Source organism: Mesobacterium pallidum, from assembly GCF_019966535.1.
Taxonomy (GTDB): Bacteria; Pseudomonadota; Alphaproteobacteria; order Rhodobacterales; family Rhodobacteraceae; genus Mesobacterium; species Mesobacterium pallidum.
In genome coordinates this window covers 224769-270997 of sequence record NZ_JAIMID010000004.1, presented here as the reverse complement: position 1 = coordinate 270997, position 46229 = coordinate 224769, and the positions used below count along the sequence as shown (strand labels likewise).

Below are 46229 nucleotides of genomic sequence, written 5' to 3'. Positions count from 1 at the left end.
AGTTTAGCTGTTCAGAATTCGGGGTCCAGCCGCAACTGATCTGGTCAGCGGTCGGGCGGCTGGGCTAGTTTAGCTGTTCAGAATTCGGGGTCCAGCCGCAACCTTGGCGGCAGTGTCGACGACATGGACAGCAGTTTAGCTGTTCAGAATTCGGGGTCCAGCCGCAACGACGGCTCGGTCACCCTGACCTGGGCCCGCAGTTTAGCTGTTCAGAATTCGGGGTCCAGCCGCAACTGATGGATCGTCTTGCCGTTCACGCCCGGCAGTTTAGCTGTTCCGAATTCGGGGTCCAGCCGCAACTATGACATCGGCTCCGCGTCGGCCCGGGTAGTTTAGCTGTTCAGAATTCGGGGTCCAGCCGCAACCACGGTCGGGGTCTGGCCGCGGCGGTAGTCAGTTTAGCTGTTCAGAATTCGGGGTCCAGCCGCAACGAGATCTGCGACATCGACATCGAGGGCGACAGTTTAGCTGTTCAGAATTCGGGGTCCAGCCGCAACTGATCTGGTCAGCGGTCGGGCGGCTGGGCTAGTTTAGCTGTTCAGAATTCGGGGTCCAGCCGCAACCAGCAGGTCATGACGATGCCCTGGGCCGAGAGTTTAGCTGTTCAGAATTCGGGGGCCAGCCACCGTTCCGAATGGCTGTTTTTTGTGAATTCGACTCGTCCATTCGGATGCGCAGGGAAAGTCTGCTTCCCGCCCTTCCTGCTTGGTCAAATGTTGTTTTCTGCAGTATCGCGTTGAGCGAGTCTAGCCACAAGCTTTTCGCTGGGGGCCGCCCGCTAAATCAGTGCATTGCCCGCGCAGGAAAACTCGTCAGCCTTGCCGATGATCACATGGTCATGAACGATGACTCCCAACGGATCCAATGCGGCTACAGGGTTGGTCGCTGACAGTTAGGTGCAACTCCGTAACTCAACGCGCATCGGCTTTCAGCCGACCGGGCTGGCGTGAATCGAGCCAGCAAGCTGTCTCGCCCCTTCGGGCGTTCATCCCTCGCGCCTCTGCTGTCGCAGGCATCCTGAGTGGCATCGGCATCGCCGCTGCATGCTTGGGGCGCTGCCCCTGGCGCATTTCAAGCAAAACAGATCGCACAGGATCTTTCGTTGTCGGCACCCCCTGAAGGTCGCCCCCAACAACCAAGAGATCCTTGCGCCGGTTTTCCCCTCCATTTGCACCCCCGCTCTCGGCGAGGGCCAAGGGTTGCAGGCGCAACCCTGTTCCAATTCGAAGGAGGACAACACATGCATATGAACCATATCGTTGAAGGCGATTCCGCCAATATTCTGAACACCTTACCCGAACACTTCGTCGATCTGGTCGTGACCGATCCGCCTTATCTGGTGAACTATCGGGATCGCAGCGGGCGCAGCTTGCAAAACGACGACAATGCGCAGGGCGTCTTGCCCGTTTTTGCCCCCATGGCGCGGGCGATGAAGCCGGATAGCTATGCGATTTGCTTCGCTGGCTGGGGGGCTTTGCCGCAATTCACAGCCGTCTGGCAGGCGGCAGGGCTGCGCATTGTCGGGCAGATCGTTTGGCAGAAATCCTATGCCTCGCGGCGCGGATACACGCAGTATCACCATGAAACCGCCTATGTTCTCGCAAAGGGTGACCCGGCAAGACCTGCCCATCCGCTGCCCAGCGTCATGCCGTGGGTCTATTCCGGCAACAAGAGCCATCCGACAGAAAAGGCGGTGGAAATCCTCGCGCCTCTGATCCGCTGCTTTTCAAAGCCGGGGGCGCTGGTCTGCGATCCGTTCAGCGGGTCGGGCAGCACGTCGGTGGCGGCAGCTCTGAACGGGCGGCGCTGGCTGGGGATCGAGATTGACCCCAAGCATGTTGCCACGGCCCGCGCCCGGCTTGCCGGTGTTGCCCGCTTTCAAAGCGGGAGGGTCGCGGCATGAATACCCAGCCCGATCAACTCGGTTTTCAGGACTTGCTGGAAGAAGCGGCGGCGGGTAATGCCGCCCGCCGATTTGCCAAGGAAACCAAACATCTACCCGGCGACATGCAGGCAGCTCGCGCCTGTCATCGCGAACAGATCGAGACGCATCACACCGCGATGCTGGCTTGCGATTTCGATGCGGCGCTTGCGATCCGCAAGGAAGCTCACCAATTGGCGCGCAAGTTGAACGGCGGCAATCCGGGCATTCTTGCCCATGACGACGCGCCGGGGAATGTGCTTGCGCGGGATTGCGCCGCCTTGCCCGGCGATATGCCGCTTTGGGGACAGGAGGGCACGTTTTGCCTGAGCGCCGCCGGGGCGGAGATGTCGGTGCGGTTCCATGGCATGTTCGGCATCGGCGCGACAGCGATGCCCTATCTCGGGTTTGAAATCCGCGCGACCGACCCGGCACAACCCTTTGTCAGCGCAACGGGATACCGCAGTTTTCTTGGCGTTTCCGTCGCGCCCAAGCCCGGAATGATCCCGGCAGCCTTCGCGTGCCGAGTGGTGGAGGTCTATGTCGCAGAGGAGTTGGAGGGGCGGCTGGTGGCCGTGCGGAAGGCATAACAATCTAATAATAATGGACAAAAACAGAAGTTTGTGATATGATTAGCCCAGTATTCCCAGAAATCCGCCTGCAATTTGAACCGCAGCCCGCCCGGTTGCGGCCCATAGTCATTGTGCGCGGCGGGTTTGTTTTTCTAACCAGTCACAAATTTTTGCGCCGCCCGACTGGGCGGCGCTGGAAAGCGTATTCCATGTCCCCCGATCTCGAAAAGTACCGCCGCCTTGCGCAAGAGCAAGGCGATGGCCGCGCATATTCCGACGATGACCTGCTGCGCCTCTGGGCGGCGATGGAGCATCTCTTTGCGCGCGGCGTCACCATGACTTGTCCACAGCTTTTGTCGCAGGATGGCGCAGAGAGGGGCGCGCAGGACGCATCCGATGCGCTATCCTTGACCGAGCCCCCACAAAGAAAGGAGCCCCGCCCATGAGCGCAAACCCTGCCGTCATCTATACCCGTGTGTCCTCCAAGGCGCAGCTTGCCAAGGGCGACGGGCTTGCCAGCCAGCAAAGCCGCTGCCGCGAATTCGCCACCTACAAGGGCTATGCCGTCGAAAAAGTCTTCGAAGACAAAGGCATCTCCGGCGGTCTGGTGGATCGCCCCGCGATCAAGGAGATGCTGTCCTGGCTGCGCCAGCACCGCAAGCATGACCCCGTAGTGATCATCGACGACATCTCGCGCCTTGCCCGCGATCTGGACGCGCATCTGAAACTGCGCGCCGCCATCGGATCGGTCGGCGCACGGCTGGAAAGCCCCTCCATCGAGTTTGGCGAGGACAGCGACAGCCAGCTCATCGAGAACATGCTGGCCTCTGTCTCCCAGCACCATCGCCAGAAGAACGCCGAACAGGTCCGCCACCGCATGTCTGCACGGCTCAAGGCGGGATATTTCTGTTTCTGGGCACCGACGGGCTACACCTACGTCAAGGCCACGCGGGGCGGCAAAGTGCTGGAACGCGATGAGCCGACCGCCAGCCTGCTGCAAGAGGCGCTGGAAGGCTATGCCTCGGGCCGCTTCGCCTCACAGGCTGATGTTGCGCGATTCCTGGAACCGCATCCGATCTATTCCCGCGACGCCATGGGCACCATTCATCCGCAACGCATCAAGAACCTCCTCACCAACAAAATCTATGCGGGCTACTACGCGTACAAGCCCTGGGGCATCGGGCTGACCAAAGGGAATCATCCGCAGATCATCTCATGGGAGACGTTCCAACGCATTCAGTCCCGCCTGAACAGCCACAGCACCGCCCCGCAGAAGAAGACCGCCACCGAAGACTTCCCCTTGCGCGGCTATGTGGCCTGCGATTGCTGCGGCCACCCCATGACCGGCTACTGGGCGAAGGGCCGCAACAAGCGCTATGCTTATTACGAATGCTTTCAAAAAGGTTGCGATGCGCGCAGAAAATCCATCAAACGCGCGGAAATCGAGGCGGCTTTCGACAGGCTCCTGAAGTCCTTGCGCCCCTCGCGCAGCCTGATCGCTGTCGCCTCGGCCATGTTCAATGACATTTGGGAGGCGCGCATCGGCACGCTGGAAGACCACCGCGCCGCGCAGAAATCGGCGCTCACGCGTATCCAGGGCGACATCCGCAAGACCGCCGACCGCCTGATCGAGACCGACAGCAGCGCCACCGCGCGGGCGCTGGAGGCGAAAATCGACAAGCTGGAAGCAGAACGCGCCTTGATCGCGGAAGATCTGGCGAAGAAAGCGCCAAAGCCGCGCGACTTCGATGGAAGTTTTCGAACCGCGCTGGGATTTCTGGCAAACCCTTGGAAACTCTGGGAAACTGGCGGAGCGGATGACCGCCAAACCGTCCTGAAACTCACTTTCGCCACCCCAATCCCATATCAGCGCGGAAGAGGGTTTCGAACCGCCAAAACCACCTTACCTTTCAAGGTCTTAGGTGATCTAGACGACGAAAAAGGGCAAGTGGCGGAGAGACAGGGATTCGAACCCTGGAGACGGTTTCCCGCCTACACACTTTCCAGGCGTGCGCCTTCGACCACTCGGCCACCTCTCCGGTACGCGCGGTTATACTGATGTTGCGCGGCTTCGCAAGCGCCGAAACGCCCCCCTTCGTCAATTGTCGAGGCTGATGTTCACACGCCGGTTCTGGCGGCCCTTCTTCTCGATCTTGCCCAGCACGATGCGGCCGATTTCGGCCGTGCGGGCCACGTGGGTGCCGCCGCAGGGCTGCAGGTCGACCGGCATTGCGCCGTCGCCGATCCGCACCAGGCGCACCTGCCCTGCCCCGCGCGGCGGCGCGACCGACATAGTCTTGACCAGGCCCGGGTTGGCCTCCAGTTCGGCATCCGTGATCCAGTCGGTCGAGACCGGCAGGTCGTCGTCGATCAGCGCGTTCAGCTCTTCCTCGAGGCCCTCGCGGTCGATGCTGGCCTCGGGCATGTCGAAGTCGAGCCGGGCCTTTTCCGTCGTGATGGCCCCCCCGGTGACGGGCAGCGGGATCACCACCGACAAAAGGTGCAGGGCCGTGTGCAACCGCATGTGGCGGTAGCGCCGCTCCCAGTCGAGATGCTGGGTGACCTCGGTGCCGACGGGCGGCAGCGGAACTGCCTCCGACGGGATCAGCACCAGTGCGCCGGCATCGCCCTTGATCGTGGTGGCGATGGGCACCGAGCCGCCGGACCAGTCGAGGCGACCGCTGTCGCCGGGCTGCCCGCCCCCTTGCCCGTAGAACAGCGCCTGGTCGAGCACGAGGCCCCCTTCGGGCGTCAGCGACACGACACGGGCGGGCGCATCGCGCAGGTAGGCATCCTCGAGGAACAGGGGCCGGGTCATGAATGTTCTCCGTCGCCGCCATCGGGGCGGAAACCGCCGTCGGGCTCGATCAGGTTCTCGGTCAGCTCGCGGGTCGGCTCGGGCTTTTCCGCGGGCTCTTCGGGCGCGGGCTTGGGGGCGCTGCCGCCAGTCAGCGCCTCGGGGTTGCGGATCCAGACGTCGCGCTGCGCGAAGGGGATCTCGATCCCTTCCTTGGCGAAACGCGCGGCGATGGCGTGGTTCATGTCGGACTTGACCGCCAGCATCCAGTTCACGTCGCGCAGGATCGCGCGGATCTCGAAATCGAGGCTGTCGGCCCCGAAGCCCATGAAGATGACGCCGGGCGGAGGGTTCATCAGCACCATCGGGTGATCCTCGGCGATCTCGCGCAGGATGCCTTCGACCCGCTTGGTGTCGGTCCCATAGGCCACGCCCACGGGCACGATCACCCGGCCCACGGTGTTGCCGCGGGTGTAGTTCGTCACGGTGCCCGAGATCAGGTCTGCGTTGGGCACGATCACGTCGGTGCGGTCGAAGGTCTCGATCCGGGTCGAGCGCACCGAGATGTCGCGCACATAGCCCATCTTGCCGCCGACCTCGATCCAGTCGCCCTCGGACACCGGACGTTCGATCAGCAGGATGATGCCCGAGACGAAGTTCGACACGATGTTCTGCAGGCCGAACCCGATGCCGACCGACAGGGCACCGGCGACATAGCCAAGCGCGGTCAGGTCGATCCCGGCGCTAGTGATCGCGACCAGCGCGGCCAGGATGATCCCGACATAGCCGAGGCCCGACACGATCGCCGTCTGGCCACCCGGGTCGATCCGCGTCTTGGGCAGGACCGAACTGCGCATCGTCCCCTGCAGCAGGCGGGTCAGCCCGTAGCCGATGACGAAGACCAGCACAAAGACGAAGAAATCGGTCGGCGAGATGCGCGTCTCTCCGATGGCGAAACCGGCGCGGAAGGCGACCCAGTAATCGGCCAGCTGCGCCGGGCGCATCCCCCAGATCAGCGCCAGCACCGGGATCGCGGCCAGCGCCAGGGCAAAGCCCATCAGCGTGGCGACCAGCCCGTCGGGTTCATCGTCGGCGCTGCGCATGGCCAGGGCCACCACGTCCGACACGAAACGCTGCAGGATCTGCAGCAGGCCCATCAGCGCCAGCGTCAGCACCGCCGGCAGCGTGATCGAGGTGCCCAGCTGCATGTAGCCGATGGCACCCAGCACGGGGCCGGCGACGGCCACCAGCATCGCGAGACGCCCGACGACCCGCACGACCGACACGCGGAACGGCGCCTCGACCGGCTCGCCATCCGGGCCGGGCTCGGGTGCGACTTCTCCGGCGCGGGTCAGCATCTGGCCAAGGCGCAGAAGGCCCAGCCCGGCGAGGATCAGGAACGGGAAATCCAGGACCGCGGCCGGCCCGTCCTCGAGGTCGAGCATATCGATCGTGGCGGTGGCCAGCTGGCGCAGGGCCAGCACGAAGCCCAGCAGCACCCCGGCGCGATGGGCGCGCAGGCGGTGGTGATCCTTCATCGCAAGCCATTCGCCCGCCCCGCCCGGCTGCAGGATCGCCTGCAGGCTGACCCAGCGCGCGGCAAGGATCGTCAGCCCCATGGCCGGGATCAGCTGCAGGAAGGCTTCGCCGCGCAGGCCCGGCAGCCCGGTCGCGATCACGGCCGAGCTGATGGCGACCAGCCCGCCGAAGGGCACGAGGATCAGCCCGACCGAAACGAGGAAGGCCCAGACCCCGGTGCCGCGTCGCGTCCTGCGCCGCAGCCAGTCGGCGATGTGGTTGATGACCCGTGGCCCGCGCCAGAACAGCGCAAGGCCCACGATCAGCAGCAGGCCCGAGGACAGCGCCGTCTGCTGTGCCTCGCGGATCTTGATGTCCGAGGCGAGGTTGTTGGCCACCTCCATCCGCAGCGCCTCGGGCCCGTCGACGAAGGCCTCGAGCGCCTGGGGCCAGTGAACCGGGTTCAGCGGGCTGGGCCCGAGGGTCAGCAGCCGGTCGGTTTCGCGGGTGCGGATGATGCCGTCGATCTCGGTGATCAGGCCGATGGCGCGGTTGTAAGCCTCTTCGGCGCGCAGGATGGGCGCCTGCAGGTCGCTCAGCTGCTGGTGCAGGTCGGCCCGCCGCTGGGCGATATCCTCGGGCTCGCTCTCGCCTTCGGCCGGGGCCGGCCCCAGCGCATCAAGCTGGGCGTGCAGCGTGTCGATCCGCGCCGTGTTACCGGAGCGGGCGGACAGGAACTCGTCACGGAAGTCCACCAGCTGGGCGCGCAGGATCTCGAGAGAGATCTCGGAGGCTTCGCCCCGCGCCAGCACCTCTTCTGCGCGGGTCGCGGTGTTTTCCCATTCCTGGTAATCGACGGTGTCCTGCGCGACGACCGCCGTCAGGGTCGTCAGGCACAGCAGGAGACCCAGCAGCAGCGCACGAAGCAGGGGCATCACGAATCCTCGAAGACCGTCGGCAGATCCATCGGCGCCCGGTCAAGCCAGTCGGGCACCGGCAGGTCCTTGGACTTCAGGAATTCGGGGTTGAAGAGCTTGGACTGGTAGCGGTTGCCGAAGTCACAGAGCACGGTGACGATGGTGTGCCCCGGCCCCATTTCCTTTGCCATGCGGATCGCCCCGGCGATGTTCACCCCGGTCGAGCCGCCCATCACCAGCCCCTCGTCGGCCAGCAGGTCGAAGATGATCGGCAGCGCCTCGCTATCCGGGACGCGGCAGGTAAAATCGGGGGTAAAGCCCTCGAGGTTGGCGGTGATGCGCCCCTGCCCGATGCCCTCGGTGATCGAGTTGCCGGGGTTTTCCAGCCCGGTGTACAGCTTGTAAAGGCCCGCGCCCTCGGGGTCGGCAAGGCCAACCTTGACGCCCTTGGGTTGCAGCGCGGCGGCGACACCCGCGACGGTCCCGCCAGAGCCGGCCGCGCAGATGAAGCCGTCGACCTTGCCGCCGGTCTGGTCCCATATCTCGGGTCCGGTGGTTTCGACATGCGCCTGGCGGTTGGCCACGTTGTCGAATTGCTGCGCCCAGATGGCGCCATGCGGAGCGGTCTTGGCGATCTCCTTCGCCAGACGGCCGGAATAATGCACGTAGTTGTTCGGGTTGGCATAGGGCACGGCCGGCACCTGCACCAGCTCGGCCCCGGCCAGGCGGATCATGTCCTTTTTCTCCTGGCTCTGGGTTTCCGGGATCACGATGATCGTCTTGAACCCCAGCGAGGCGCCGACCAGCGCGAGGCCAATGCCGGTGTTGCCCGCCGTGCCCTCGACGATGGTACCGCCGGGTTCCAGCAGGCCCTTTTCCATCGCGTCGCGGATGATGAACAGCGCCGCGCGGTCCTTGACCGACTGGCCGGGGTTCATGAACTCCGCCTTGCCCAGGATCTCGCAACCCGTCAGCTCGGACGCCTTGTTGAGGCGGATCAGGGGCGTGTGGCCGACGGCCTCGCTCAGGTCTTTCACGATGCGCATGTCTGTCCCCTCCGGTCTTGGTGCAGGCCCTGTCTAAGCGGGGTCCGGGGCGGTTTCAAGCAGCCGCGCGCAGCCGGTCACGGTGGCGTGCCAGCCAGTTGAGCATCAACACGGTCGGCACCGCCGCGATCCCGTCCGCATCGCACAGGGCAATCGCCTCGTCGAAGGACATGACGCGGCTGCGGATGTCTTCTTCCTCGGTGTCGAGCCCGCCCATGCCGGCCGCGCTGTCGGGTAGGTCGGTCAGGCCGAGATACATGTGGTAGAACTCGGTCGAGGCGCCGGGCGACGGGTAGCCGGTTCCGATGGTCTCGAGCCTGGCGACCGTCAGCCCCGCTTCCTCCTGCGCCTCGCGGCGGGCGGCATCCTCGGGCGCCTCGCCGGCGTCCACGCGGCCCGCGATGGTCTCGATCACCCACAGGTCCTTGTCCTGCCGCCCGAAGGGGCCGGCGCGAAACTGCTCGACCAGCAGCACGCGGTCGCGCACCGGGTCATAGGGCAGGATCAGCGCGGCGTCCGTCGCGGCAAAGACCGCGCGCGTGACGACGGGCGAGTGGCTGCCGTCAAAGCGCGGAAAGGCCAGGTCATACTCTTCGATGGCAAAGAAGTTGACGTAAGGAATGCGCTGGTCCACCACCTTGGCCGGCGCCTCGGGCAGCGGCCCAAGGCCGGGCCGGCGCGGCATCCCCGCGGCGATGACGCGGCCCATGGCGCGGGCGGCGATCTGGGGATAGATCCGACCCACCTGCCCCGGCGCCATCCGGCCTTGCAGGCGCATCACCTCGCTTGCGGCCAGCACGTTCAGCCGGCCGAATTTCGGCGCCCAGTCGGCCAGCGACCAGGGCCCGCCGATCTGCGGCAGCGACGGCGGTGCCCAGAGGCGCGCGGTCTCGGGGCCCTGGTCCGTTTCGACCGTCACCTGGGTCGGATGGTAGTCGAACGCCGCCTCGTAGAAATTGAGCCGGTCCAGCGCCGCGCCGCCGACGTCCAGCACGGCGCCTTCGGCCACGCCCGCACCCGGCACCAGCACCGGATAGCTTTCATCCGCGGCCCAGTGGACGGTGTGCCCGACCAGTCGCGCAGGGCGCGTCGGCAGCTCGCTGCCTGCCACGGCCGCGCGCAAGGGGGCGTGCAGCAATGTGCCGAAGATGAAAACCCTGGTCATTTCCAGGATTGCGCGGCCCATTCGGCGAGCAGGCCGATCACGACCGACGAGGCCAGCAGCACCAGGATGATGTCCTGCGTCGCCATGGTCTGGGTGTATTCCCAGAACAGCTGGAAGAGACCGTTGAGCGCCTCCATCGGGTCGGAATAGCGCCGCAGCAGGCTTTCCTGGTACATCTCGTAGCTGGCCTGAAGGAAGAGCCCCCAGAACACCATGACCATCATGCCGGTGATGCCCGCGCCCATGCCGGCCATCCAGCCGTTCCCGGTGCGCCGTCCCACCGTGATCCATCCCGCCAGAAAGCCGAGCAAGGCATTGAGCTGGTTGAAGATCCCGAAATCCGTGCCCTCCTGCATCAGGGGACGGATCATGTCAGAGACGATCCATCCCAGGATGGCCATCAACAGCGCCGCAACAGCCTTGGACGCGGTGGGCATGAAGTTGATCATGTGTCAGGCGGGCCTTGCTACCGTGATTTGGGTCACGTCACAGTTACCGCCCTCGAACGCACCCGCGCAAGATGTCAGGTAGAAATTCCACATCCGTCGAAAGCGATCGTCGAACCCCAGCCGCGCGACCTCGTCCCACTTGTCGTTGAAAACATCGTGCCAGCGTCGCAATGTCTGGCTGTAGCTCGGCCCGAACTCGATCGAGCGAACCACGTTCAGGCCGGCCCGTTCCACCTCGGCCCGCAGCGCCGAGGGGCTGGGCAACATGCCGCCGGGGAAGATGTATTTCTGGATGAAATCGACCCCGCGCTTGTAGACCTCCCAGCGCCGATCCTGCACGGTGATGATCTGCAACGTGGCCTGCCGGCCGGGTTTCAGCCGCTGGCGCAGGGTGTCGAAATAGACCGGCCAGTACTTCTCTCCGACTGCCTCGAACATCTCGATGCTGGCGATGCCGTCATAGGTGCCGGTCTCATCGCGATAGTCCTGCAACTTGAAAGTCACTAGGTCTGAAACGCCAGCCTTTTCAATACGTTCCTGAGCGTAATTGAACTGCTCGCGGCTGATGGTCAGACCGGTGACGCGCAGCCCCCGCTCCTTGGCGGCATATTCGGCAAAGCCGCCCCAGCCACAGCCGATCTCGAGCACGTGATCGCCCGGCTTCACGCCCATCTGGTCGACCATCGACGCATACTTGGCGATCTGAGCCTTCTCGAGGCTTTCCTGCCCGGTTTCGAACAGCGCCGAGCTGTAGGTCATCGTATCGTCAAGCCACAATCCGTAGAACCGGTTCCCGAGGTCGTAATGCGCCGAGATGTTGCGCCGCGCCTGTTTGCGGGTGTTGCGGTTCATCCAGAAACGCACCTTTTCGTAAGCGCGCAGCAGGCCCATGCCGGGGAAGCCGTCGTAGATCTCGTCGTTGCCCGCGTGCAACAGGTCCATGAAGGCCTGCAGGTCCGGTGTGCTCCATCCGCCGTCCAGGTAGGCCTCGCAGAACCCCAGGTCGCCTTCGCGGATCAGCCGGGCAAAGATGTCGGGATCATGCACGACCAGCTCGGCCACCGGCCCGGGGTTCTTCCCCTCGGCCCGGAACCGCCGCCCGTCCGGCAACACCAGGTCAAGCCGCCCATGCTCCATGTCCTTCGCCATCGCGAAGACCTGCGCAAAGTACCGCGGCAGGTCTTTCTGCCCCTCGGTCGTCTCCAGGATCATGCCGCACCTTCCCTGATTAGCCATTTGTTAACAAATACGCTGGCGGCCAGGTTTCGGTTTGTAAAGAATTATGAACCCCCGGCCGCCCGACCGGCGCCGCCCCCGTCCCTTTCATTATTCCGCAAATACTCCCGCCGAAGGCTCCGACGTCCCGGTCAGCCCTTCAGCCGCTCGTAGGCGCCAAGCGCCGCCTCGCGCCCCGCCTTCAACCCGACCACGGGCGCCTTCGGATAGGGGTCATCCGGCGACATCCCCCAGGTCTCCGGGATCGCCTCGAAATAGCTCAGCGCGGTCTCGGTCGGCTTGCGCTGCCCCTCGGCGATCCAGCGGCGGCGATAGCGTTCGTCGGGGTCGAACTTCTCGGCCTGGGTCTCGGGGTTGAAGATGCGGAAATAGGGCGCCGCATCCGGCCCGCAGCCCGCCACCCATTGCCAGCCCATGGCGTTCGAGGCCGGGTCCCAGTCGGTCAGGCAATCCTCGAACCACTGAAGGCCCACGCGCCAATGCACCATGAGGTGCTTGGTCAGGTAGCTGGCGACGATCATCCGCGCTCGGTTGTGCATCCGCCCCGTGACATACATCTCGCGCAGCGCGGCATCGACCAGCGGAATCCCGGTCCGCGCCTGCTTCCACGCCTTGATCTCGGCGATGCGCTGATCCTCTTTCCAGGGAAAGGCATCCCATTCGTCGCGCCAGTTGTCCGTCGCGAGCTTGGGGAAATGGTGCAGGAGGTGGTAGGCGAACTCGCGCCAGGCCAGCTCCTTGAGAAAGGTCTCGGGGCCCCGTCCCGATTGCTCTTCCCGCGCGCGCTGGCCCGCGTGCCAGCATTGGTGCGGGGTGATCTCGCCGTAGGTCAGGTTTTCGCTGAGGCCCGAGGTGCCATCCTCGGCCACCATGTCGCGCTTGTCCTTGTAGGCATCGATCTTTTGGCCGGTAAAGCCGCCCAGCCGCGCTTGGGCCGCCTTTTCCCCAACGGTGGCATGTTCGGCCATGACCGCTGCCCCGCGCCGCATGTCCGCGCCCAACTGCCAATCCTCCAGCGCCTCGCTCTCGGGCCAGCTGGCCGGCGCGGGGATCTTTTCCGGTGCAGGCAGCGGCGCCTCGACCTCGCGGTCCTTCACGGCGCGCCAATAGGGGGAATAGACCTTGTAGGGGCCGCCCTGCTGGGTCTCGACCGTCCAGGGCTCGAACAGGACATGGCCGCCGAAACTCTTCGCCTCGATCCCGTCTTCCTTGAGCGCCGCCTTGACCTCGGTATCCCGCGCCACGCTCTCCGGGTCATAAAGCCGCGTCCAGTAGACGGCCCGCGCGCCCGTCTCCTCGATCATCTCCCGCAGCACCCCGAGCGCCTCGCCCGAGCGCAGCACCAGCCGGCTGCCCTTGCCCTCGAGCACCTGCCTATGGGCGGCGATGGACAGCCCCAGCCGCCAGCGCGGCGCGGCGCCCTGCCCCTTGAGCACCGAGTCGCGGATCAGGACCGGGATCACCGGCCCGCCAGCGTCGACGGCGGCGCTTAGCGCGGGATGGTCGGACAGGCGCAAGTCGCGGCGCAGCCAGAGGATCGTGGGGGCAGTCATGGGGCTCTCCTGTCGCGGCCCGGCTCCGGGCATGTAGGAAGCACTACGCGCAACAGGCCGCCCCGGTTCAGATCACAGCACCGCCTCGAGCGCATCGAGCAGCCGCGCCACCTCGACCGCGCTGGTGTAGTGGACAAAGCTCAGCCGCAACACGCCCTGGTCCGGATCGATCCCCTGCGCCGCCAGCGCGCGCACGGCGTAGAAATCGCCGCCCCCGGCCATGATCCCGCGCTCGGCCAGGGCCGCGGCCACGGGCGCCGCGGGCCGGCCGAGGTCCAGCGCCACGGTCGGGGCCCGGTGCGATGCCTCGGACGGTCCCAGCAACCGCACGTCGTTCCGCGCCCGCACCATGTCCAGCAGCGGTGTCAGCAGCACCTGCTCGTGCCGCTGCATCATCGCCGCCACGGCCTGGGACCGTTCGACCGGGGTGCCCGCAATGCCGTGATGCCCGGCGAAACGGTCGATGTAATCAGCCATGCCGGCACAGGCGGCGACCTGGGCGTGATCCGGCCCCGCGGGCGTGAACCGCTTGGTCAGCACGTCCGCGTTGAAAAAATGCGCCTGGTTCGGCAACGCCTCGGCCAGGGCACGGCGGATCACCATGATCCCCTGGTGCGGCCCGTAGGTCTTGTAGGCCGAAAAGAGGTAGATGTCCGCCCCAAGCGCCCCCACGTCCGGGAAACCGTGCGGCGCGGCCGAGACGCCATCGACACAGACCCGCGCCCCCGCGGCGTGGCACATGGCGGTGATCTCCTGAACCGGGTTCACCTCGCCCACCACGTTCGAGGCATGGGGAAAGCAGACCAGCCGCACCCTGTCGTCCAGCAGGTCTGCCAGCCGCGCAGGGTCGAGATGCCCGGTCCCGGGGTCCATCTTCCATTCGCGGATCTCGATCCCTTCGTCGGCCAGCCGCCGCCAGGGCCCCGAATTGGCCTCGTGGTCCTGATCGGTGACGACGATCGCCTCGCCCGGCTGCATGGCCTGACGAAAGGCCCGCGCCAGGACGTAGGTGTTCTGCGTGGTCGAAGGGCCAAAGCTCAGCTCGTCCGCCGCCACCCCGAGCATCCCAGCAAGACGTGCGCGCGCCTCGTCCATCTCCTCTCCGCCCTCCCGGCTGGCCGCATAGGGCCCGTAGGGTTGCACCTTGCGCTGCCGGTAAAAGCGGGTCAGCCGCTCGATGACCGGGGCGCAGGCATAGGAGCCCCCCGCGTTCTCGAAGAACGCCTGGCCCTGCAGGGAAGGTTCGGAAAACGCGGGAAACTGCGCCCGCACGAAATCGATATCGAGTGTCATGACCGAACTGAGACCCCGCGCCGCGGCAAAAGGCAAGCCCCCTCGGCCCCGCGCGCCTTTCGCCCCGTTCACCATTCCATGAATATCGCGGGAAGTTTGAGGGGCAGCGCCCCACATGACCCGGCCCGCACCCCGCGTGCCCCGTGCCTTCGGCGAGAGTATTTTCGGAATAATGAAAGCAGGCCCGCCCGATCCCCCTTCATCTTGCCAATAAACTCCGGCGAGACATGTCAGGTACCGCGCCTGTGGCGCGAGGGGGCTGGCCCGTCACTGCCACCCTCTCCCCAAACGCGGCGCAACACAAACGCGCATCCACCTGCCACAAGGCAGCGGGGGGGGGGGGGGGCCCCCCCCCCCCCCCCCCCGCGGGGGGGGGGGGGGGGGGCCCCCCCCCCCCCCCCCCCGCCGGTCGGATCGCTTGCGATCCGAAACCTCTTGCCGAAAGGTCAGGCCTGGCGCTCGGCCTTGAGGCCCTTCCAGATCGCCCAGCACATGACCAGCAACACCAATGTAAAGGGCAAGCCGGTCGAGATCACCATCGCCTGCAACGCGGCCAACCCACCACCCAGAAGCAGCACGATGGCCACCGCGCCTTCGAACAGGCACCAGAAGACCCGCTGCGGCACCGGCGCGTCGACCTTGCCGCCGGCCGTGATCGTGTCGATCACCAGCGAGCCCGAGTCCGACGAGGTCACGAAGAACACGATGACCAGCACGATGCCGAGAACCGAGGTGATGCCCGACAGAGGCAACCCTTCCAGCATCGCAAAAAGCGACAGTTCGGGGCTGTAGGCGTCGATCACGTTGGCCTTCACCGCCGAAGTCTCGGGGTTGGCGACCATGTCGTTGATCGCGGCGCCGCCAAAGACGGACATCCACAGAAGGCAGACAGCACTCGGGATGATCAGCACGCAGATCAGGAACTCCCGCACGGTGCGGCCGCGCGAGACGCGGGCGATGAACATGCCGACAAAGGGCGACCAGCTGATCCACCAGGCCCAGTAGAAGGCCGTCCAGCCCTGGCGGAACCCGTCATCCTCGCGCCCGAAGGGGTTCGAGAGCGGCACGACCTCCTGCACATAGGCCACGAGGCCCTTGCCGAAGCCCGACAGGATTCCGACCGCGCCCGCCGTGAACAGCACGAAGAGCAGCAGCAGCATGGCGAGCCCCATGTTGATCTCGGACAGCACCTTCACGCCGCCGTCGAGACCGCGCAGGACCGACACCAGCGCCACGGCGGTGATGAGCGAGATCAGGATCACCTGCACCGTGGTGTTGTTGGGCAGGCCAAAGACCTTTTCCAGCCCCGCGTTCGCCTGCGTCGCCCCGAAGCCCAGCGAGGTGGCAAGACCGAAGAGCGTGGCAAAGACAGCCGTCACGTCGATCACGTGGCCCCACCAGCCCCAGACGCGTTCCCCCAGGATCGGGTAGAAGGCCGAGCGGATCGTCAGCGGCAGGCCCTTGTTGTAGGTGAAAAGCGCCAGCGCCAGGGCGACGACGGCGTAGATTGCCCAGGGGTGCAGCGCCCAGTGGAACGAGGTGGCGGCCAGCGCCATGCGGCGCGCCTCTTCGACGTTCTCTGCGATCAGGACCCCGTCCTCGGTGAAGGGCCGCACGGTGCCCAGCGGCGCGTCGCCCCAGGGGGTGCCGAAGTAATAGGCCGGTTCGAGCACGCCGAAGAACATCAGCCCGATCCCCATGCCGGCCGCGAACAGCATCGCGAACCAGCCAAGGTAGGTGTAATCCGGCGTCGCCTCGGCCCCGCCCAGGCGCACCTTGCCCACGGGCAGCACGATCAGCGCCAGGCAGAAGAGGACAAAGACATTCGCCGCGCTCAGGAAGAACCAGTCGAAGGTCGATGTCAGCGCGGGCCGCAACCAGCCAAAGAAGGTCCCGGCCTGGTCCGGCAGCGCCAGCGTGTAGAAGACGAAAGCGACGATCGCCACGCCCGACACGAGGAAGACCGGGTTGTGGATGTCGAATCCGAACGGCCCGACCGAGCCGTCGATGTTGTCCTGTCCGATCGTGTAATCGGTCTCGATGAGGGCCGAAGTGCCCTCGGGTTCAGGTATGCCCTGATCGTTCGTGGTGGTATCGGCCATGCGTGGCCTCCCTGTCCTGTTCCTGTTGTTGCGTGCGCCGAAGCGCACGGATTTTCGCGCGCGGGCCTACCCGCGCACGATCATCACCGACGCCGTGGCGCGCGTTGCCACGGTTCCGCCGTTGGACGGCCAGAGCCGGTCGGCGATGTTCGGCAGGTGGCTCGCCATGATGACGAGATCCGCCCCTGTCTCCTCCACCGCGCGCAGCAGTGTCGGGTCGAGATCGGTCGTGGGGTCGTGACTGACCATGGCATGGGCCGCGGCCTTGATGCCGAGGCTGGCACCCTGGCCTTCGGCGAACGCCGCCAGCCGCTCCGCGTATTCCTCTGGCGTATGGCCCAGGTCCGACGGGGCGGCGGCCGTGACGCCCACGTAGGTGACGGTCGCGTCCCACAATTTGGCCAGGTCGCCGGCCACGGACAGCGCGTGGCCCAACTTGTCCACGTGCCGCAGATCCACGGGAACCATGATCTTGGAATACATCTTCCCTCCTTTGACGCGTCGCGGCCAAGGGTACGGGCACGGCGTGCCCGGTCAGGTCGAAGTGACGATGATTACGGCGATCGCCGACAGCCCCGGCAACCGTCCGCGCCACTGCCGGAACAGCTGGTCCCGGCCCCGCGCGTTCTGTTTTTCTTCAAGGGGCAAGCCGGCGCATCCGGCTCGCGTCCACCCACGAAAATGTTAGGGCAAAACCGCCGTCAATCAAAGCACCGAGCGCCCTTTCGTCGGACAAAAGCGACACGGGCAGGTCGAAACCGGCGGCTCAGGCGGTGACGGCGACCACCACGCGGCCGCGGACCTGGCCTGCGAGGATGTCGGCGCCCAGCTGCGGCAAGTCCGACAGCGTCGCCGGCTGGATCATGTCCTGCAGCTTGTCCATCGGCAGGTCGCTCGCGATGCGCGCCCAGGCCGCCTGCCGGGCGGCAAATGGCTGCATGACGCTGTCGATGCCCAACAGGTTCACGCCGCGCAAGAGGAACGGGATCACCGTGGCCGGCAGCGCCGCGCCGCCGGCAAGCCCCACGGCGGCGACGCTCGCGCCGTATTTCATCTGCCCCAGCACCCGCGCCAGCATCGTGCCGCCGACCGCGTCGACACAGCCCGCCCAGGTCTCGGATTCCAGCGGCCGCTTGATCGCCTCGGCAATATCGGCACGGGGGACGATCTGCGTGGCGCCTAGGGCGCGCAGGTAGCCTTCCGTCTCGGGCCGCCCGGTCACGCCCGCCACCTCGTGGCCCAGCTGCGCCAGGATCGCCGTCGCGACCGACCCGACGCCGCCCGCCGCGCCCGTTACCAGCACCGGTCCTTGTCCGGGTTCCAGCCCGTGCCCTTCCAGCGCCATCACCGCCAGCATCGCGGTAAAGCCGGCCGTGCCCACGGCCATCGCGTCGCGGGTCGACAGCCCCTCGGGCAACGGCACCAGCCAGTCGGCCTTGACCCGCGCCTTTTCGGCATAACCGCCCCACTGCGCCTCGCCCACGCGCCAGCCGGTCAGCACCACCTTGTCGCCGGGCTTGTACCGGTCGTCCGAGGAGGCCTCGACCGTGCCGGCAAAGTCGATGCCGGGCACGTGCGGATAGCTGCGCACCAGCCCGCCGCCGGGGCCAAGGCAGAGCCCGTCCTTGTAATTCACCGTGGAATATTCGACCGCGACCGTCACGTCGCCCGCGGGCAGGTCGTCGAGGGTCAGCGTCTCGACCGCCGCGTGGGTCTTGCCGTCTTCGTCCTTGCGGACCACGAGTGCGTTGAACATCGCCTGATCTCCCCTTCCAGTTGCCTCGAGCCAAACAGGTTTGACCGGCAGAGACAACGGGAAATCGGGGCAGTCAGTTGGTGATGACCACCTGCATGTTCTTCAGCCCGACCTTTTGCGTCAGTTCGAACAGGACCGCCGCGTGCTGCGGATGCAGCCTGACGCAGCCGGCCGAGGCAGGCGAGCCCAGCCGCGACAGCTGGTCGGTGCCATGCACCGCGTAGTTGCCGTTGAAGAAGATCGAGAACGGCATCGGCGCGTTGTTATAGAGGCTCGAGCGGTGGTTGCGCGACAGGAACTGCGCGGTAAAGGTCCCGCGCGGCGTGTATTTCCCGCTGCGCGCGGTCGAAACCTTCCACTGATAGGCCAGCCGGCCGCGATGGTAGACCCGCATCACCTGTTCCGACACGTCCACCCGCGCCACGAGATCGGCCGCGGCCACGGGCAGGCCCGCGCCAAGCGCGAAGCAGAGGGCAAGAGGGGCGACAAAGCGTTTCATGAAATCACCTTGAGACAATGTTGTTACGAATGCCTTGATCAAACCGCGCAACACGCAGCGAGACAACAAGAATTCGATTCAAACGGGGTAAGTGTTTCCGCCCCCCTTTCCCCATTGATCTTCCCGGCGCCTTGCCTATATCTTGCAGTGTCCCTTCGGGGACTATGGGCATAAACGCGCGTGGAATAAGCGGATCGGACCCGGGGGCGGTACCCGGCGGCTCCACCATACACCCTTTGTTGGAGGGATCATGGGGCCGAAACAGGATCGACGAACGTGTAAAGACGTGGCTTTGTCCCGGTGAGGTACCACCGTTACCGGTCCGAAAAGTACAATTGCCAACAACAATCGTGCTCCGATGGCTCTGGCCGCGTAAGCGGTTCGATCTATCGAAATCTAAGTCCTTGCGCCTAGCAGCTTAAGGCGGGGTCCGCAGGCACCTGGCAACAGAAGCCTGCACTTTCCCCTGACCGCTACGTGAGTACTGCGCCCGACCATGGTCGCGCGCGGCATGGCGCAGCCAACGCGTCTGCCGCTTGCCCGTTCCGGCCGCGCCCAGCCTGTGTTAGCCCTTTCTTAAAGCCGCTGAAACTAGGTTCACGAAGCCTGCGCAATTGTCCCCTTTTTCTCGGCGACGAATCCCGTATGGTTAACCTACGGTTTGGAAAGTGACGCATGACCCGGTCGATAGATTACGGAAACCTGATGCACCGCGCGATGCGCGGCCTGATCCAGGAGGTCCTGCAGGACGTCCAGGCTCATGGTCTGCCCGGGGATCACCATTTCTTCATCACCTTCGACACCCGGCATTCCGGGGTCGAGATGGCCGACTGGCTGGCGCAGCGCTACCCCGAGGACATGACCGTCGTCATGCAGCACTGGTTCGACAACCTCCAGGTCGATGACGACGGCTTTGCGGTCACGCTGAACTTCGGCGACGCGCCCGAACCGCTGCGCATTCCCTACGACGCGATCAAGACCTTCGTGGACCCCTCGGTGGAATTCGGCCTTCGGTTCGAAACCCACGAATCGGACGACGACGAGGAAGACGAAGACGACATCGAGGTCGCGGAAGACGCGGAAGGCACCCGCAAGGATGCCGAGGTCGTCAGCCTCGACAGCTTCCGCAAGTAATCCCGTAACAACCCCAAGACAGCCGCGTAACGCCTTGGAAACAGGGCCATGTCGCGCCCGTGACGCGGGGCTGCGCCCCCTTGCGGATGCCCTGAAATGCCCTTTCTGATCCCTGCAGGACCGGAAAGGACCCCGCCATGCCCAGTGATTTCGCCGTCTTCCTGTCAGAGATGATCCGGCGCCCCGGCGAGGTGCGCGCGCTTGCCCCCTCCTCTGCCGCGACAGCGCGGCTGATGACCGAGGGGCTTGAGCGGGCGCGCGGCCCGATCGTCGAGATCGGCCCGGGCACCGGGTCCTTCACCCGCGCGATCCTCGCCCGCGGCATCGCGCCCGAGCGGCTGACCCTGCTCGAGATGAACCCGCGTTTCTGCGCCGAGCTGCGCGCGCGGTTCCCCGGCGTGCGGGTGCTGAACCGCCCCGCGCAGGAGATCGACCGGATCGACCTGTCCCAGGTCGGCGCCGTCGTCTCGGGCGTGCCGATCCTGGCCCGGCCAGAGCTGCAACGCGCGGTGGTCGGCCGGGCCTTTGACATAATGGCGCCGGGCGGGTTCCTGACCCAGATCACCTATTCCGGCAAGTCACCCGTGACCCCCGACATGCAGGCCGAGCTGGGCATTGCCGCCCTCCGCCGGGGCACCGTCTGGACCAACCTTCCGCCGGCCCGCGTCTTCGAATACCGCCGCCGCGCCAGCGGACCCGGGGTTTGTGATCGCAACTTGTGATCACAACAGTCAGATTTGTCCTGAATCCCCCCATGTTCGCGCCAACAGGGGCGCGGGCGCAATTGCAATGGCGCCCCGCCGTCGCTACACCCCTGCGCGAGAGTTCGACAGGGAGATCCCCAATGACCGCGACCCGCACCGAAACCGACAGCTTCGGCCCGCTCGAAGTCCCGTCCGACAAGTACTGGGGCGCGCAGACCCAGCGCTCGATCATGAATTTCCCCATCGGCTGGGAAAAGCAGCCCGTGCCGATCATCCGCGCGCTGGGCGTGGTGAAAAAGGCCTGCGCCATGGCCAACAAGGCCAACGGGTCGATGGAGGCCGAGATCGCGGACGCGATCATCGCCGCCGCCGGTGAGGTGATCGACGGCAAGTTCGACGACAACTTCCCGCTGGTGGTCTGGCAGACCGGCTCGGGCACGCAGTCGAACATGAACGCGAACGAGGTCATCTCGAACCGCGCGATCGAGATGCTGGGCGGCGAGATGGGGTCAAAGAAACCCGTCCACCCGAACGACCATTGCAACATGGGCCAGTCGTCGAACGACACCTTCCCGACCGCCATGCACGTGGCCATCGCGATGCAGGCGCACAATGTGCTGCTGCCGGGCCTGGCCAAGCTGCATGCCGCGCTCGAGGCCAAGCAGATGGAGTTCAAGGACATCATCAAGATCGGCCGCACCCATACCCAGGACGCGACGCCGCTGACGCTGGGCCAGGAGTTTTCCGGCTACGCCCACCAGGTCCGCAAGGGGATCGAACGGATCAAGGCCTGCCTGCCGGACATCTACGAGCTGGCGCAGGGCGGGACCGCTGTCGGCACCGGCCTCAACACGAAAAAGGGCTGGAGCGAGCAGGTTGCCGCCAACATGGCCGAAATCACCAGCCTGCCCTTCGTGACGGCTCCGAACAAGTTCGAGGCACTGGCCGCCCATGACGCCATGGTCATGTTCTCGGGCGCGCTCAAGACCGTTGCCGCCTCGCTCTTCAAGATCGCCAACGACATCCGCCTGCTGGGCTCCGGCCCCCGCTCGGGGCTCGGAGAGCTGATCCTGCCCGAGAACGAGCCCGGCTCCTCAATCATGCCCGGCAAGGTGAACCCGACCCAGGCCGAGGCGCTGACCATGGTCTGCGCCCATGTCATGGGCAACGATGCCGCCGTCGGCTTTGCCGGCAGCCAGGGCCATTTCGAGCTGAACGTCTACAACCCGATGATGTCCTACAACGTGCTGCAGTCGATGCAACTGCTGGGCGACTCGGCCTCTGCGTTCACCGACAACATGGTCGTCGGCATCCAGGCCAACGAGCCGCGCATCGAGAAGCTGATGAAGGAGAGCCTGATGCTGGTCACCGCGCTCGCCCCGACCATCGGCTACGACAATGCCACCAAGGTCGCCAAGACCGCGCACAAGAACGGCACCACGCTGCGCGAAGAGGCGATCGCGCTGGGCTTTGTCGACGAAGAAACCTTTGACCGCGTCGTCCGCCCCGAGCAGATGATCGGCCCCAAGGACTGATCCCCGCGCCATGCGACACAAGGCCGGCGTCCCCCGCGGGGCGCCGGCTTTTTCATGCGTGGCGCTGGCGCAGGCCACGCGGCCCGAGGCAAGTCGCTCAATCGTCGGTGGAGGGTTTCACCGGCGGCTGAAGCGGCCGGATCGTGCGGACCGTCACCAAGTGGCGTGACAGCCCGCACCTCCACTAGGCGACCGGATTCACGGTTCTTCAACCAAATTTCATGGATGCGGTCTGCGCCCGGGCCTGCGTGCCGCTTTCTTGGGCACGGAGCCCGAAGCGGCGCGCCGGTCAGACCTCGACCAGGACATACCGGGCGATGCCGTAGACGTAGAAGACCGAGAACAGGATGTTGATGTACTTGAGCTGCCGCTCGGTCCGCAGCCAGCCGCAATAGATCCAGATCAGGCAGAACGGCAGGCTGAACAGCATGGCGCCCAGGTGCCAGCCCTGCACCACGCAGATCGTGGAACAAAGGCCCAGCACGAAGGCGACCCACTTCAACGGTTGCTCGAAAGCAGCGAAGGAAGCCAGTGTCATATGTGTGACTTTCGGTAATCAGCGCCGTGGACCCGGCGATCTGATGCCCGTCCCGCATAGCGCGAAACCCCGAATCGCGCAATTCTTTCATGGCCTTGGCGCGCGGCGCTTTTCTGACCCACCGGCTTGTGATCCGCCCGCGCTTGCCTGCGACGGCCCGGCGGATCACCTTCGGGGCATGAAACGCCGCACCCTTCTTGCCAGCGCGCTGGCCCTGCCGTTCCTCAGCCCCGCCCGGGCGCAGGATCTGTCGCCCCTGACCCAAGTGCTCGAGACCGAGGAGCAGTTGCATTCCTTGCAGGTCCTGCAAGCCGACCGGATGCTGATCGCCGAGGCGCCGCGCGGCGGCGGGCTGGACCGGCTGACCAACATCAAGTCCTGCTCGAAAAGCCTGGTCGCATTGATGCTGGGCCAGGCCATCGCCTCCGGCGCCATCGATGGCGTCGAGGCGCCGCTGGGCGAGGTCGCGCCGGGGCTGATCCCGTCCGGAGCCGATCCGCAGGTCGCCGGGATCACGATGGAAGACCTCGTGACCCTGCGCGCCGGGCTCGAACGGACCTCGGGCGGGAATTACGGCGCCTGGGTCAGCTCGCGCAACTGGGTGGCCGATGCGCTGGCCCGGCCCATGGTGGCCGAGCCGGGCGGGCGGATGCTCTATTCCACCGGCTCGACCCATGTGCTGGGCGCCGCGCTGGCCGAGGCGACGGGCCAGAGCCTGCTGCGCCTTGCCCGCAGCGGTCTGGGCGATCCGCTGGGGATCGAGATCCCGGCCTGGACCCGCGATCCGCAGGGCTATTACCTGGGCGGGAACGAAATGGCGCTGACGCCCCGCGCCATGCTGCGGGTCGCGCGGATGATGCGCGACGGCGGTCGCCATGACGGCCGCGAGGTGGTGCCCGCGGAATGGGTGACCGCCTCGCTGCGTGGTCGGTCCCGGTCGCCCTGGTCGGGGATGGACTACGGTTACGGCTGGTTCCTCACCCGGTCGGGCTTTGCCATGGGGCGCGGATATGGCGGGCAGGTCATTGCCTTTCACCAGGCGCGGGGACTGGCGGTCGCGATCAGTTCCGACCCGACGCTGCCGGCCCGGTCCGAGGGGTATTTCGGCCGTCTGCTTGACCTGCTCGAGGGGCCGATCCTTGCCATGGCCTGACTTTCCATGGCGGCGCAGTTGGGCTATCCTGCGGCCATGAGCAAGGTCATCAACCTCAACCAGGTGCGCAAGCAAAAGGCCCGCGACGCGAAACGCGCGCAGGGCGATGCCAATGCCGCCGCCTTCGGCCGGACCAAGGGCGAAAAGCAGCGCCAGAAGCAGGAGACCGACAGCCAGGAGCGCCATCTCGACGGCCATCGCCGCGATGCGCCGGACGAAGGGGACAAGCCGTGAACGGCCGCCCGGTCAAGCGCTCGCTGACCCTGCATGGCCACCGCACCAGCGTCTCGCTCGAGGAGGCCTTCTGGCGCGCCTTCCGCGAGATCGCCGAGGCCGAAGGCAAGACGCTGAACGGCCTCGCCGCCGAGATCGACGAGGCCCGCGGCGTGGACTGCGGGCTGGCCTCGGCGATCCGCGTGCACGTGCTGGCGCATTACCGCGCCTTGCACCCTACGCAGGGGAATTGAGAAATCGTTAACGACACCGTGGCAGTGTCTCGCGCATGAGCCTGACGTCGCCTCTTCGCTATACCCCGGACAAGCAGGCGGCCGACCGCTGGCTGTCCGACCTCTATGCCAGCCGTGCCGCGCGGGCCGGGCAGCAGGTCACCTGCTCGAGCCACGACATCGAGGCGATCGTGGGCTGGCAGGTCTTCCTGGCCGATCTCTCCCGGCGCGGGTTCAGCGCGATCGAGAACGCAGGGCTGGTGACGGTGTTCTGCAACGATCTGCCGGTGCAGCGGTTCGGCCCCGCCTGATCCGGAGCGCGGGACTTGCCCGCGCTGATCGGCGGCCAGGTCGGTGCCGAGGCAGGCCACCAGGCGTGACGAGGGCTGCGCTCAGCCCCTCAACCGCGTGCCATCCGGATCGAAGGGCGGTTGCGCCAGGATCCGCGCCCGGTGCGGCTGGCCCAACACCATGACGTCGACCTCGGCATCGTCCCGCACATCCGCCGCGACAAACCCCATCGCCAGGCTCATGCCGACGCCATAGCCATACCCGCCCGAGGTGACGCGCCCGACACCCCGTTCGCCGCAGAACACCGGCTCGCCCCCGGTGGCATCGGCCTGCGACAGGGTCGTGTCATGTTCGCTGAGCGCCATCAGGACCATCCGTTCGCGCGGCGCCTTGTCCCGCACGCCCGCCAGTGCGCCCCGGTTCAGGAAGTCCTTGTCCATCTTGCACAAATGCGCCAGCCCGACCTCCTGCGGCCAGGCCTCGGGCCCGAATTCGCGGCCCCATGAGCCATAGCCCTTTTCCAGCCGCAACGACATCAGCGCACGGCTGCCCACCGGCCCGATCCCGTGTGCCTTGCCCGCCTCCAGCAGCGCCGCATAAAGCGCAGGCTGGTCGGCCTCGGCGCAGTACAGTTCCCACCCCAGGTCGCCGGTAAACGAGACCCGCAGCGCGAGGCAAGAGGTGCCGCCAACCGAAATCCGCTGCGCGGTGAAGAACGGGAAGGCCGCGTTCGACAGGTCCGCGTCGGTCAGCCCCGACAGCATCTCGCGCGCCAACGGCCCGGCGACCGAGAGACCGCACAGCGCCGTCGTTTCGCTGACCACATGCGTTCCCTCGGGCAGTGAAACCGCGTCGAAAAACCGCTTGTGATAGCGCTCGGCCATGCCCGAACCAAAGAGCATATACTCCTCGGCCCCCAGCCGCAGGGCCGTGAAATCCCCCGCGATCCCGCCGCGCACCCCGATCAGCGGTGCCAGGCACATGCGCCCGTCCCGTATCGGCATCCGGTTCGCCAGCAGGGCGTTCAGCCAGGCCTCGGCTCCCGGTCCGGTCACGCGGGTCTTGGCAAAGTTCGAGATGTCGATGATCCCGCCCCGCTCGCGCGTCGCCCGCGCCTCGGCGCCGACGATGTCCCACCAGGGCTGGCGGGTGAAACCGGCGGTGTCCTCCGCCCCCGGCGCGCCAAAGTACAAGGGATGTTCCCAGCCCGCGTTCAGCCCCATCACCGCGCCCATCCCGACTTGCGTCTCGTAGATCGGCCGCATGCGCGCGGGGCGTCCTGCCGGCCGCTCTTCGTTCGGGAAATGGATGGCAAAGCGGTGGGTGTAGACCTCTTCGACCTTCGCCTTGGTGAACGCCTTGTCTGCCCAGTCGCCGAACCGCGCCATGTCCCAGGCAAAGAGGTCGTATTGCATCTCGCCCTCGATGATCCATTGCGCGGCCATCAGCCCCATGCCGCCCGACTGGCTGAAGCCCGGGATGATCCCGTTGCAGCAGAAATAGCCGCGTTTCTCGGGCACAGGCCCCATCAGCACGTTGGCATCGGGCGACCAGATCATCGGCCCGTTGATCACCCGCTTGATGCCCGCTGCGCCCACCGCCGGCACCCTTTCGATGGCGCGCAGCACGTTTTCCTCGATCCGCTCGAGATCGTCGGCAAAAAGCTCGTGGCCAAAGCCCTGCGGCGTGCCCTCCTCGGCCCAGAACCGCATGCTGCGCTCATAGGCGCCGATCAGCAGGCCCTGGCCTTCCTGGCGCAGGTAGTATTCGCCATCGCGGTCCGCGACCGAGGGCAGGCGGCGGTCCAGACCCGCGATCTCGGCAATGGTTTCGGTGACGAAATACTGGTGCTCGGTCGGCATGAGCGGCAGCGCGATCCCAGCCAGCGCCGCCACCTCGCGCCCCCAAAGGCCCGCTGCGTTGACCACCCAGGGCGTGCGGATGTCGCCCTTGGGCGTGCGCACGATCCAGCTGCCGTCGGGCTGCGCCTCGGTCGCCGTGACGGGGGTGAAACGGTGGATCTCGGCCCCCCGCGCCCGCGCACCGGCGGCATAGGCCTGCGTCACGCCCGAGGGGTCGACATTGCCGCCATCGGGTTCGAACATGATGCAGCGGATGCCACTGAAATCTACCAGCGGGTGCAGCCGCTCGGCCTCGTCCCGGCTGACCTCGTGGAAATTCATACCGTAGAGCCTGGCCTTGGCAGCCTGCAGCCGCAGCTGGTGTTCCCGCGCCTCGGTCTGCGCAAGGTAGAGTGAGCCGGGCTGGAACACCCCGCAGCCCTGCCCGGTCTCGGCCTCGAGGTCCTTGTAAAGCTGCATGGTGTAGTGCTGGATCCGGCTGATGTTCGTCGAATCGTGCAAACCGTGGATATTCGCGGCCGCGTGCCAGGTCGAGCCGCTGGTCAATTCGTCCCGTTCCAGCAGCACAACCTCGGACCACCCCAGCTTGGCCAGGTGGTAAAGGATCGAACAGCCGATCACCCCGCCTCCGATGACGACCGCCTGTGCCTCTGTCCGCATGATCCGCTCTCCTGTGCCTGGCCCTCAGACTGTCCCGGATCGCGGGGCGTCAAATGCCGGAAAGCGGCATGTGCTGTCGCTGTGATACAAGGATCGCGGCAAAGCAAAAGGCCGGGCACCTGGCCCGGCCTCGTGATGTCCTGCAGCGGCAGCGCTCAGCGCGCGATCTTGCCCCCGGCCTGCGCCCAATGCGCGAGCCCGCCGATGTTGTGCACCTCGGCAAAGCCGTTGCGCTCCATCACCTGGGCCGCCATGGACGACCGCCCGCCCGAGGCGCAGTACAGCGCGACCGGCTTGGCGCAATCCAGCGCGTCGTGGAAGTCGGGGTGCCGCGGGTCGGTCTGGAAGTTCAGCACGGCGAGCGGGATGTTGATCGCACCTTCGGCCATGCCGGACATCTGCACTTCCATCGGGTCGCGCACATCGATAACGGTGATATCCCCCGCTTCGGCTTTCGCCACGATATCGCGGGCAGAGAGTCCGGGCTGGCCGGCGTTTTGTTTCATGAAGGCGAACATGGGACGTTTCCTTTGCCTGAGTCGCTCCCGGCGCGGTGGCCGCGTCGGCGTTGATCCCTACATATTCCACTATTGCAATATGTCAAGTCCCGACTTGACCTCGGCCTCAACGCGCGCGCATCTCTGCCGCATGAATGAGCAGATCCTGATCCTGATCCCCGCCGCCGGTCGATCTTCGCGCATGGGCGGCACCGACAAGCTGATGGAGCGGGTCGGCGACACGCCCCTCCTGGCCCGCCAGGTTGCGCGGGCGCTGGCGACCGGCGCGCAGGTTCTCGTCACGCTCAACAGTGATTTCCCGGCCCGCGCCACCGCTCTGCCTCCGGGAGCGGCGACCGCCCTCATCCCGGACGCCGCCGAGGGGTTGGCCGCTTCGCTCCGCGCCGGCGCGCGGCACGCGCGGGCGATGACGCCCCGCCCGACGGCCCTGATGGTCCTGCTGCCTGACCTGCCTGACCTCACGACCGATGACTTGGACACCCTGCTTACCGCCCACGCCAAGGCCCCGGACCATATCCACCAGGCCACGGCTGCCGACGGTACCCCCGGCCACCCGGTGATCTTCCCCGCACATCTCTTCGCAGAATTCGCCGGCCTCACCGGCGACCAGGGCGCCAAGCCCCTGATGCAATGCGCAAAGATCCACCACACCGCCCTGCCCGGCACGCACGCCACCCGCGATCTCGACACGCCGGAAGCCTGGGCCGCCTGGCGGGCAGAGAACCCGGCCCCCTGACTTCATTGTTTTCCAAATACCTTGGGGGGTGAGGCCGCAGGCCGAGGGGGGCATCGCCCCCCTTAACCCTTAATAATCAAGCGTGCGCAGCACTCATCCGGATCACGTTCAGACCTTGCGCAGCGCCAGTACCGCGTTGAGCCCGCCGAAGGCAAAGGCGTTGCTCAGCGCGACCGAAACCTTGGCCTCGCGCGCCTGGTTCGGCACCACGTCGAGCGCGCATTCCGGGTCCGGCTCCTCGTAGCCGATGGTCGGGGCGACGATGCCGTCGCGCAGGGCCATGATGCAGGCCAGCAGCTCGACCGCGCCGGTGCCGCCGATCAGGTGGCCATGCATCGACTTGGTCGACGAGATCATCAGCGAATCCGCGTAAGGTCCGAAGACATCGGCCACGGCCGCGCATTCGGTCTTGTCATTGGCCGCGGTGCCGGTGCCATGGGCGTTGATATACTGCACTTCCGACCGGTCGATCCGCGCATCAGCCAGTGCGCCGGCGATGGCCCGGGCCGCGCCCTGTTTCGACGGCATGACGATGTCCGAGGCGTCCGAGGACATGGCAAACCCCGCCACCTCGGCCAGGATCTCGGCACCGCGCGCGCGGGCGTGGTCGTAATCCTCGAAGACGAAGACACCCGCCCCCTCGCCCTGCACCATGCCGTTGCGGTTGGCGCTGAAGGGCCGGCAGGCGTCTTTCGACATGACCCGCAGCCCTTCCCAGGCCTTCACCCCGCCGAAACACAGCATGGATTCCGACCCGCCCGTGACCATGACCGGCGCCATGCCGCCATGGACCATCTGGAAGGCCTGCGCCATGGCGTGGTTCGACGAGGCGCAGGCCGAAGCGACGGTAAAGGCGGGGCCCTTGAGGTTGAACTCCATGCTCACATGGCTGGCCGCGGCATTGTTCATCAGCTTCGGCACGACGAAGGGATGAACGCGGTTCTTCCCCTCCTCGTAGACCGAGCGGTAATTTTCGTCGAGCGTGGTCATCCCGCCGCCCGAATTGCCCAGCACCACGCCCGAGCGCGCGGCCAGCTCGCCGGCAAACTCCAGCCCCGACTGCGCGATCGCCTCGCGCGCCGACAGCAGGGTGAACTGCGTGAACCGGTCGTACAGCGACATCTGCTGTCGGTTGAAATGGTTCTCGGCGGTAAAGCCCTTGACCTGCGCACCGATCTTGACCGACAGCCGGTCGATATCGGGAATGTCGAGCTCGCCGATCCCGCAGCGCCCCTCGCGCATCGCTTCCAGCGTATCCGGCACGTTGCGCCCAAGCGCGTTGACCGTGCCTGCGCCTGTGATCACCACCCGTTTCATCTCACGCATCGGGCGCGCCCTCCCCTGCGCCGGTCAGACCTTCTGCTCTGCGACCAGCCGCTCGACCCCCTCGACGATCTTCGCCACGGACGAGATGTCGAAATCGCTTTCCTGCGGAGCGTTGGCGTTGAACGGGACCTGGATGTCAAAGGCTTCCTCGATGGCAAAAATGCTCTCGACCAGCCCCAGGCTGTCGATGCCGAGATCTTCCAGCGTGCTGTCCAGCGTCACGTCCGACGGGTCCAGCACGGCCTGTTCGGCGATGATTCCGATGACCTTGTCCTTGACGTTCATGGCACGATCTCCTGCCTGCCCTGTACTGCCCGGGGATTACTCGGTCGCGTCCCCGTTGGAAACCGCTTTCTTGAGGGCGGCGACATCGCGCAGCAGGCGCGGCAGCTTGCGCAGGGCCTTGTAGACCTCGATATGGCTGTCCATCTTCATCGCCGGGTAGCCCAGCATGACACGGCCGGCGGGCACGTTGGCCAGCACCTTGGTCGCGCCCCCGGTGATGGCGTTGTCGCCGACAAAGACGTTGTCGCTGACCCCGGTCTGACCGCCCAGCACCACGTTGTTGCCGATGCGCGACGAGCCCGCGATGCCGACCTGCGCGCAGACCAGCACGTCGTTGCCGATCACCACGTTGTGGCCGATCTGGGCGAGGTTGTCGATCTTGACCCCGTTGCCCACCGCCGTGTCGCGCACGGTGCCGCAGTCGATGCAGGAATTGGCACCGATCTCGACGTCGTCACCAATCGTCACGCTGCCCAGCGAATGGATCCGCGCATAGCTCTGGCCCTTGGCCTCGCCCGCGTCACCCAGCGTGTCGCGCACGCGCTCGACCGCCGATTCCTCGGGCGTGACAAAGCTGAACCCGTCGCCGCCGATCACCGCGCCGGGCTGCGCGATGAAGCGGGCGCCGATGCGCACCCGCGCGCCGATCCGCACGCCTTCACGCAGGTAGGCGTTTTCGCCCAGCACCGCGTCGCAGCCGATGAAACATTGCGGGCCGATGACCGATCCGTCGCCGATCACCGCCCCGGCCGAGATCACGGCCAGCGCGCCCACGGTCACGTTGCGGCCGATCTGCGCATGGGGGTCGATCAGCGCGGCCGGGCTGATGCCGGGCTTGTAGCCCTGCCCCCGGTCCATCATGGCGCTGAGCCCGGCCATGGCAAAGCGCGGGCGCGGCGCGGTGATCGCCGCCTCGAGGCCCATGGCCTGCCAATCCGCGCCTTCCCACAGCATGGCGGCGCGGGCGCGGCCGGCGCTCAATTGCTCGGCAAAGGCCGGCTTCATCGCCATGGCCAGGTGCTCGGGGCCAGCCATCGCCGGCTCGGCCACGCCGCTCACACGAATATCTACGGCGCCAAGGGCCTTCGCCCCCAGCGCCGCCGCGATCTCGGAAATCGAATGATCCATCTCTGGCCCCCGTTCGTCTCGGGGCCCGGTTTAGCCCTGAACGGCGCGCAACGTAACCCCGGCCGCCGACAGCGCGTTCCAGATCTTGGCGTCACGGCCGTAGACGTCGCGGCGATAGTTGGTGTTGCCCTTCGCCTGGGTGAAGGCCGTGCGGTAGATCAGGTGCACCGGGATCGGCTGGTCCAGCGGCACCACCGTCTCGCGCCCGGTATTCAGCTTGCTGTGGAACAGGCCCTTCGGGTCATCGGTCTGCACCGCCAGCAGCGCATAGGCAAAGTCGAAGGGCTGTTGCAGCCGGATGCAGCCGTGGCTGAAGGCGCGGGTCTCGCGCTCGAACAGGCTCTTGGATGGCGTGTCGTGCAGGTAGATGTTGTACTTGTTCGGGAACATGAACTTGACCAGCCCCAGCGCGTTGCCGTCCGACGGCGGCTGCTTGATGTTGTAGGGGAAGGTGCGTTCCGTGTAGGCGTTGAAGTTGATGCTGCTGCGGCTGACCTGGCGGCCGCGCGCATCATAGAGGTTCAGGTGCCCCGCCGCGTTCGGGTTCCGCTTCATCATCGGCAGGTACTCCTTGACGGCGATCGAGCGCGGCACGTTCCAGGTCGGGTTGATGACCATGTGCTCCATCACGTCGGAAAACTCCGGGCTGCGCCGGTCCGAGCTGTCGGCCCCGATGACCGAGCGGGTCTCGAAGGTGACCTTGTCGAAATCGACGATCTTGGCCGAGAAATCCGTGAGATTGACCAGCACATGGCGGTCGCCGCGCGGAATGTTCGTCCAGCGCTCGCGCTCCATCGCGACCAGGATCGACTGCAACCGGCGTTCGACCGGCACGTTGATCTCGGCCAGGGTGCCGCTGCCGGCGACGCCGTCCGGGCTCAGCCCATGGTCGACCTGGAACTGCTGCACCGCCTGCTGCATGGCCGCGTCATAGGACTGGCTGGCCGAAGGCGCCATGTAGCCCATGGCCACCAGCCGGTTGCGCAGTGCCACGACGCCCGCGCCCTGCGCGCCGGGCTCAAGCTTGCTGCCCGGCACGGACTGGCCCCAGCCGCCCTGCGCCAGCAGCTTTTCCAGCCGCATCTTTTCCTTCATCAGCCGGGCATATTCGCCGGTCTTCGGCGGCAGCGCGCGGAAGAAGGCCTTGGGCGTCGACTTGCCCACCGCCGCCAGCAGCGAGGCGCGGTCGCGGTAGGGAATCGCCCTGACGATGCCGCTGTCGATGCGCTTGGGCTCGAGCACGCCGGTCTGGATGTCGCGGGCGTACTGCAGGAACAGCTTCGACATCTCGACCTCGACCCGGCCCCGGTCGCGGGCGGTCTTGGGGCTGGCCAGCAGCGCCTCGATCGCGGCGGGGTCGTAGCGCCCGGCGGGCAGGCCATGGGCGCCGGCATCGGCCACCGCCTCGAGCAGCGCGCGGCGGCGCGCGCCGTCGTCGTTGCCGGTCCAGAGGTCATCGTAATTCGCGGCCTGGTAATAGGCGGCGATGCCCTTGTCCTGCGCGGCCGCCTCGGCCACAGCCTGCTTGAAGGCCGTCACCCCCTGCGCCATCGCGGGCGCGGCCCCCAAGGCCAGCGTCGAGGCGACCGCGGCCCCCAGTGCAAGGGCGGAGATCCGGCGGGAGAGCGGCAGCATGCGCATGGCGTGGTCGATCCTCTTCTATCGTTACAACTCGGCCCCATTATCACAAAACAGCAGGCAGAGAAGTCTATTCACATTTACTTAAGTTCCGAAGTTTAAACCCGAATGCGTCAACCACGCCCCCGTGGAAAGGGGGAAACGAGGAGAATCCGCCACACCAGAGGGGCTTCGCAGCCCTCTCAGCAAAAATCTGCCGAAATCTCTTGATTTTTCCCCCCTGCCCGAATCCGGCCTTGGTCCGCTTGGCCCTTCGTGGCATAGAAGTCTCACATCTGGGGATGAGATGGCAGGTCCGCACAACGTTGCGGCAGAGAAACAGGTAGAGCGACGGGACAGCGCTAACCATGACAGACAAACGCACCGGCGTGTTCACACGCCGCGGCCTCATGGCCGCATTCGCAGCGACGGCCGTTACGGCGGCTCCCACCTACACCAATGCAGCAGGCTTCCTGCGCGGCGGCGGCGACATCCGCCGGATCAAGATGTACTCGGGCCGCACCGGCGAAAAGATCGACATGATCTACTGGGTCGAAGGCGACTACATCAAGGAATCCGTGGACGAGGTCCACAAATTCATGCGCGACTGGCGCACCGACCAGGTCAAGTTCATCGACCTGCGCACGATCGACATCCTGGCCGCAGCCCACAACCTGATGGACGTGACCGAACCCTACATGCTGGTGTCGGGCTATCGCAGCCCGCAGACCAACAACATGCTGCGCGCGCGCAGCTCGGGCGTGGCCAAGAACTCGCTCCACATGCAGGGCAAGGCCGCGGACGTCCGGCTTAACTCGCGCTCGGTCAACCAGATGGCCAAGGCGGCTATGTCCTGCCGCGGGGGCGGCGTCGGTCGCTACTCCGGCTCGAATTTCGTGCATATGGATTGCGGCTCCGTCCGCTCGTGGGGCTCGTAAGGGCAACCCGCCAAGGCCGACAAGGTTCCATGTTGAACGCCCGCGCTGTCCTCGCGGGCGTTTTTCAATCCGGCGCTTGCGGCTGATTGGCTCCGGGCCTTGCGCCCCGTGCCCCTTGCCGCCAAGACAGGGGCAAGACGTGGGGGACCCGGCATGAAACCTTTCCTGATCCTGCAATTGCGCCCCGAGGCGGATACCTCGGACGACGAATATGCCGCCTTTCTCGACAAAGGTCGGATGACGGCCGCGCAGACCCGCCGCATTCGGCTGGACTGCGAGCCGCTGCCGGGGGACCTTGACCTTGGCGACTATGCCGGCGTCATCGTCGGCGGCGGCCCGGGCTGCGTCAGCGACCCCGCGGCGGGCAAGGACCCGGTCGAGGCGCGGATCGAGGCCACGATCCTGTCGTTGATGCCCGAGATCTGCGCCCGCGACATCCCCTATCTCGGCTGCTGCTACGGGCTCGGCATCCTGGCCCATCACCTGGGCGGCCATGTTGGCCAGGGCCGCTATGGCGAGCCGGTCGGCCCCGTCACCTGCACGCTGTCGCCCGAGGGCCGTGCCGATCCGCTGATGGCCGGGCTGCCGGACAGCTTCGACGCCTTCGTGGGCCACAAGGAGGCGGTGGAGGTCATGCCCGAGGGCAGCACCCTGATCGCGCGGTCCGCCCCCTGCCCGGTGCAGATCATGCGCCATGGCCGGAACGTCTATGCAACCCAGTTCCACCCCGAGGCCGATGCTGCCGTCTTCGAGACCCGCATCCGGCGTTACCGCAACAAGGGATATTTCCATCCCGACGAGGCAGATGACCTGATCGCCATGTGCCGCGCAGCCGATGTGACCTGGCCCGAGCGGATCCTGCAGAACTTCGTTTCGTGCTACGCCATTGCCTGAACGGCCATACTGTGGCATCCTGAAAGGGTTACTTGGCGGGCCCGGCGCCCACCACCGCACGGATTACTGACCGCGGCCATTTTCATCGCGGATGCTCATTTCACCCCTTCACCAGAGGAGGGACCAGTCAGCCGCCCCATTCCGGGCACCGGGCAAGTGACCGCCCCGCGCGTCCTGCCCCCTTTCCGAAAGGCCATCACTCACGCTGCCCGTCCGCGCGACGCGGCACTCCCGGAATGACGCGCCGCACGGGCCGCTCCGACAGGCGCCGCCCGAAAAGCCCCGCACCGTGCCCGCGCCGTGCGGGGCTTTGCGTTGGGCCGTGCGCGACTGCTGGACCTTGGCGGGCCAAGCTGGTTTACTGGCCCCGAAACCGGTTTCGACCGGTCCAGCAAGCAAGAGCGCGAACAATGCCATCCACGTCCCTCTCGTTCAGCAGCCGGCTGTCGCAGCTGCTGCGCAAGATCTATCCCGAGACCGATTGCGACATCCTCGCCACCCAGGTGATCGACGCCTTCTGGCCCGAGGGAAAGCATCGCCGCAAACGGCCGCGCACCCCGGGCAACAACCTGTGGTCCCAGAAGGACGCCGTCGTCATCACCTATGGCGACACGCTGATGGACGGGGCGCACAAGCCGCTGGACGTGCTGCTGGATTTCCTGCTGACCCATCTTAAGGGTGTTGTGAACGGGGTTCACATCCTGCCGTTCTTTCCCTTCACCTCGGATGACGGGTTCGCGGTCACCGATTACACCAAGGTCAATTCCTCGCTTGGCGAATGGTCCGATATCGAGCGGATCGGCCAGCAGTTCCACCTGATGTCCGACCTCGTGCTGAACCATGTCAGCAGCCAGGGTGTCTGGTTCAACGCCTATCGCCAGGGCCAGCCGCCCTATGACAAGTTCTTCTTCGAGGCTTCTCCGACCGACGACCTGTCCGAAGTCGTCCGCCCCCGCACCACGCCGCTGCTGCAGGAGGTCGAGACCTCGAACGGCACGCGGCACGTCTGGTGCACCTTCAGCCACGACCAGATCGACCTGGATTTCTCGAATCCCGAGGTGCTGCTCGAGATCCTGCGCATCATCCGGCTGCATATCGACGAAGGGGTGCGGACCATCCGGCTGGATGCCGTGGCCTTTGTCTGGAAGGAGATCGGCACCAAGTCGATCCACCTGCCCGAAACCCATGCCATCGTGCAACTGCTGCGCCTGTTGGTCGATTACGCGACCGAGACGGTGATCCTGCTGACCGAAACCAACGTGCCCAAGGCCGAGAACCTCAGCTATTTCGGCCAGCGGAACGAGGCGCACGCGGTCTACAACTTCCCTCTGCCACCGCTGATCCTGCATGCGCTGATGTCGGGCTCGGCCCGCCGCCTGCTGGCCTGGCAACGCGCCATGCCGCCCGCGCCGCTGGGCTGCGCCTATCTCAACTTCACCGCCAGCCATGACGGGATCGGCATGCGCCCGGCCGAAGGGCTGCTGCCGCAGGACGAGATAGACCAGATGATCGCCACGGTGCGCGAGGCCGGGGGCCTGGTGTCGATGCGCGCCCTGCCCTCGGGCGGAGAGGCGCCCTATGAGCTGAACTGTTCCTATTACGAGGCGCTGAGCCACACGTTCAACGGCACCGACGACTGGCATTTCGAACGCTTCATCTGTTCGCAGACCATCGTCATGTCGCTTGAAGGTATCCCCGCCTTCTACATCCATTCCATGCTGGCCACGCGCAACGACCACGAGGCGGTGACGCGGCGCGGGATGAACCGGGCGATCAACCGGCACCGCTGGGATTACCCGGCGCTGAAGGACCGGCTGGCCGATCCGGACAGCGACAATGCCCGCGTGCTGAAAGAGCTGTCGCGGCGGCTGCGCATCCGGCGTCAGCAATCGGCGCTGCATCCGAACGGCACGCAGTTCACGCTGCATCTCGAGGACCGGGTGTTCGGCATCTGGCGGCAATCGCTCGACCGGAACCAGTCGCTGTTCGCCCTGCACAACGTCAGCGCCGACACGATCGAACTGCCCGCCTCGAGCATCAACCTGATCGCGGACGAGGAGTGGGTCGACCTGCTGACCGGCGAGAGCATCGCTTTGGATGCCGAGGTGATCACGCTGGCGCCCTACCAGTGCCGCTGGATTTCCAACCGCATCGACGAGTGACGGTGCGCAAGGTGGGGTGAAACCCCACCCTACCCCGTTTGCCGTAGGGTGGGGTTTCACCCCACCTTCCCTAGGCCTTACGCGAATTCTTCCTGGTCCTCGGCCACGGCCTTCTTGAGATCGTTCAAGAGGTCTGGATCGGCCGAATGCACCCGGTTCCAGGTCGGGATGAAGGGCGTCTCCTGCGGCAGGTCGATGAAGATCTGCCCCGCGCGCACGATGTTCTCGGCGAATAGCTCGATCGAGCGTTCCTCGGCATGGCGGTCGATGGACAGCCCGTTCATCCGCGCATCGGCCCAGTAGGCGTCCAGCAGGTCCAACGCGGTCCGGTAATAGGTCGCCTTGAGCGTGCGGAAGACATTCGGCGTGAAGACCGTGCCGTCGGCGGCCAGCTTGCGGTAGATCGCCTTGCAGATGTCGGTCGACATGCGGTTGAGCCCGGCGTTTGAATCCTCCTGGCTGAGGTCCTGGTGCTTGTGGTCATAGGCATCCGCGATCTCGACCTGGCAGACGGCCGAGGGGCCGAGGTTGCGCCAGGCCTCTGACAACACGCCGATTTCCAGTCCCCAGTCCGAGGGGATGCGCAGGTCGGGCAGCATGGCCGTCCGCATGGCAAACTCGCCCGAGAGCGGGTAGCGGAAGCTGCGCAGGTAGTCGATGTAATCGCGGTCGCCGATCACCTTCTTGAGCGCCAGCAGCAGCGGAGAGACCAGGTTCCGCGTCACCCGCCCGTTCAACTTGCCGCCGCCGACGCGGGGGTAGAACCCCTTGCTCAGCTGGTAGCTGAAATCGGGATTGGCGACCGGGTAGACAAGGCGCGACAGCATCTCGCTGTCGTAGGTGGTGATGTCGCAATCGTGGATCGCCATCACCGCGCTGTCGGCGCAGGCGATGAGGTAGCCCATGCAGCCCCAGACGTTCTTGCCCTTGCCCGGTTCCTGCGGGGCAAGGCCCAGACCGATCAACCGGTCCTGGATCGCCAACATGCGCGGGCTGTCGTTCCAGAGCACCACATGCTGTTGCGGCAGCCGGTCAAAGTAGGCGCGGGCGTGGCGGAACTGCGCCTCGTTCGCCTGGTCGAGCCCGATGATGACGCGGTGCAGGTAGCGGACCTTGCTCAGCTCGTCGAGGATATGTTGCAGCGCCGGATGCTCGAGCTCGGAATAGAGGCTGGGCAGGATGAGAGAGATCTTGCGCGTCTGGGTGAAGGTCTCGAGCTCGTAATCCAGCTCGGCCAAGGCACGCTGGCGCAGGTTGTGGAACTGCGCGATATTGCCGTTCTGGTGAAAATCCGCCATCTCAGGGCCTGCCTTCCTGTCTTTCCAACTGCGCGATCAGGGCGAGGATTTCCTCGGCCCAGCCTTGCGGTCCGGGGGCCGTGCTGCGACGGATGCGGCCCAAAGCCTCTCCGGTCAGCGCGGGCAATCCGGGCCCGTGGTCGTTGCGGATGACGATGCCGTAATCGGCGGCCTCGAGCATCTCGATGTCGTTCGGCGCGTCACCAAGCGCGATGGTCACGTCAGGGTGCAACATGCGCGTAACGGCGTCCATCTGGCTGGCCTTGGTGCCGCCGAACGACAGGGTCAGGTAGCGGCCGCCGTGGCGGGCGGTGATGCCCTTCGCGGAAAGCCTGCCGGCGAACGCCGTTCGTTGATCATCGGTTCCCAACCAGCGGCCGGGTTCGCTGAAAAGCCGCTCTTTGGCGAGGGTCGCGCTGGCAAGCGGCAGGCCGGTGTCGGCGGCGACCTCCTCGGCGCTCATGTCGCCAAAGCCGCGGAACGGCGCGCGCAGCTCCGGCGGCAGAGCGTCGAGCGCGGCGCGCAGGCGGGTGTAGTCGGAAGTCTCCGGGGTGCCCTCACCGGGTCGCACCAGCGCCGCGCCGTTCTCGGCGATGATCGGCGCGTCGCCCAGGCCCAGCTCGGCGTGCAGCGGAAGGATCTCGGCCGCGGTCTTGCTTGAGGCCAGCACGATAGCCGCGCCGCGCGCCTTCAGGGCCGCGATCGCAGGGGCTGCGGGCGCGTGGCTGTAGCTGCCATGGTCCAGCAGTGTCCCGTCGAGATCGGTGAAAACGGTGAGTCGCAAATTGGTGTCCCCATCGCTTGATCCCCCGACCATGGCAGGCGGGTCCGCAAAGGGAAAGCGATGGGGCCAGCGATTTGCCGCGGAAAGAGGCAGGCGCCCAATACCGCGGCAGGGACGTTACCGGCCTTCGAACCTAGCCGGGCGCTTTTCGAGGAAGGCCAGCACGCCTTCCTTGAAGTCGCGGCTCTGTCCGGCCTGACCCTGCAGTTTCGCTTCCATCGCGATCTGGGTTTCGAAATCGTTGCGGAAGCTGGCGCGAAGCGCGGTCTTGATATGCGCGTAAGCCGCGGTCGGACCGGCGGCGAGGTGTTTCGCGCGAGCCTTCCAATGCACCTCGAACCCGTCATCGGGGACCGCTTCCCAGATCATGCCCCAGGCGTCGGCCTGCCGGGCGCTGATCTTGTCGGCAAAGAGCGCCGCGCCCATGGCCTTGGCCAGCCCCATGCCGCGCGGCATGGTGTAGGTGCCGCCCGCGTCGGGGATCAGGCCGATGCGCGCGAAGGCCTGCAGGAAATAGGCGCTTTCGGTGGCGATCACGATGTCGCAGGCAAGCGCCAGGTTGGCCCCGGCCCCGGCAGCGGCGCCGTTGACGGCGGCGATGGTCGGCACCGGGCAATCGTGGATCGCGCGCACAAGCGGCGCGTATTCGTCGCGCAGCACCCGCTCGAGATCCATGTTGGCGGCGTTGCTGCCGTCGCCCAGGTCCTGGCCCGAGCAGAAGGCGCGCCCGGCGCCCGTCAGCACCACGACCCGGGCCTGCTGCCCGCCCTCGCGCACGGCAAAGGCCAGTTCGGCCCGCATCTGCGTCGACATGGCATTCATCACGTCGGGGCGGTTCAGGGTGATCGTGGCGATGCCATCGGTCAGGTCGTTGGTGATGGTTTCGTACTGCATGGCGGTCCCTCGACGTAGCGCGTTGGCCCATGGATAGGGCCTTGGCGCGTCGGGCGCACCTAGAAACGCCGCGTCACTCGTCGAGAAGCGCGCGGACGCGGTCCTCTTCGGCCTCTGACAAGGTCGCCTCGGCCGTGCCCGGCGCGCGGGACCGGCGGCGCAGGTACGTGATCCCGACCCCGCCTGCGATCAGCAGCATCAGCGGCCCGGCGGCCCAGAGCAGGATGTTGGCGCCGCCGGTCTCGGGGCGCAGGAGGACAAACTCGCCGTAGCGGGCGACGATGTAGTCCACGACCTCTTCGTTGCTGTCACCCGCGACCAGCCGTTCGCGCACCAGTACCCGCAGGTCATGGCTGACCGAGGCATTGGATTCGTCGATGCTTTCGTTCTGGCAGACCGGGCAGCGCAGGCCCTTTGAGATCTCGCGCGCACGGGATTCGAGCACCGGGTCGTCCAGCACCTCGCTCGGGGTGACGGCGAGGACGGGCGCCGAGAACGCCAGCATCAGGGCAAGGATGAAGGCTGGGCATTTTGCCCACCACCGGCCGGCCCGGGTCATTCCGCCGGAACCCCCTTGGGTTCGCGCCGCGCCCCGGCGGCGACGCGGAAGCGGCGGTCGCTGAGGCTCAGCGTGCCGCCAAGCGCCATCAGCAGAGAGCCGGCCCAGATCCAGTTCGCCAGCGGCTTGATATAGGTTCGCATGGCCCAGCCGCCGTCGGCCTGTGCATCGCCGATCACCACGTAGACATCGCGCAGGAACCGGTAGTCGATCGCCGCTTCGGTCGTCGGCATCTGCGCCACCGGGTAGGTGCGTTTCTCGGGGTGCAACGAGGCGATGTCCTGCGCGTCCTGGCGCAGGGTCACGTCGCCCATGGTCGAGATGTAGTTCGGCCCCTCGACGCGGTTCACGGCGGTCAGCACCAGCTCGAAGGCGCCGACGGTCCAGGGCTCGTTCAACTGGACGGTGCGGATGTCTTCCTCTTCCCAGGCCATCAGCCCGGCGACGCCCAGCATGGTCACGCCAAGGCCCGCATGGGCCACGGCCTTGCCCCAGTCGGCGCGCGGCAAACGCAGAAGGCGCGTCAGGTCGCGGTCGCGCCCGGTGCGGGTCCAGAGATCGGTGAGCGCGCCAAAGACCAGCCAGGTGCCAAGGAACAGGCCCACGGGGCCCATCAGGCTGCGCCCGGTCTGCATCGCCCAGGCGAGCCCGCCGATGGCCAGCGCCAGCACGAAGGCCGGCGCCAGTTGCCGCATCACCCGGCCCAGTTTGGCCCGTTTCCAGGGCAGCATGGCGCCGATGGGCAGGATCAGGCCCAGCACGATCATGAAGGGCGTGAAGGCCATGTTGAAGAACGGCGGTCCGACGCTGAGCTTGCGGTCGAGGAACATCTCGGCCACCAGCGGCCAGATCGTGCCGATGAAGACGACGAAGGACGACACCGCCAGCAGGATGTTGTTCGCCACCAGCCCGGATTCGCGGCTGAGCAGCGAAAAGACACCCTTCGCCTCCATTGTGCCGGCGCGGGCGGCAAAGAGCGTCAGCGCGCCGCCGGTGAAGATCGCGAGGATGGCCAGGATGAACACCCCGCGCTCGGGGTCGTTGGCGAAGGCATGGACCGAGGTGATGACGCCCGAGCGGACGATGAACGTCCCGATCAGCGAGAAGCCGAAGGCGAGGATGGCCAGCAGGATCGTCCAGGCTTTCAGGCTCTCGCGCTTTTCCACCACGATGGCCGAATGCAGCAGTGCGGCGGCAAAGAGCCAGGGCATGAAGGACGCGTTCTCGACCGGGTCCCAGAACCAGAAGCCACCCCAGCCCAGTTCGTAATAGGCCCACCACGACCCCATCGCGATGCCGATGGTCAGGAAGACCCAGGCCGCCAGCGTCCAGGGCCGCACCCAGCGGCCCCAGGCGGCGTCCACGCGGCCTTCGATCAGCGCGGCGACGGCAAAGCTGAAGGACACCGACAGGCCCACGTAGCCGAGGTAGAGGAACGGCGGGTGGAAGGCGAGGCCCGGGTCCTGCAGCAGCGGGTTCAGGTCCTGCCCGTCAAAGGGCGCCACGGCCATGCGGGTGAAGGGGTTCGAGGTAAAGAGGATGAAGGCCAGGAAGGCCACGCCGATCGCCCCCTGCACGCCCAGCACCCGGGCCCTGAGCGAGGGCGGCAGGTTGCCGCCGAACCAGCTGGCACAGGCGCCGAACAGGGCCAGGATCAGCACCCAGAGCAGCATCGACCCCTCGTGATTCCCCCAGACGCCCGAAATCTTGTAGAGCATCGGCTTGGCACTGTGCGAGTTCGCGACCACCACCTGCAGGCTGAAATCCGAGGTGACGAAGGCATAGGTCAGCGCGGCAAAGGACAGCGCGATCAGCAGGAATTGCGCATTGGCGGCCGGTTCCGCCACGGCCATCCACCCGGCGTGACGCCGATGCGCCCCCACCATCGGCACGATGGCCTGGACAAGAGCGACGACAAGCGCAAGCGCGAGGGCGAAGTGACCGAGTTCCGTAATCATGGACCCGTTATATGGGCGCGGCGGCCCGCGTCCAATCACATTCGGGACATGGAACGCTTTGACGCGGGGGCTAGCTGTCGCCGATCTGCCGCTCCGGGAAGGCGGCGCGAAGGCCATTGCGGACGATGGTTTCCAGATGCCGTGCAAGGGCCTTGCGGTTCTCGAAATCCTCGATCCGGACCGGCGGATGATAGGTGATCGCGACCCGGCCCTGCCGCGGCGTCGCCAGCACCTTGAGCAGGTGCGCTCCGAAAGACATGTCGCCCCACCAGCCGTAATGGCGCGGATCGGCGCCCGGGGGCGCGTGATACGCCAGCGTGATCGGCTGGATATGCAGATCGGCGCTGGCGCTGTGGCGAAAGAACGCCTCGAACAGCGTGGTCTTGAACGGGATCACCCGGGATGCATCGGTCGAGGTACCCTCGGGGAAGAACACCAGCCGGTGCCCCGCCTCGATCCGCTCCATGAAAAGATCGGTCTGCGCCTTGGCCTCGCGCCGGTCGCGGTTGATGAAGACGGTGCCGGTGGCCCGCGCCAGCCAGCCGATGCCGGGCCAGTTGGCGACCTCGGATTTCGACACGAAGTAGATGCGCTTGCGGGCGTTGAGCGCGAAGATGTCGAGCCACGACCCGTGGTTCGCCACCGCCGCGCCGGGCTGTTTCATCGGTTGGCCCGAGGTCGAAAACCCCATGCCAAGGATGACAAAGGCCGCGCGGCAGACCCCTTGGGTGATCCAGGGTGTCCAGGGACGGTTCAGCCCGAAGATCGGCCGTTCGATCAGACGCAGGGTCAGCAGCAGCGCCAGCCCGCCAAAGACCACGGCAGCCAGCACGAGCCCGCGCAGCACGACCAGCCCCCAGCCCAGCGGGGTGATCTTCGGCTCGTCGGGGTAGTCTCCGCCCTCCCAGGTGACCATCAGCCGCGGTCCCGTTCGTACAGCGCGCGCTGGCGCTGGTTCATGCGGGCGGTGTCCATGACCAGGCAAACGTCGGTGGTGTTGAAGGCGCGGTCGATCCAGGCGCCATCGCCCACCACGCCGCCCAGCCGCAGATAGGCCTTGATCAGCGCGGGGATCTTCAGCATCGCCGCCTTGCGGTCGAGCTCGCTTTCCTGAACGCGGTTCATCTCGGCCCGCGCCTCGGGGCGGGCGGTGACGCGCAGGTCCTCGGGGGCAAGGTGGCGCTGATACAGCAGCGACAGCGCATCCGCATGCGCCTCGGGGTCCGCGCCGTGGAACGAGGCGGTACCGAACAGGATCTCGATCCCGTGCTCGGCCACGTAATCGGCAAGTCCGCCCCAAAGGTGATACATCGCCGCCCCGCCCCGGTAATCCGCATGCAGGCAGGACCGCCCCAGTTCGAGCAGCTTGCGGCCGCTTTGACGCAGCACAGACAGGTCGTATTCATCCTCGGAATAGAACTGCCCGGCCGCCCTGGCCTGGTCGCAGCGCAGCAGGCGGTAGACCCCGACCACGGCATGGTCACGGCTGCGGTCGCGCAACAGGAGGTGGTCGAAGAACGGATCGAACCGGTCGATTTCCAGCCGGTTGTCATGGTCGACCATGGCCCCGCCGCCGCCCAGCTCCTGGACGAAGATCTCGTAACGCAGGCGCTGCGCGGCGCGCAGGTCCTCGGCCGAGCGGGCCAGAGACAGCTCGAAATCGGGCTCTGCCACGTGCGTCTCTCCCCCCTTCACGGCCGTGCTGACAGGGCTTTTAGGCAAGGGGCCGCGCCTTGGCAACCGGCGCACTTTGGCGGGTTTTCGCCCCCTTTACAAAGCTCAAGCGGGCGTTAACCATTCGTAAACCAACTCAGGGCTTTATCACCGGCATGAGACCGACCACCGTTCCATCGATCACCACCTTGCCCGCATCGGGAAAGTTGACGGTGATCCGCGCGCCGATGCGCGACTGGACCTGGCCCGTGCCCCATTCGGGATGCGCGGGATGCCGCACCAGCATGCCGGGTTCGAGAAAGGCGTTGAGGTCGGTCATGAGGTCCCTATCCGGCAGGAGCGTTCAATGACGGACAGTAACGTGGATCTGGCGGCGTTGATAGGGTCGCGGATCTGCCATGACCTGATCAGCCCGATCGGCGCGATCACCAACGGGCTGGAATTGCTCGAGATGAGCCAGGGTACGACCACGGGGCCGGAAATGGCGCTGATCGCCGACAGTTGCGCCAATGCCAATGCGCGCATCCGCTTCTTTCGTGTCGCCTTCGGCGCCGCGGGGCGCGGCCAGTCGATGTCGCGAGGCGAGGTGATCAAGGTGCTGGACGCGCTGTCGAAAGGCGGGCGGCTCAGCTACGATTACGGGCCGACTGGCGACATGGACCGGGCCGAGATCCAGCTGGCCTTCCTCGGCCTGCTCTGCGCCGAAACGGCCCTGCCACGGGGCGGCAAGGTCACGGTGGATTACTCGGCCCGCCGCTGGCGCATCGTCACGGACGGATCGCCCCTGCGCATCGAGCCCGAGGTCTGGGTCGCGCTGGACGATCCCGCCGCGCGCAAGGCACTGGCCCCGGCGCAGGTGCAATTCGCGCTGCTGCCGGTCCTGGCGCTGACCCTCGGACGCAGCGTGTCCTTCGAACAGGAAAACGAGCTGTTGCGCCTCACGGTCTGAGCCGAGCGCCCTGCCCGGCCCGCCCGGACAGGGCTGCGTTTGCCTGTCGGGAAGACCCTACGTTTGCCCGTCAGAGAAACCCGACGCTTTTTCGTCGGACAAACCCGACGTTTTTTTTTCGTCGGGAAGACCCGACGTTTTTTTCGTCGGGAAGACCCGACGTTTACGCCCGGGTCGTGCCGTCGCCGGTCACCAGGTACTTGAAGCTGGTCAGCTGCGCCGCGCCCACCGGCCCGCGCGCATGCATCTTGCCGGTGGCGATGCCGATCTCGGCGCCCATGCCGAACTCTCCCCCGTCCGCGAACTGGGTCGAGGCGTTGTGCATCAGGATCGCGCTGTCCACCCGCTCGAAGAACCGGGCGACGGGGGCCGGATCTTCGGCGATGATGCATTCCGTGTGGGACGAGCTGTACTGGCGGATATGCGCGATGGCCGCGTCCACGTCGTCCACCACCTTGGCAGCGATGTCCATGTCGAGGTATTCGCGGCCCCAGTCCTCGGCCGTGGCCGGGACGGCGCCGTCGATCCGCGCGAGGGTTTCATCGGCATGGACGCGCACACCCGCGTCCAGCAGCGCGCGGATCAGCCCCTGCCCGATCGTGGCCACGATATCGCGGTGGATCAGCAGGCATTCGGCCGCGCCGCAGATGCCGGTGCGGCGGGTCTTGGCGTTCATCACCACGTCCAGCGCCTTGACCGGGTCGGCCGAGGCATCGACGTAGATGTGCACGATCCCTTCGAGATGGGCAAAGACCGGCACCCGCGCCTCGCGCTGGACCAGGCCGACAAGCCCCTTGCCGCCACGGGGCACGATGACATCGACGTAATCGGTCATGGTCAGCAGTTCCTTGACCGCGGCGCGGTCGCGGGTCGGGACCATCTGGATCGCATCCTCGGGGAGACCCGCGGCCTTCAGCCCCTCGACCATGCAGGCATGCAGCGCGGATGAGGTGTGGAAACTTTCGGACCCGCCGCGCAGGATCACCGCGTTGCCGGACTTGAGGCAGAGCGCGCCCGCGTCGGCGGTCACGTTGGGGCGGGATTCGTAGATCACGCCGACCACGCCCAGCGGGGTGCGGACGCGCTTGATGTGCAGGCCGGTGGGGCGGTCCCATTCGGCCAGCACTTCGCCGACCGGGTCGTCCTGTTCGGCCACGGCGCGCAGGCTATCGCAGATGCCCTCGATGCGGGCATCGTCGAGCTTGAGGCGATCCATCATGGCGTCGGTCAGGCCCTTTTCCCGGCCGAAGGCGAGGTCCTTTTCATTGGCCGCGACGATCTCGGCCCGGCGCTCTTGGATGATCTCGGCCGCCTGCTCCAGCGCCTGGCGCTTGGCCTGCGACGGGGCGAAGGCCAGCGTGG

At 66.3% G+C, this 46229-nt stretch carries 42 protein-coding genes, 1 tRNA gene, 1 other RNA gene, 1 pseudogene and 1 CRISPR repeat array (1 of these 46 only partly in view); of the genes and pseudogenes, 16 read left to right on the top strand and 29 right to left on the bottom strand.

Annotation, left to right across the window (positions count from 1 at the left end):
* A CRISPR array of direct repeats spans positions 1–629; the repeat unit is 36 nt; unit sequence AGTTTAGCTGTTCAGAATTCGGGGTCCAGCCGCAAC.
* Between the two features lie 611 nt (positions 630–1240).
* From MF270_RS08400 to MF270_RS28410, 3 genes and pseudogenes are all read left to right on the top strand, one after another.
* A complete protein-coding gene (locus MF270_RS08400) occupies positions 1241–1903 on the top strand; it encodes a DNA methyltransferase (RefSeq protein ID WP_238365428.1) in 663 nt (220 codons plus the stop codon).
* On the top strand, positions 1900–2511 hold the full coding sequence (locus tag MF270_RS08395; RefSeq protein WP_238365427.1) for a hypothetical protein: 612 nt from the start codon (positions 1900–1902) through the stop codon (positions 2509–2511). Before MF270_RS08400 ends, MF270_RS08395 begins: the two co-directional genes overlap by 4 nt.
* A 424-nt stretch (positions 2512–2935) precedes the next feature.
* Positions 2936–3895 (top strand): annotated as a pseudogene (locus tag MF270_RS28410) (recombinase family protein); the annotation flags it as partial.
* A gap of 547 nt (positions 3896–4442) precedes the next feature.
* Here MF270_RS28410 and MF270_RS08380 read toward each other — a convergent pair.
* The 13 genes from MF270_RS08380 to MF270_RS08320 all read right to left on the bottom strand — a co-directional run bounded on the left by MF270_RS08380 (position 4443) and on the right by MF270_RS08320 (position 18824).
* Positions 4443–4532 (bottom strand) — tRNA-Ser (locus tag MF270_RS08380).
* 59 nt (positions 4533–4591) lie between these two features.
* On the bottom strand, positions 4592–5311 hold the full coding sequence (locus tag MF270_RS08375; protein WP_238365424.1) for an alanyl-tRNA editing protein: 720 nt from the start codon (positions 5309–5311) through the stop codon (positions 4592–4594).
* Positions 5308–7743: a DUF3772 domain-containing protein gene (locus tag MF270_RS08370; protein ID WP_238365423.1), complete on the bottom strand. Its 2436-nt coding sequence runs from the start codon at positions 7741–7743 to the stop codon at positions 5308–5310. Before MF270_RS08370 ends, MF270_RS08375 begins: the two co-directional genes overlap by 4 nt.
* Positions 7743–8771, bottom strand: a complete 1029-nt coding sequence (locus MF270_RS08365) for a cysteine synthase A (protein ID WP_238365422.1) — start codon at positions 8769–8771, stop codon at positions 7743–7745. Before MF270_RS08365 ends, MF270_RS08370 begins: the two co-directional genes overlap by 1 nt.
* Positions 8772–8826: 55 nt before the next feature.
* Positions 8827–9936 carry an NUDIX domain-containing protein gene (locus MF270_RS08360; protein ID WP_238365421.1) on the bottom strand — a complete coding sequence of 370 codons (1110 nt, stop codon included), beginning with the start codon at positions 9934–9936 and terminating at the stop codon, positions 8827–8829.
* A complete protein-coding gene (locus MF270_RS08355) occupies positions 9933–10385 on the bottom strand; it encodes a TrgA family protein (RefSeq protein ID WP_238365420.1) in 453 nt (150 codons plus the stop codon). The genes MF270_RS08360 and MF270_RS08355 overlap by 4 nt, the downstream gene beginning before the upstream one ends.
* Before the next feature lie 3 nt (positions 10386–10388).
* A complete protein-coding gene (locus MF270_RS08350; protein ID WP_238365419.1) occupies positions 10389–11597 on the bottom strand; it encodes an SAM-dependent methyltransferase in 1209 nt (402 codons plus the stop codon).
* A 155-nt stretch (positions 11598–11752) separates the two neighbouring features.
* Complete coding sequence (locus MF270_RS08345; RefSeq protein ID WP_238365418.1) at positions 11753–13174, bottom strand: cryptochrome/photolyase family protein; 1422 nt, start codon at positions 13172–13174, stop codon at positions 11753–11755.
* 72 nt (positions 13175–13246) lie between these two features.
* The gene (locus MF270_RS08340; RefSeq protein WP_238365417.1) at positions 13247–14467 is read right to left on the bottom strand and encodes an aminotransferase class V-fold PLP-dependent enzyme; all 1221 of its coding nucleotides are present in this window, start codon (positions 14465–14467) and stop codon (positions 13247–13249) included.
* A 446-nt stretch (positions 14468–14913) separates the two neighbouring features.
* A complete protein-coding gene (locus MF270_RS08335) occupies positions 14914–16569 on the bottom strand; it encodes a BCCT family transporter (RefSeq protein ID WP_238365416.1) in 1656 nt (551 codons plus the stop codon).
* A gap of 66 nt (positions 16570–16635) precedes the next feature.
* A complete protein-coding gene (locus MF270_RS08330; protein WP_238365415.1) occupies positions 16636–17052 on the bottom strand; it encodes a universal stress protein in 417 nt (138 codons plus the stop codon).
* A 283-nt stretch (positions 17053–17335) separates the two neighbouring features.
* Positions 17336–18325 (bottom strand): acryloyl-CoA reductase, encoded by a 990-nt coding sequence (acuI, locus tag MF270_RS08325; RefSeq protein WP_238365414.1) that lies wholly within the window; start codon positions 18323–18325, stop codon positions 17336–17338.
* A gap of 73 nt (positions 18326–18398) precedes the next feature.
* Positions 18399–18824: a L,D-transpeptidase gene (locus MF270_RS08320; protein ID WP_238365413.1), complete on the bottom strand. Its 426-nt coding sequence runs from the start codon at positions 18822–18824 to the stop codon at positions 18399–18401.
* Positions 18825–18934: 110 nt separating this feature from the next.
* Between MF270_RS08320 and ssrA the strand changes: the two genes are divergently transcribed.
* The 4 genes from ssrA (at position 18935) to fumC (ending at position 22197) form a co-directional block, all read left to right on the top strand.
* Positions 18935–19285: a transfer-messenger RNA gene (gene ssrA, locus MF270_RS08315) on the top strand.
* A 214-nt stretch (positions 19286–19499) separates the two neighbouring features.
* Positions 19500–19958: an SspB family protein gene (locus MF270_RS08310; protein ID WP_238365412.1), complete on the top strand. Its 459-nt coding sequence runs from the start codon at positions 19500–19502 to the stop codon at positions 19956–19958.
* Between the two features lie 137 nt (positions 19959–20095).
* Positions 20096–20680, top strand: a complete 585-nt coding sequence (locus tag MF270_RS08305; protein WP_238365411.1) for a class I SAM-dependent methyltransferase — start codon at positions 20096–20098, stop codon at positions 20678–20680.
* A gap of 122 nt (positions 20681–20802) precedes the next feature.
* Complete coding sequence (gene fumC / locus MF270_RS08300; RefSeq protein WP_238365410.1) at positions 20803–22197, top strand: class II fumarate hydratase; 1395 nt, start codon at positions 20803–20805, stop codon at positions 22195–22197.
* A 289-nt stretch (positions 22198–22486) separates the two neighbouring features.
* On the opposite strand, the gene MF270_RS08295 is transcribed toward fumC, so the two are convergent.
* Positions 22487–22699, bottom strand: coding sequence for a peptidase (locus MF270_RS08295; protein ID WP_238365409.1), 213 nt, complete (start codon positions 22697–22699; stop codon positions 22487–22489).
* 214 nt (positions 22700–22913) lie between these two features.
* Between MF270_RS08295 and MF270_RS08290 the strand changes: the two genes are divergently transcribed.
* The 4 genes from MF270_RS08290 to MF270_RS08275 are packed head-to-tail and all read left to right on the top strand — an operon-like array spanning position 22914 to position 24645.
* Complete coding sequence (locus MF270_RS08290; protein ID WP_238365408.1) at positions 22914–23888, top strand: serine hydrolase domain-containing protein; 975 nt, start codon at positions 22914–22916, stop codon at positions 23886–23888.
* Between the two features lie 36 nt (positions 23889–23924).
* On the top strand, positions 23925–24122 hold the full coding sequence (locus MF270_RS08285) for a DUF4169 family protein (RefSeq protein ID WP_238365407.1): 198 nt from the start codon (positions 23925–23927) through the stop codon (positions 24120–24122).
* The gene (locus MF270_RS08280) at positions 24119–24355 is read left to right on the top strand and encodes a ribbon-helix-helix domain-containing protein (protein ID WP_238365406.1); all 237 of its coding nucleotides are present in this window, start codon (positions 24119–24121) and stop codon (positions 24353–24355) included. Before MF270_RS08285 ends, MF270_RS08280 begins: the two co-directional genes overlap by 4 nt.
* A gap of 35 nt (positions 24356–24390) precedes the next feature.
* Entirely contained in the window at positions 24391–24645 is a 255-nt protein-coding gene (locus tag MF270_RS08275) for an N-(5'-phosphoribosyl)anthranilate isomerase (RefSeq protein ID WP_238365405.1), read from the top strand.
* A gap of 81 nt (positions 24646–24726) precedes the next feature.
* Here MF270_RS08275 and MF270_RS08270 read toward each other — a convergent pair whose 3' ends face one another.
* A complete protein-coding gene (locus MF270_RS08270; RefSeq protein ID WP_238365404.1) occupies positions 24727–27147 on the bottom strand; it encodes a GcvT family protein in 2421 nt (806 codons plus the stop codon).
* Positions 27148–27302: 155 nt separating this feature from the next.
* On the bottom strand, positions 27303–27653 hold the full coding sequence (locus MF270_RS08265; protein WP_238365403.1) for a rhodanese-like domain-containing protein: 351 nt from the start codon (positions 27651–27653) through the stop codon (positions 27303–27305).
* 142 nt (positions 27654–27795) lie between these two features.
* On the opposite strand from MF270_RS08265, the gene MF270_RS08260 reads away from it, so the two are divergent.
* Positions 27796–28401 carry a nucleotidyltransferase family protein gene (locus tag MF270_RS08260; RefSeq protein WP_238365402.1) on the top strand — a complete coding sequence of 202 codons (606 nt, stop codon included), beginning with the start codon at positions 27796–27798 and terminating at the stop codon, positions 28399–28401.
* A gap of 108 nt (positions 28402–28509) precedes the next feature.
* Here MF270_RS08260 and MF270_RS08255 read toward each other — a convergent pair whose 3' ends face one another.
* Genes MF270_RS08255 through MF270_RS08240 form a run of 4 tightly spaced genes read right to left on the bottom strand, consistent with a single transcriptional unit; the run spans position 28510 to position 32775 of the window.
* Positions 28510–29718, bottom strand: a complete 1209-nt coding sequence (locus MF270_RS08255) for a beta-ketoacyl-[acyl-carrier-protein] synthase family protein (protein WP_238365522.1) — start codon at positions 29716–29718, stop codon at positions 28510–28512.
* A 33-nt stretch (positions 29719–29751) separates the two neighbouring features.
* A complete protein-coding gene (locus tag MF270_RS08250; protein WP_238365401.1) occupies positions 29752–30012 on the bottom strand; it encodes an acyl carrier protein in 261 nt (86 codons plus the stop codon).
* Positions 30013–30048: 36 nt separating this feature from the next.
* On the bottom strand, positions 30049–31140 hold the full coding sequence (gene lpxD / locus MF270_RS08245; RefSeq protein ID WP_238365400.1) for a UDP-3-O-(3-hydroxymyristoyl)glucosamine N-acyltransferase: 1092 nt from the start codon (positions 31138–31140) through the stop codon (positions 30049–30051).
* A gap of 30 nt (positions 31141–31170) precedes the next feature.
* Positions 31171–32775, bottom strand: a complete 1605-nt coding sequence (locus tag MF270_RS08240) for a L,D-transpeptidase family protein (RefSeq protein WP_418887868.1) — start codon at positions 32773–32775, stop codon at positions 31171–31173.
* A gap of 350 nt (positions 32776–33125) precedes the next feature.
* Here MF270_RS08240 and mepK point away from each other — a divergent pair, with 350 nt between their 5' ends.
* The 3 genes from mepK (at position 33126) to MF270_RS08225 (ending at position 36751) form a co-directional block, all read left to right on the top strand.
* Positions 33126–33695 carry a peptidoglycan L,D-endopeptidase MepK gene (gene mepK, locus MF270_RS08235; protein ID WP_238365399.1) on the top strand — a complete coding sequence of 190 codons (570 nt, stop codon included), beginning with the start codon at positions 33126–33128 and terminating at the stop codon, positions 33693–33695.
* A gap of 153 nt (positions 33696–33848) precedes the next feature.
* Positions 33849–34589, top strand: coding sequence for a glutamine amidotransferase (locus MF270_RS08230; protein WP_238365398.1), 741 nt, complete (start codon positions 33849–33851; stop codon positions 34587–34589).
* A 410-nt stretch (positions 34590–34999) separates the two neighbouring features.
* The gene (locus tag MF270_RS08225) at positions 35000–36751 is read left to right on the top strand and encodes a sugar phosphorylase (protein ID WP_238365397.1); all 1752 of its coding nucleotides are present in this window, start codon (positions 35000–35002) and stop codon (positions 36749–36751) included.
* A gap of 77 nt (positions 36752–36828) precedes the next feature.
* On the opposite strand, the gene MF270_RS08220 is transcribed toward MF270_RS08225, so the two are convergent.
* From MF270_RS08220 to MF270_RS08185, 8 genes are all read right to left on the bottom strand, one after another.
* Positions 36829–38049: a glycosyltransferase family protein gene (locus MF270_RS08220; RefSeq protein ID WP_238365396.1), complete on the bottom strand. Its 1221-nt coding sequence runs from the start codon at positions 38047–38049 to the stop codon at positions 36829–36831.
* Between the two features lies 1 nt (position 38050).
* Positions 38051–38866 (bottom strand): HAD-IIB family hydrolase, encoded by an 816-nt coding sequence (locus MF270_RS08215; RefSeq protein ID WP_238365395.1) that lies wholly within the window; start codon positions 38864–38866, stop codon positions 38051–38053.
* A gap of 84 nt (positions 38867–38950) precedes the next feature.
* Positions 38951–39727: an enoyl-CoA hydratase-related protein gene (locus MF270_RS08210; protein WP_238365394.1), complete on the bottom strand. Its 777-nt coding sequence runs from the start codon at positions 39725–39727 to the stop codon at positions 38951–38953.
* A gap of 73 nt (positions 39728–39800) precedes the next feature.
* Positions 39801–40232 carry a cytochrome c-type biogenesis protein gene (locus MF270_RS08205; RefSeq protein WP_238365393.1) on the bottom strand — a complete coding sequence of 144 codons (432 nt, stop codon included), beginning with the start codon at positions 40230–40232 and terminating at the stop codon, positions 39801–39803.
* Positions 40233–40282: 50 nt separating this feature from the next.
* On the bottom strand, positions 40283–42244 hold the full coding sequence (locus MF270_RS08200) for a heme lyase CcmF/NrfE family subunit (RefSeq protein ID WP_238365392.1): 1962 nt from the start codon (positions 42242–42244) through the stop codon (positions 40283–40285).
* A 70-nt stretch (positions 42245–42314) separates the two neighbouring features.
* Positions 42315–43160 (bottom strand): lyso-ornithine lipid O-acyltransferase, encoded by an 846-nt coding sequence (olsA, locus tag MF270_RS08195; protein WP_238365391.1) that lies wholly within the window; start codon positions 43158–43160, stop codon positions 42315–42317.
* On the bottom strand, positions 43160–43918 hold the full coding sequence (olsB, locus tag MF270_RS08190; RefSeq protein WP_238365390.1) for an L-ornithine N(alpha)-acyltransferase: 759 nt from the start codon (positions 43916–43918) through the stop codon (positions 43160–43162). The genes olsA and olsB overlap by 1 nt, the downstream gene beginning before the upstream one ends.
* A 136-nt stretch (positions 43919–44054) precedes the next feature.
* Complete coding sequence (locus tag MF270_RS08185; RefSeq protein WP_238365389.1) at positions 44055–44237, bottom strand: DUF3553 domain-containing protein; 183 nt, start codon at positions 44235–44237, stop codon at positions 44055–44057.
* A 27-nt stretch (positions 44238–44264) separates the two neighbouring features.
* Here MF270_RS08185 and MF270_RS08180 point away from each other — a divergent pair, with 27 nt between their 5' ends.
* Entirely contained in the window at positions 44265–44867 is a 603-nt protein-coding gene (locus MF270_RS08180) for a histidine phosphotransferase family protein (RefSeq protein WP_238365388.1), read from the top strand.
* A 163-nt stretch (positions 44868–45030) separates the two neighbouring features.
* Here MF270_RS08180 and MF270_RS08175 read toward each other — a convergent pair whose 3' ends face one another.
* Positions 45031–46229, bottom strand: partial view of a glutamate-5-semialdehyde dehydrogenase gene (locus MF270_RS08175; RefSeq protein ID WP_238365387.1) — the 3' portion only. Its footprint extends 67 nt past the window's final position; the window shows 1199 of its 1266 coding nt (coding positions 68–1266); its start codon lies off the right edge, out of view — the gene reads right to left on this strand; its stop codon occupies positions 45031–45033.

Bases quoted from the DNA above. Each gene is read 5' to 3' on its own strand.
- MF270_RS08400 (WP_238365428.1), top strand. From the start codon at position 1,241: ATGCATATGAACCATATCGTTGAAGGCGATTCCGCCAATATTCTGAAC.
- MF270_RS08395 (WP_238365427.1), top strand. From the start codon at position 1,900: ATGAATACCCAGCCCGATCAACTCGGTTTTCAGGACTTGCTGGAAGAA.
- MF270_RS08375 (WP_238365424.1), bottom strand. From the start codon at position 5,311: ATGACCCGGCCCCTGTTCCTCGAGGATGCCTACCTGCGCGATGCGCCC.
- MF270_RS08370 (WP_238365423.1), bottom strand. From the start codon at position 7,743: ATGCCCCTGCTTCGTGCGCTGCTGCTGGGTCTCCTGCTGTGCCTGACG.
- MF270_RS08365 (WP_238365422.1), bottom strand. From the start codon at position 8,771: ATGCGCATCGTGAAAGACCTGAGCGAGGCCGTCGGCCACACGCCCCTG.
- MF270_RS08360 (WP_238365421.1), bottom strand. From the start codon at position 9,936: ATGACCAGGGTTTTCATCTTCGGCACATTGCTGCACGCCCCCTTGCGC.
- MF270_RS08355 (WP_238365420.1), bottom strand. From the start codon at position 10,385: ATGATCAACTTCATGCCCACCGCGTCCAAGGCTGTTGCGGCGCTGTTG.
- MF270_RS08350 (WP_238365419.1), bottom strand. From the start codon at position 11,597: ATGATCCTGGAGACGACCGAGGGGCAGAAAGACCTGCCGCGGTACTTT.
- MF270_RS08345 (WP_238365418.1), bottom strand. From the start codon at position 13,174: ATGACTGCCCCCACGATCCTCTGGCTGCGCCGCGACTTGCGCCTGTCC.
- MF270_RS08340 (WP_238365417.1), bottom strand. From the start codon at position 14,467: ATGACACTCGATATCGATTTCGTGCGGGCGCAGTTTCCCGCGTTTTCC.
- MF270_RS08335 (WP_238365416.1), bottom strand. From the start codon at position 16,569: ATGGCCGATACCACCACGAACGATCAGGGCATACCTGAACCCGAGGGC.
- MF270_RS08330 (WP_238365415.1), bottom strand. From the start codon at position 17,052: ATGTATTCCAAGATCATGGTTCCCGTGGATCTGCGGCACGTGGACAAG.
- acuI (WP_238365414.1), bottom strand. From the start codon at position 18,325: ATGTTCAACGCACTCGTGGTCCGCAAGGACGAAGACGGCAAGACCCAC.
- MF270_RS08320 (WP_238365413.1), bottom strand. From the start codon at position 18,824: ATGAAACGCTTTGTCGCCCCTCTTGCCCTCTGCTTCGCGCTTGGCGCG.
- MF270_RS08310 (WP_238365412.1), top strand. From the start codon at position 19,500: ATGACCCGGTCGATAGATTACGGAAACCTGATGCACCGCGCGATGCGC.
- MF270_RS08305 (WP_238365411.1), top strand. From the start codon at position 20,096: ATGCCCAGTGATTTCGCCGTCTTCCTGTCAGAGATGATCCGGCGCCCC.
- fumC (WP_238365410.1), top strand. From the start codon at position 20,803: ATGACCGCGACCCGCACCGAAACCGACAGCTTCGGCCCGCTCGAAGTC.
- MF270_RS08290 (WP_238365408.1), top strand. From the start codon at position 22,914: ATGAAACGCCGCACCCTTCTTGCCAGCGCGCTGGCCCTGCCGTTCCTC.
- MF270_RS08285 (WP_238365407.1), top strand. From the start codon at position 23,925: ATGAGCAAGGTCATCAACCTCAACCAGGTGCGCAAGCAAAAGGCCCGC.
- MF270_RS08275 (WP_238365405.1), top strand. From the start codon at position 24,391: ATGAGCCTGACGTCGCCTCTTCGCTATACCCCGGACAAGCAGGCGGCC.
- MF270_RS08270 (WP_238365404.1), bottom strand. From the start codon at position 27,147: ATGCGGACAGAGGCACAGGCGGTCGTCATCGGAGGCGGGGTGATCGGC.
- MF270_RS08265 (WP_238365403.1), bottom strand. From the start codon at position 27,653: ATGAAACAAAACGCCGGCCAGCCCGGACTCTCTGCCCGCGATATCGTG.
- MF270_RS08260 (WP_238365402.1), top strand. From the start codon at position 27,796: ATGAATGAGCAGATCCTGATCCTGATCCCCGCCGCCGGTCGATCTTCG.
- MF270_RS08255 (WP_238365522.1), bottom strand. From the start codon at position 29,718: ATGAAACGGGTGGTGATCACAGGCGCAGGCACGGTCAACGCGCTTGGG.
- MF270_RS08250 (WP_238365401.1), bottom strand. From the start codon at position 30,012: ATGAACGTCAAGGACAAGGTCATCGGAATCATCGCCGAACAGGCCGTG.
- lpxD (WP_238365400.1), bottom strand. From the start codon at position 31,140: ATGGATCATTCGATTTCCGAGATCGCGGCGGCGCTGGGGGCGAAGGCC.
- MF270_RS08240 (WP_418887868.1), bottom strand. From the start codon at position 32,775: ATGCTGCCGCTCTCCCGCCGGATCTCCGCCCTTGCACTGGGGGCCGCG.
- mepK (WP_238365399.1), top strand. From the start codon at position 33,126: ATGACAGACAAACGCACCGGCGTGTTCACACGCCGCGGCCTCATGGCC.
- MF270_RS08230 (WP_238365398.1), top strand. From the start codon at position 33,849: ATGAAACCTTTCCTGATCCTGCAATTGCGCCCCGAGGCGGATACCTCG.
- MF270_RS08225 (WP_238365397.1), top strand. From the start codon at position 35,000: ATGCCATCCACGTCCCTCTCGTTCAGCAGCCGGCTGTCGCAGCTGCTG.
- MF270_RS08220 (WP_238365396.1), bottom strand. From the start codon at position 38,049: ATGGCGGATTTTCACCAGAACGGCAATATCGCGCAGTTCCACAACCTG.
- MF270_RS08215 (WP_238365395.1), bottom strand. From the start codon at position 38,866: ATGGTCGGGGGATCAAGCGATGGGGACACCAATTTGCGACTCACCGTT.
- MF270_RS08210 (WP_238365394.1), bottom strand. From the start codon at position 39,727: ATGCAGTACGAAACCATCACCAACGACCTGACCGATGGCATCGCCACG.
- MF270_RS08205 (WP_238365393.1), bottom strand. From the start codon at position 40,232: ATGCTGGCGTTCTCGGCGCCCGTCCTCGCCGTCACCCCGAGCGAGGTG.
- MF270_RS08200 (WP_238365392.1), bottom strand. From the start codon at position 42,244: ATGATTACGGAACTCGGTCACTTCGCCCTCGCGCTTGCGCTTGTCGTC.
- olsA (WP_238365391.1), bottom strand. From the start codon at position 43,160: ATGGTCACCTGGGAGGGCGGAGACTACCCCGACGAGCCGAAGATCACC.
- MF270_RS08185 (WP_238365389.1), bottom strand. From the start codon at position 44,237: ATGACCGACCTCAACGCCTTTCTCGAACCCGGCATGCTGGTGCGGCAT.
- MF270_RS08180 (WP_238365388.1), top strand. From the start codon at position 44,265: ATGACGGACAGTAACGTGGATCTGGCGGCGTTGATAGGGTCGCGGATC.